The organism is Enterococcus sp. LJL98, assembly GCF_054871745.1.
In genome coordinates, this window is sequence record NZ_JBTXLU010000004.1 from 115,343 (window position 1) to 173,013 (window position 57,671).

At 40.1% G+C, this 57,671-nt stretch carries 47 protein-coding genes and 1 pseudogene (2 of these 48 running past the window's edge); 14 read left to right on the forward strand and 34 right to left on the reverse strand.

Annotated elements, in window-relative coordinates; all coding sequences use genetic code 11:
- Positions 1-76, forward strand: the final stretch of a protein-coding gene (locus ACYSNO_RS05065) for a polyprenyl synthetase family protein (RefSeq protein WP_461729995.1). It extends 905 nt beyond the left edge of the window; 76 of the gene's 981 nt are visible here — the last part of the coding sequence; its start codon lies off the left edge, out of view; its stop codon occupies positions 74-76.
- A gap of 107 nt (positions 77-183) precedes the next feature.
- On the opposite strand, the gene cydC is transcribed toward ACYSNO_RS05065, so the two are convergent.
- From cydC to ACYSNO_RS05090, 5 genes are all read right to left on the reverse strand, one after another.
- The gene (gene cydC, locus ACYSNO_RS05070; protein ID WP_461729996.1) at positions 184-1,926 is read right to left on the reverse strand and encodes a thiol reductant ABC exporter subunit CydC; all 1,743 of its coding nucleotides are present in this window, start codon (positions 1,924-1,926) and stop codon (positions 184-186) included.
- Positions 1,919-3,640 carry a thiol reductant ABC exporter subunit CydD gene (gene cydD / locus ACYSNO_RS05075; RefSeq protein WP_461729997.1) on the reverse strand — a complete coding sequence of 574 codons (1,722 nt, stop codon included), beginning with the start codon at positions 3,638-3,640 and terminating at the stop codon, positions 1,919-1,921. Before cydD ends, cydC begins: the two co-directional genes overlap by 8 nt.
- Positions 3,637-4,656, reverse strand: coding sequence for a cytochrome d ubiquinol oxidase subunit II (gene cydB, locus ACYSNO_RS05080; protein WP_461729998.1), 1,020 nt, complete (start codon positions 4,654-4,656; stop codon positions 3,637-3,639). Before cydB ends, cydD begins: the two co-directional genes overlap by 4 nt.
- Positions 4,653-6,089, reverse strand: a complete 1,437-nt coding sequence (locus ACYSNO_RS05085) for a cytochrome ubiquinol oxidase subunit I (RefSeq protein ID WP_461729999.1) — start codon at positions 6,087-6,089, stop codon at positions 4,653-4,655. Before ACYSNO_RS05085 ends, cydB begins: the two co-directional genes overlap by 4 nt.
- A 240-nt stretch (positions 6,090-6,329) precedes the next feature.
- Complete coding sequence (locus ACYSNO_RS05090; protein WP_461730000.1) at positions 6,330-7,112, reverse strand: sulfite exporter TauE/SafE family protein; 783 nt, start codon at positions 7,110-7,112, stop codon at positions 6,330-6,332.
- 610 nt (positions 7,113-7,722) lie between these two features.
- On the opposite strand from ACYSNO_RS05090, the gene ACYSNO_RS05095 reads away from it, so the two are divergent.
- Positions 7,723-8,562, forward strand: a complete 840-nt coding sequence (locus ACYSNO_RS05095; RefSeq protein ID WP_461730001.1) for a helix-turn-helix domain-containing protein — start codon at positions 7,723-7,725, stop codon at positions 8,560-8,562.
- Positions 8,563-8,591: 29 nt separating this feature from the next.
- Here ACYSNO_RS05095 and ACYSNO_RS05100 read toward each other — a convergent pair whose 3' ends face one another.
- From ACYSNO_RS05100 to ACYSNO_RS05120, 5 genes are all read right to left on the reverse strand, one after another.
- Positions 8,592-9,830 (reverse strand): MFS transporter, encoded by a 1,239-nt coding sequence (locus tag ACYSNO_RS05100; RefSeq protein ID WP_461730045.1) that lies wholly within the window; start codon positions 9,828-9,830, stop codon positions 8,592-8,594.
- A 101-nt stretch (positions 9,831-9,931) separates the two neighbouring features.
- A complete protein-coding gene (allB, locus tag ACYSNO_RS05105) occupies positions 9,932-11,296 on the reverse strand; it encodes an allantoinase AllB (RefSeq protein WP_461730002.1) in 1,365 nt (454 codons plus the stop codon).
- Positions 11,297-11,298: 2 nt separating this feature from the next.
- Complete coding sequence (gene allW, locus ACYSNO_RS05110; protein ID WP_461730003.1) at positions 11,299-12,798, reverse strand: allantoin permease; 1,500 nt, start codon at positions 12,796-12,798, stop codon at positions 11,299-11,301.
- Positions 12,799-13,095: 297 nt separating this feature from the next.
- Entirely contained in the window at positions 13,096-13,440 is a 345-nt protein-coding gene (locus ACYSNO_RS05115) for a cupin domain-containing protein (protein WP_461730004.1), read from the reverse strand.
- Positions 13,441-13,561: 121 nt separating this feature from the next.
- Positions 13,562-14,770 carry a pyridoxal-phosphate-dependent aminotransferase family protein gene (locus ACYSNO_RS05120; RefSeq protein WP_461730005.1) on the reverse strand — a complete coding sequence of 403 codons (1,209 nt, stop codon included), beginning with the start codon at positions 14,768-14,770 and terminating at the stop codon, positions 13,562-13,564.
- A gap of 180 nt (positions 14,771-14,950) precedes the next feature.
- On the opposite strand from ACYSNO_RS05120, the gene ACYSNO_RS05125 reads away from it, so the two are divergent.
- On the forward strand, positions 14,951-16,582 hold the full coding sequence (locus ACYSNO_RS05125; protein WP_461730006.1) for a PucR family transcriptional regulator: 1,632 nt from the start codon (positions 14,951-14,953) through the stop codon (positions 16,580-16,582).
- Between the two features lie 241 nt (positions 16,583-16,823).
- Here the strand turns inward: ACYSNO_RS05125 and allC are convergent, their stop codons facing one another.
- The 7 genes and pseudogenes from allC to allE form a co-directional block, all read right to left on the reverse strand.
- Entirely contained in the window at positions 16,824-18,047 is a 1,224-nt protein-coding gene (gene allC, locus ACYSNO_RS05130) for an allantoate deiminase (RefSeq protein ID WP_461730007.1), read from the reverse strand.
- 129 nt (positions 18,048-18,176) lie between these two features.
- Positions 18,177-19,115 carry a carbamate kinase gene (gene arcC / locus ACYSNO_RS05135; RefSeq protein ID WP_461730046.1) on the reverse strand — a complete coding sequence of 313 codons (939 nt, stop codon included), beginning with the start codon at positions 19,113-19,115 and terminating at the stop codon, positions 18,177-18,179.
- Between the two features lie 39 nt (positions 19,116-19,154).
- Positions 19,155-19,958 (reverse strand): annotated as a pseudogene (locus ACYSNO_RS05140) (oxamate carbamoyltransferase subunit AllH family protein); the annotation flags it as partial.
- 4 nt (positions 19,959-19,962) lie between these two features.
- A complete protein-coding gene (locus ACYSNO_RS05145; protein ID WP_461730008.1) occupies positions 19,963-21,228 on the reverse strand; it encodes a YlbE family protein in 1,266 nt (421 codons plus the stop codon).
- 2 nt (positions 21,229-21,230) lie between these two features.
- Positions 21,231-22,994 carry an acyl-CoA synthetase FdrA gene (fdrA, locus tag ACYSNO_RS05150; protein WP_461730009.1) on the reverse strand — a complete coding sequence of 588 codons (1,764 nt, stop codon included), beginning with the start codon at positions 22,992-22,994 and terminating at the stop codon, positions 21,231-21,233.
- Positions 22,995-23,021: 27 nt separating this feature from the next.
- Positions 23,022-24,089: an ureidoglycolate dehydrogenase gene (gene allD / locus ACYSNO_RS05155; RefSeq protein WP_461730010.1), complete on the reverse strand. Its 1,068-nt coding sequence runs from the start codon at positions 24,087-24,089 to the stop codon at positions 23,022-23,024.
- 13 nt (positions 24,090-24,102) lie between these two features.
- Complete coding sequence (gene allE, locus ACYSNO_RS05160) at positions 24,103-24,888, reverse strand: (S)-ureidoglycine aminohydrolase (protein WP_461730011.1); 786 nt, start codon at positions 24,886-24,888, stop codon at positions 24,103-24,105.
- Between the two features lie 255 nt (positions 24,889-25,143).
- On the opposite strand from allE, the gene ACYSNO_RS05165 reads away from it, so the two are divergent.
- A complete protein-coding gene (locus ACYSNO_RS05165) occupies positions 25,144-25,974 on the forward strand; it encodes an alpha/beta hydrolase (RefSeq protein ID WP_461730012.1) in 831 nt (276 codons plus the stop codon).
- A gap of 71 nt (positions 25,975-26,045) precedes the next feature.
- On the opposite strand, the gene ACYSNO_RS05170 is transcribed toward ACYSNO_RS05165, so the two are convergent.
- From ACYSNO_RS05170 to ACYSNO_RS05190, 5 genes are all read right to left on the reverse strand, one after another.
- Positions 26,046-26,711, reverse strand: coding sequence for an HD domain-containing protein (locus tag ACYSNO_RS05170; protein ID WP_461730013.1), 666 nt, complete (start codon positions 26,709-26,711; stop codon positions 26,046-26,048).
- A gap of 32 nt (positions 26,712-26,743) precedes the next feature.
- Positions 26,744-27,427: an RluA family pseudouridine synthase gene (locus tag ACYSNO_RS05175; RefSeq protein ID WP_461730014.1), complete on the reverse strand. Its 684-nt coding sequence runs from the start codon at positions 27,425-27,427 to the stop codon at positions 26,744-26,746.
- 106 nt (positions 27,428-27,533) lie between these two features.
- Entirely contained in the window at positions 27,534-27,848 is a 315-nt protein-coding gene (locus tag ACYSNO_RS05180) for a DsrE family protein (RefSeq protein ID WP_461730015.1), read from the reverse strand.
- 13 nt (positions 27,849-27,861) lie between these two features.
- Positions 27,862-28,122 carry a metal-sensitive transcriptional regulator gene (locus ACYSNO_RS05185; RefSeq protein ID WP_461730016.1) on the reverse strand — a complete coding sequence of 87 codons (261 nt, stop codon included), beginning with the start codon at positions 28,120-28,122 and terminating at the stop codon, positions 27,862-27,864.
- Between the two features lie 40 nt (positions 28,123-28,162).
- Positions 28,163-30,622: a CoA-disulfide reductase gene (locus ACYSNO_RS05190; RefSeq protein ID WP_461730017.1), complete on the reverse strand. Its 2,460-nt coding sequence runs from the start codon at positions 30,620-30,622 to the stop codon at positions 28,163-28,165.
- A gap of 158 nt (positions 30,623-30,780) precedes the next feature.
- On the opposite strand from ACYSNO_RS05190, the gene ACYSNO_RS05195 reads away from it, so the two are divergent.
- Genes ACYSNO_RS05195 through trxA form a run of 4 tightly spaced genes read left to right on the forward strand, consistent with a single transcriptional unit; the run spans position 30,781 to position 33,374 of the window.
- Positions 30,781-31,095 carry a rhodanese-like domain-containing protein gene (locus ACYSNO_RS05195; protein WP_461730018.1) on the forward strand — a complete coding sequence of 105 codons (315 nt, stop codon included), beginning with the start codon at positions 30,781-30,783 and terminating at the stop codon, positions 31,093-31,095.
- Positions 31,096-32,748: an FAD-dependent oxidoreductase gene (locus tag ACYSNO_RS05200; RefSeq protein ID WP_461730019.1), complete on the forward strand. Its 1,653-nt coding sequence runs from the start codon at positions 31,096-31,098 to the stop codon at positions 32,746-32,748.
- Positions 32,741-33,037, forward strand: coding sequence for a rhodanese-like domain-containing protein (locus tag ACYSNO_RS05205; protein ID WP_461730020.1), 297 nt, complete (start codon positions 32,741-32,743; stop codon positions 33,035-33,037). The genes ACYSNO_RS05200 and ACYSNO_RS05205 overlap by 8 nt, the downstream gene beginning before the upstream one ends.
- Positions 33,021-33,374, forward strand: coding sequence for a thioredoxin (trxA, locus tag ACYSNO_RS05210; protein ID WP_461730047.1), 354 nt, complete (start codon positions 33,021-33,023; stop codon positions 33,372-33,374). The genes ACYSNO_RS05205 and trxA overlap by 17 nt, the downstream gene beginning before the upstream one ends.
- 50 nt (positions 33,375-33,424) lie before the next feature.
- Here trxA and xylB read toward each other — a convergent pair whose 3' ends face one another.
- Both xylB and xylA read right to left on the reverse strand, forming a co-directional pair.
- On the reverse strand, positions 33,425-34,915 hold the full coding sequence (xylB, locus tag ACYSNO_RS05215) for a xylulokinase (protein ID WP_461730021.1): 1,491 nt from the start codon (positions 34,913-34,915) through the stop codon (positions 33,425-33,427).
- A 17-nt stretch (positions 34,916-34,932) separates the two neighbouring features.
- A complete protein-coding gene (gene xylA / locus ACYSNO_RS05220; protein WP_461730022.1) occupies positions 34,933-36,240 on the reverse strand; it encodes a xylose isomerase in 1,308 nt (435 codons plus the stop codon).
- 99 nt (positions 36,241-36,339) lie between these two features.
- Between xylA and ACYSNO_RS05225 the strand changes: the two genes are divergently transcribed.
- From ACYSNO_RS05225 to ACYSNO_RS05235, 3 genes are all read left to right on the forward strand, one after another.
- Complete coding sequence (locus ACYSNO_RS05225; RefSeq protein ID WP_461730023.1) at positions 36,340-37,287, forward strand: AraC family transcriptional regulator; 948 nt, start codon at positions 36,340-36,342, stop codon at positions 37,285-37,287.
- Between the two features lie 220 nt (positions 37,288-37,507).
- On the forward strand, positions 37,508-38,203 hold the full coding sequence (locus tag ACYSNO_RS05230; protein WP_461730024.1) for a response regulator transcription factor: 696 nt from the start codon (positions 37,508-37,510) through the stop codon (positions 38,201-38,203).
- A complete protein-coding gene (locus ACYSNO_RS05235) occupies positions 38,190-39,713 on the forward strand; it encodes a sensor histidine kinase (RefSeq protein WP_461730025.1) in 1,524 nt (507 codons plus the stop codon). The genes ACYSNO_RS05230 and ACYSNO_RS05235 overlap by 14 nt, the downstream gene beginning before the upstream one ends.
- A 67-nt stretch (positions 39,714-39,780) precedes the next feature.
- Here ACYSNO_RS05235 and ACYSNO_RS05240 read toward each other — a convergent pair whose 3' ends face one another.
- Positions 39,781-40,305, reverse strand: a complete 525-nt coding sequence (locus ACYSNO_RS05240) for a GNAT family N-acetyltransferase (protein ID WP_461730026.1) — start codon at positions 40,303-40,305, stop codon at positions 39,781-39,783.
- A gap of 188 nt (positions 40,306-40,493) precedes the next feature.
- Here ACYSNO_RS05240 and ACYSNO_RS05245 point away from each other — a divergent pair, with 188 nt between their 5' ends.
- From ACYSNO_RS05245 to ACYSNO_RS05255, 3 genes are all read left to right on the forward strand, one after another.
- Positions 40,494-40,850, forward strand: coding sequence for a hypothetical protein (locus ACYSNO_RS05245; RefSeq protein ID WP_461730027.1), 357 nt, complete (start codon positions 40,494-40,496; stop codon positions 40,848-40,850).
- A 231-nt stretch (positions 40,851-41,081) separates the two neighbouring features.
- Positions 41,082-42,005, forward strand: coding sequence for an AraC family transcriptional regulator (locus ACYSNO_RS05250; RefSeq protein ID WP_461730028.1), 924 nt, complete (start codon positions 41,082-41,084; stop codon positions 42,003-42,005).
- Positions 41,995-42,753 (forward strand): class I SAM-dependent methyltransferase, encoded by a 759-nt coding sequence (locus ACYSNO_RS05255; protein WP_461730029.1) that lies wholly within the window; start codon positions 41,995-41,997, stop codon positions 42,751-42,753. The genes ACYSNO_RS05250 and ACYSNO_RS05255 overlap by 11 nt, the downstream gene beginning before the upstream one ends.
- A 312-nt stretch (positions 42,754-43,065) precedes the next feature.
- Here the strand turns inward: ACYSNO_RS05255 and ACYSNO_RS05260 are convergent, their stop codons facing one another.
- The 9 genes from ACYSNO_RS05260 to ACYSNO_RS05300 form a co-directional block, all read right to left on the reverse strand.
- Positions 43,066-45,285 (reverse strand): glycoside hydrolase family 2 protein, encoded by a 2,220-nt coding sequence (locus tag ACYSNO_RS05260; RefSeq protein WP_461730030.1) that lies wholly within the window; start codon positions 45,283-45,285, stop codon positions 43,066-43,068.
- Positions 45,286-45,366: 81 nt separating this feature from the next.
- A complete protein-coding gene (locus ACYSNO_RS05265) occupies positions 45,367-47,676 on the reverse strand; it encodes a glycoside hydrolase family 95 protein (protein ID WP_461730031.1) in 2,310 nt (769 codons plus the stop codon).
- A 226-nt stretch (positions 47,677-47,902) separates the two neighbouring features.
- Entirely contained in the window at positions 47,903-50,857 is a 2,955-nt protein-coding gene (locus tag ACYSNO_RS05270; RefSeq protein WP_461730032.1) for a glycoside hydrolase family 2 TIM barrel-domain containing protein, read from the reverse strand.
- A gap of 31 nt (positions 50,858-50,888) precedes the next feature.
- Positions 50,889-52,799, reverse strand: a complete 1,911-nt coding sequence (locus ACYSNO_RS05275; RefSeq protein WP_461730033.1) for a family 20 glycosylhydrolase — start codon at positions 52,797-52,799, stop codon at positions 50,889-50,891.
- Positions 52,780-53,400 carry a DUF624 domain-containing protein gene (locus ACYSNO_RS05280; protein WP_461730034.1) on the reverse strand — a complete coding sequence of 207 codons (621 nt, stop codon included), beginning with the start codon at positions 53,398-53,400 and terminating at the stop codon, positions 52,780-52,782. The genes ACYSNO_RS05275 and ACYSNO_RS05280 overlap by 20 nt, the downstream gene beginning before the upstream one ends.
- A gap of 129 nt (positions 53,401-53,529) precedes the next feature.
- Positions 53,530-54,999: an ABC transporter substrate-binding protein gene (locus ACYSNO_RS05285; protein WP_461730035.1), complete on the reverse strand. Its 1,470-nt coding sequence runs from the start codon at positions 54,997-54,999 to the stop codon at positions 53,530-53,532.
- Between the two features lie 12 nt (positions 55,000-55,011).
- Positions 55,012-55,923 (reverse strand): carbohydrate ABC transporter permease, encoded by a 912-nt coding sequence (locus ACYSNO_RS05290; protein ID WP_461730036.1) that lies wholly within the window; start codon positions 55,921-55,923, stop codon positions 55,012-55,014.
- 17 nt (positions 55,924-55,940) lie between these two features.
- On the reverse strand, positions 55,941-56,822 hold the full coding sequence (locus ACYSNO_RS05295; protein WP_461730048.1) for an ABC transporter permease: 882 nt from the start codon (positions 56,820-56,822) through the stop codon (positions 55,941-55,943).
- A gap of 246 nt (positions 56,823-57,068) precedes the next feature.
- Positions 57,069-57,671, reverse strand: the 3' portion of a protein-coding gene (locus ACYSNO_RS05300) for a response regulator transcription factor (RefSeq protein WP_461730037.1). 126 nt of this gene lie beyond the right edge of the window; 603 of the gene's 729 nt are visible here — the last part of the coding sequence; the start codon falls outside the window, past its right edge; the stop codon is at positions 57,069-57,071.

Genomic DNA, 57,671 nt, shown 5'->3' on the forward strand with positions numbered 1-57,671 from the left:
TGAAACGCTCCCTAAAGGTGAAACCAAAAAAATGTTGAAAAAACTAACCACCCATTTGTTACTGCGGACCTTTTAATAGCGGACGTTGATTCCTCTTAGACAAAAAACTGTGACTTTGATGTCACCTTCAAAAAGTTTGAATGAAACATTGAACTTTTTGAAGGTGCATGGGTCACAGTTTTTTTATCGCCCTTCATCAATTGCTTTTAATTGCTGATAGCGCAAATTTTCACGCGCTAATTGTTGCGGGCTTCCCGAAATTTCTAATTGACCATCTTCAATAAAAATGACTTGATCCATCTTTTCAATGCCTTGCAAATGGTGGGTAATCCAAATCATCGTTTTGTCTTTTAATACCGTCAAAAAGGTATCAATCAAAGCTTGTTCCGTAATTGGATCCAGCCCGACAGTCGGTTCATCAAATAAAACAATCGGCGTCTCTTTTAAAAGTAAACGCGCCAACGCCATTCGGTGGCGCTCCCCACCTGAAAAACGTAATCCGGCTTCATCAACCATTGTTTCGAGCCCTTCTGGTAAACTCTCCACTAATTCTTTCAGACCGACTTGTTCCAAAACTTGCCAGACCCGTTCTTTCGATGCTTGACTGTCCCCTAAACGAAGATTGTTTAAAATCGTTGTATGAAAAAGATAGGGACTTTGTTGAATCACACCAATTGAATCTGCAATTTGATCACCAAAAGTGGCCGTCGCGATTCCGCCGAGTGTCACTTCCCCACTGGTCGGTACCAAATCGCCACGCAAGAGACTTCCTAAAGTACTTTTTCCTGAACCGCTGCGACCTAAAATCGCAATTTTATGCCCTTGCGGAATCGTTAAACTCAAATCTTTCAAGACTTCTTTACTCGTTTGTGGATAGGTAAAGGACACTTTTTTGATTTCAAGTTCAAAAGAATCATTTGCTAGCGTTCGCTGGGGCACTTCTTGTCGTGTTGGTACTTCGTTTAGTCGGACAAGTGAATCTTGGTAACGATTCGTTTCTTCTGCTGCACTTGGCAACCCATCAAATGCTTCAACTAAAGGAAAGACGCTTAAAACAAAAGCCGCAATCCAGTTTGCTGCGCCACCGTGGTTCCCCACAAAGCGTTGACTCGTCCACCAAATGAGCGCTAAAATAATCACACCAAAAACACTTTGCAGCAAAAAGGCACGACGATTATTAAAACGGCGCATCTGCGCTTGTAAATCCAGTAATTCTGCTTGCGTTTGTTCATGCAAGGCAACGTAGGCTGTCCCGCGTTGGCTAAAAATCCAATCGGAAACACCTAGCACATTATCGGTTAACTCCGTATACAATCGATGCTTCATTTGTTTTTCTTTTTCTTGACGTGAGCCGTTCACAAGAATCGACCATAATGGGAAAACCGCCACAAGTATCAAGAATAAGAGTGCCATCACAAGGGCAAACCACAGGGAGAAAAAGCCTAATGCCAAGACGATGAAGACATATAAGCTCCACGCAATGACCGTTGGAAAAATGGTCCGTAAATATAAATCTTGGATATGATTGATATCTTCTGCCAAAAGCCCCAACACATCACCCATACGATAATTCCGTTTAAAGAAAATACCATCTGTTTCTAGTTTTTCATAAAGTTTCAAACGCAATTTCGAAGTCATTTTTAAGACCCAATTGTGACTCACCAAACGTTCAATATAACGAAAAACTGGACGGCTAATCCCAAAACCTCGAGTCAAAACCACAGGAATATAAATCATTAAAATATTTTCTGGTAAGGAGGCGGCACGGCTAATTAAATAACCAGAGTTGAACATCAGCGCTGCGGCACTAAAAAAAGTCAAAAAGCCTAGCAGCAAAGCGAGCACTAAAGTCTTTTTGTATTGTTTCATAAAGGGGCGAACCCAAGTATCTTTGGCAAAAGCGGTCAAGAGTGGTACTTTAAACATCCCTTTCCCTCCTCATTTGTTTCGTTAGTTCATAAAAGTGGCCTTTTTTCGCCGTTAATTCAGCAAAGGTCCCCATTTCAACCAAAGCACCTTCTTTTAGTACGATGATTTGATCCATTTGGTGCATCCAATGCAAACGATGCGTGGCGAAAAAGACCAAACGATTCGCCATCAAAGGCAGCATACGTTCTTTTAACTCCACTTCGGTTTCGATATCTAAATGGGCAGTTGGTTCATCAAACAAGAGCACCTTCCGTGAAGAATCTAAAAAAGCACGGGCCAAAGCAATACGCTGGGCTTGTCCTCCACTCAAAGTACGTGCACCCCCACCCAATTGCGTTTCTAGGCCTTCTGGAAGTTCTGAGACCAATTCACTTAACCCTGCCACTTCGACGGCTTGGCGCACGTCTGAGTCGCTTGCACTCGGTGTGTAAAAGGTTAGGTTCTCGCGTAGGGTCGTTTGAAAAATATAAGGATTTTGTGGAATATAAATCATTTGTTTTTGCCAATCGGTTTGAGAGAAATGATGGAGCTCTTGACCATCAATGCTTCCTGAGCCAGACACCGGCGTTAAAAAACCACTTAAGAGATTAATTAAGGTCGATTTCCCTGAACCACTCATCCCAATAATGCCGATTTTTTGATATCCTTGAACTTGCAAATCGACGCGATCTAAAACGACTTTTTCTTCATATTGCATCGTCATTTGTTGTAAGGCGAGCCTTGAGTTTGCTCCCCATTCCGAAATGGTGAGCGTTTCTTCTGCTACTTCCGGCGTTTCTAAAATTTCACGAATAGCAGCCATCGCATTTTTCCCATCTAAGGTCGCATGATAATCTGCCGAAAAGTCACGAATCGGGACAAAATACTCCGGCGCTAAGATTAAGACCGTTAAGGCAGGAAACAAGAAAATGATGCCGTTTAATAAACGCAAACCAAGCATGACCGCAACAATCGCTACCGATAGTGTCGTAAAAAAATCCAAGGCAAAGCTCGACAATATCGCAATTTTCAAGGTACTCATCGTTGCCTTTCGGAAAGACTCACTCGTCTGGTAAATACTCTTGCCGTAACGCTTACTTAGACCAAACATTTTTAAGGTATCAATCCCACGCAAAGAGTCAATAAAATGATTGGCCAACACTTGAAAAGACGCGTATTGACGGTCCGCTTTCCCTTGTGCTGCATAACCTAAAATAATCATAAATAAAATAATTAGAGGATAAATAAAAATTAAAATCAAACCCGATTGGAAATCTAATAAAAAAATAGCTACTAGAATCAACCAAGGAATCACCATTAAGTTCATCATTTTCACTAAAATTAAGTGAATGTAATTTTCAACTTGGGTTACACCTTCTAAAGCCATCGTTGTCATATTGCCCGTCCCTTGTTTTTGGACAATTTGAGGCCCTACCCGAAAGACTTTTTCTAATAATTGTTTTCGTAAAATTTTCCCTTGCTCTGCAGCATAGACATCTAATAAATGATCACGTAGCCAAGTAATTGCATGACGCGCCAAATAAACAAGAACAAAACCAACCAACCACACGAGCTGTGCTTGCAGCGCTTCTCCTTGCCACAGATGTGTAATCACAGTCGCTAACGTATACGCCTGCCCAATAATAAAGAGGGCTTGCAAAACCGCTAAGCCTGCAAGCATCCCCATTATTTGTTTCATTTTGGATAAGCGCATTAAAGCTTTATCCATCATTCGCCGTACCCTGCCGGATCATCATGTTTAATCCGTCCTCTGAAAATGTAATAAGACCATGCCGTATACCCCAAAACAAAAGGTAGGATGGTTAAAGAAATCATGCTCATGATTTTTAACGTATACGGAGTGGAAGTCGCATTTTGAATTAACAAATCAAACTCAGATGAAATCGAGCTAATCATCACACGAGGGAACAAACCATTAAACAGCAACCCAACTAAGGTGACGATTGTTAAACCACTTGCTAGAAAAGCCGTGCGTTCTTTTTCTTTATTTAATGCAACGTTGGCCACGACAGTTAAAGCAATGATTAGAACCAGTAGCACACTCGTTGAAACAAAGCGTAATTCAAAGAAATCCGTGTTTAAATACAGTAAAACCGCAAAGGCTGCTAAACCTGCATATAAGACCCAATATAAGGCTTGGGCGTGATTACGAGCTTTCACATGAACAGGCCCTGTTGTTTTCATTCCAATGTAATTCATTCCGTGTAAATAAGACAATAAAGTTAAGGCCACCCCACCGACAAGTGAAAACAAATTAATATAATCGGTAAACGTTGCGGTCATATTGCCGTCAGCGTCCAAGGGCATTCCTTGAATCAAACTGACAAATAAGACACCAAAGAAAAAGGGAACCATAAAACTACCAATCGCCAACGTCCACGTCCAGATATTTTTAAGTTGAGGTTGACTCTTTTCACGGAATTCAAATGAAACACCGCGAATAATTAAACCAACTAAAATCAGTAACAAAATCAAGTAATAACCACTAAATAAAGACGCATACCAATAAGGAAAAGAAGCAAACATTGCGCCACCTGCTGTGACTAACCACACTTCATTACCATCCCACACCGGTCCAATCGTACCGATTAATTGGTCTTCTTCTTTTTTATCAAAGGCGAGGGTTTTAAGAGACATCCCCACACCAAAGTCAAAACCTTCAAGGAAAAAGAAGCCTCCAAAGAAAACGCCGATTACGACAAACCAAAAAAATTGTAACCCACTCATTCGTACGCACCTCCATCAAATGGATCTTTTGCTGAAGCAGCTTCTAACTGCTCTTGTTCTTCTTGATACTCTGGTCCTTTATGCAGTTGACGGTTCACTAGATAAACCATCACGCCACCCAAACCTAAGAATAAAGTAAAGTAAGTGATATTTGAGATTAAAAGCGACGTTGCTGAAACGTTTGGTGATACACTGTCCTCAATCTTGAATAAGCCGTAAACCGTCCATGGGTAACGACCAAGTTCCGTTACTAACCAACCCGAAGTATTTGCTAAGAAAGGCGTAACGGTCATTAAAGACACCACCCACAACATCCAGCGCGATTCATATAGTGTTGGATTTTTCTTACGAGTTAAGAATAGGCCCAGACTAGAAACCAAGAGTGTCAACATCGCAATCCCCGCCATAATTCGAAACGTCCAAAACAAGGTATTGACTGGTGGGAAGTAATCGCCCTCGCCATGTTCTTCCACTAGTTCAGCATGAATCGTATTCATTCCCTTCACGTAGCCCGAAGGTTTGTTATAAGATAAAATACTTAACATATAAGGAATTTCAATACCGAAAACACGTTTTTGTTCATGGGTATTCATCCAAGCGATCACTGTCCATGCTGCTGGATCGCCAGAATCTTCATATAGTCCCTCAGTCGCAGCAAATTTCATCGGTTGGTCTTCTACTAAAGCCTTCATTTGTAAATCGCCCGTTCCAAGAGCTGATAATGAACCAACGAGTGCCACGATGAAACCAATTCGCAATGATTTTTGATAGATTTCACGACTGACTTCGCTCAATTGTTTCTTTTGACCTCGTAACAATTGAATGGCAGCCATTCCTGCAATCACCGTACCACCCATGATAATCGCTCCTGAGATCACGTGTGTAAATTCATAAAATACTTGATGACTAGAAATTAATGCTCCAAAATCTGTCATTTCTGCCCGTCCATTGTTTAACGTATAACCTACTGGATGTTGCATAAAGCTGTTTGCCACTAAAATCCAAAAGGCCGACATGAGTGTCCCGAAACAAACTAACCAGATAAAGGTCACGTGCAACTTCGGACTCACTTTGTTCCAAGTGAATAACCATAGACCGATAAAGGTCGACTCCAAGAAGAAAGCAAGCAAGGCTTCCACTGCTAATGGTGCACCAAAAATATCCCCGACAAAACGAGAATAATCCGACCAGTTCATCCCAAATTGAAATTCTTGAATTAAACCAGTCACGACACCGACCGCAAAACTCAGTAAGAAAATATTCCCCCAAAATTTTGCCATTTTTAAATACACGTCATTTTTCTTAACGACATACATCGTTTCCATAATCGCTACAATAAAACCTGTACCAATCGAAAAAGGTACAAAAAAGTAGTGAAAAATGGTTGTCATCGCAAACTGAATTCGCGCTAACGTTAAAATATCTAACTCCATGATTTTTCCTCCATTTCTCCTATGTGCTTGTTCGAAAAAAAAGCAAAGCAACTGTCTAAAAAAGTAACGATGGATTTGGCTCAAATGAATGATAACAAAGAACGATTTCACAAATATCCTGGTTACAAACTTTATTCACGTATTCTTTACAACTTTTCTTCCTATATAAGCATAATTTTTTTTAAATAAAATGCAATTAATCTGCTTGTCCCCATCCTAGGTGTTCCTCTTTTTTTCCTTTTAAATAAAGAGCATCACACCGTTATAGATATTGACGAGTAAGACAAGTAAAATAACAGCTTGGAAAACCAACGTCACCTTTTTGGGAGATAAAATCCCGCTAAAGCGTGCGCCTAAAAACCCACCTAGCATGGCTGCCACAATAATATACGGCAAGACGCTTCGATCGTAGACCGAATACCCTGTTGTTAGGAAAATGGTGACGAGTTTGGCTAATTGTGAAAAGAAAATCGTACAGATCGAATAAACGGTCGCTTCTTTGATCGGCATCGAAAACAATAAAACCAACAAGGACACATTAATCGGTCCACCGCCAATTCCTAATAAACTAGCTAGAAAGCCTAATGTCAACCCGCAAAACAGGTACCACCAGACACGATTTAGGCGAAAACTTCTCCAATCAAAATAAGAATAGAAAAAAGCAAACAAAAGTGTTAACACTGTAAGGACAATTTGAATCATTGTCACCCAATCTTCATTTGAAAAGAGGGTTAACAATTGGTTTAAAGCTTGACTGCCTAAAACACCTCCTACCACCGCACCAAATGAAATCCAACCAGCCACCTTCCATTGTATCTGAATGCCATTTTGAATTTGTCGATACGTCGAAACGAACGCCATCACAAAAACTGCTACCGCCGCATAAAAAGAGATCGCCGCGACACTATGGATGCCAATTAAATCAAAAATGGGCTTAATAATGACTCCCCCACCCATTCCTGAGATGGCACCAATTGTATTGGCTAAGACAATCACTAAAAAATAGAGTAGTCCAATCCACATTTTTCTTTCCCCCTTTTTTTGTTCTCCTTTTCTTTATCCTACTCTTTTCCCATCAGATAAACAATCATCAAACTTGTGCGAATATGCCATTTCCGTTATTTTTCTCCCTTAAAAGTAAGATAAAAAAACAAAACTCTTTATTTTATCACTTCTCATTTTTTTTCGCAAACGAGCTTTTGGTAAAAAGCTACAATTTAAAGGATAAAAAAGCTGTTTTTCCTCATCTTCGTGAATAGAAATTTGAAGAAAGATTTATTTAACAACCTTACCAAAAATCAATTTCACAAACTTTGGCCAATACTGCCTCCTTTTGACCAAAACCTTTTCGAAGCATCAAAAACTACCGAAAGTTCAACGAGGACCACTCAGAGGAAAGCCGATAGCACCAAGGTTTTAAGAAAGAAAAAGAGGCTTCCCTCCCTCTTTTCATTGCTAGATGACAAGTATGGTTTTCTTAAGCTTTTCTTAACTTATGTCGCGAAGGAAAACCCTCGTTTTTCGAACAATTGTCAACAAAACCCCTTCATTCAAACCAAAAATCAACTACAAAGCCCTTTGTTTTTCAGCAACAAAAAAGCAAATCCGTTATTTTACTTTTGAGGTGAAAACAATGGTCTATCAACTTTTTAATCTACAAGAAAAAATCATCCATCTTCTTTTACAACAAGGAAACGAAACGTCTTCTCTTTTTCTTTCCGTCGTCAGCGAGGGGTTGCAACGTTCGCCTCGTATGATCGAACACCAGCTCTCTCACTGGCGCAAAAAGACGGGGTGGCCTTTTTTTCAGCTGAATGATCAACAAATTTTCTTAGTCACGAGTCCAGTAACCAAACGCGAGCTCTACTTACAACTCCTTCAAGAAAATACTACCTTACAGCTATTATGGTATCTTTTTGAATCCCCCTTCGCTCGTTGCCGCGACTTGGAAAAAGTATTTTATTGTAGCCCATCAACCATCAGAAGATACTTAAAAAAATTGCAACTGTTTTTAAAACCGTATCAAATAAAGCTTTCCTTCGAGTCCCATCCGACGCTACAAGGCTGTGAGTATCAAATTCGTTGGCTAGGTTGGTTTCTCTCATTAATATTTGACCCTCCTTTTGACTGGCGTTCGCCTAGTGAACTGTTCGAACGCTTCGAAGAAACCCAAAATTTACGAATTCAAACAGGACAATCTTTGAATGACGTAGCCTGTACACCAACGCTCGACTTGCCTTTTTTATTGACGGAAAGAGCATGGACCTATTTAGGGCGTGAATGGCTCGTTTCCTCTGCTTTTTTTGATCACCTAAATAAGACCGATTTTTCTTTACTTTTCCAACCAGAAAATAGCCGGTTCGTTGACTCCAACGAAATAACGGTTCCATCACTGGGTGAAAGTTTTTTTGTCGCGGAACAAAAAGAGGTTGCGACAACTGTCACACCCCCTTTGTCTTTTATAAACATTTGATTGACCCGTGGAAAACAATTGAACGACTGCTAAAACACTTCTTTTGGTTGCTTCGCCAATTGATTCACTAAGAAGAAAATCGTCGTTCCAATTAAAATAATGCCAATCGCTAGATAGAAGGCATAAATTTTCGAACCTGTTGCATCAGATATTTTCCCAGTCAGCGAAGGAACAATCACCGAGGCAGTCATTCCAAAAAAATTAAAGACGCCATAAGTGGTAGCGATACTTTTTCGCGGCGCAAACTGGCTTAACCATGAAATAATTATTGGTTCGACTGCTAGCTTACCAAAAAAACCGTATGCGACAATCCCAATAATGACCAAAGTTTGATTGGGAGCACTAATCATGAAAAATAGCATCCCAGCAGCCATGATTTCTAAGCCAATAATAATCGCTACTTTTTTTTCAGGTAAGACATCCGCCATTCGGCTAAAAATCAGCGCGCCTGGGATGGCCGAAAAGAAAACCAAGGAAGAAACAAAGCCAATCGCTGTTCCTTCAAAACCGCGTTCGGTCTCTAAAAAATTCGGTAACCAAGTATCAATTAAGTAATACGTGTATAAGGTTGAAAAATATAAGACATACGCCGCAATCATATGTGGTCGAAACAGTTGCGTGAAGGAGGAGCTTCGTTTGACACCTGTCGCTTGGGATTCTCCCTTCACTGGAACCACTTTTCCTTTTTTGATGACTTTTAAAAAAATTACCGTCATCACAAGAATGAGTCCGACCGTTACCCAAATCAAAGTTTGCCATGGCAGTATCCCGTTTCCAACAAAATAGCTAGACGACACGAGGCCCAAGCCACTTCCCACCGCCGTCCCACTATTCACAATCGCAGTCGCTAGGCTTCGTTTATTACTTGGAACATATTCTGCTGTCAGTGAATAAGCGACTCCATAAAAAGTTCCACAACCTAACCCTGCCAAAATACTGCCCGCAAACAAGATGGGTAACGTAGAAGAAAGCGCCACGATGCTTGTCCCTAAGCCAAATAGCAGAAAACCCGGAATTAAAACTGTCTTTTTCCCTAATTTGTCCACCAATAAACCGGATGGAATTTGCATCATGACATACCCTAAAAAGTAAAAACTAGAAATATTACCGAGTTGTGCGTCGGTTGCGCCACCAAAATAAGCACTCACAATTGGATAGATCGGGGTTAAAACTGTCCGATAAATCCAGATAACAATCCATCCCGCAGTTAAAACGGCGACGATTTTTTGCCAGTAAGGAAAGCCCGTTTGTTTTTCATTCATATTCATCATCCTAACTCTCATTTGATTAATTCACACTTGATTTGATTGATTTTTGGCACAAAAAAGATTGTTGGCGAGTCACCGATTTGCCAACAATCTTTTAATGGTTATTTTTTGATAAATACGCCTGGGAACGCGGCTGTCACTCCCTCATTTTGACTATAGATCGTTTGACCACGTAAAATTGTATGGGCAACTTGCGCACCGATTTCACGTCCGATATACGGACTTATTTTATTACGATATTCTAAATCTTCTGCTTGTAGCGTATAAGGTGCATTGGGTTTAATTAACACAAAGTCGGCATCCTTCCCAATACTAATCCGGCCTTTTTGTTCTAAGCCAAAACGATCGGCTGGATTCGTTGCAATCAATTCTGCAAACTTTTTAAGGGATAGCCCACGCTTTTGAACGCCTTCATCAAACAAGATATCCACGTTGTTTTGAATACCTGAGATGCCTCCCCATGCTTCAAATGCATTGGTCTTGTCCTTTAAATCAGGTGTACATGGCGAGTGATCGGAAGTAATAAAATCTAAGCCCCCATTTTCGACATGTTTCCAAAGTCCTGCTTGTTGTTTTTCATCACGAATGGGCGGAGAACACTTCACGACTGGGCCAATTGCATCCAACTCATCCGTCGTGAAATACAGGTAGTGCGTACAAGTTTCGCACGTCACATCGACCCCTTCTTGTTGTGCTTTAATGACTTCGTCGACGCCTTCTTGACAAGCAATATGACAAATATGCACACGACAGCCTGTTACTTTGGCTAAGTAAATCACCCGTCGAATGGATTCCACTTCGGTAAAGACTGGACGGGTTGCAACATAGGCAGCTAACGTTGTCTCGCCGTTTTTATAAGCAATTTCACCTAAACGGTCAGTAATATCAGGATTTTCTGCATGCACAGCTAACACTTTACCTGTCTTGGCAATTTGTTTCATCCCCTCATATAAGGAATAGTCATCAACATTCTCAAAATCACCGTCAATGGTCCGGTCGCCACAAGTTCCTAAGAAACATTTGTAGGCCGCTGCTCCATGAGCATCTAATTCTTGAATGCCACCTTCTAAATTAAAGGGCACGAGTCCACCATAAGAAGCCACATCCACTTTTAATTTGTCTTTTCCTGCATGGTATTTAATCTCAATGCTTTTCCCATCGACCGTTGCCGGAATTTGATTTAAAGGCATCTCCATAATTGAAGTCACGCCACCTTTGGCACAAGCCGCCGTCCCTGTCACGTAGCCTTCCCACTCATCGCGATAGTTTCCACCTGGATCCGTGATATGAACATGAGCATCCACCATCCCAGGACTTACGATTAACCCGCTTGCATCAAGAACCTCCTTGCCTTCAAGGTTCTCTCCAATGGCGACAATCACACCGTCTTTGACAGCAACATCGGTCTTCACCTCTCCGTTTTCTAAAATAACTAATCCATTTTTGATGACTAAATCATGACTCATTTTTATACTTCCTCTCTTTGTTGGGATTTTTCATAGATGGTGATTGTTTCTTTGACTGTTGTCGTTTTTTTTAATACTAGGTAAAGAATGAAGGCTGAAATAAAGCCCATAAACCATGAGATATCAGAAATAAATTTCAGACTTGGGATAAACTGCCCACTTAAAGACAAAATTAAAGCAAGAATCGTTGCAATATAGGCTGGACGATTTAAGCCGTAATATTGATTTTGTTCCTCACTGGCTTCAACATCCATATACAAATCATCTAAATCAATTTGTTCCTTTTGCACAAAGAAATAATTCGCAATCATCACACCAGCAACTGGACCTAAAACCGCACCGATGGCATTTAAAAAGATAAAGATACTATCGGCATTTTCCATTAATTTCCAAGGCATAATGAGGAAACTAATCACACTGGCAATAATCACACCTGATTTGTAGTTTAATTTCTTTGGAAAAAGTGCCGTCAACTGATAACCTGCTGGAATGATATTCCCAGTAGCGTTGGTCGAAATGGTCGTTAATAAAAAGACAGCCATTGCTAAAATAATTGCAGGAAAATTATCCCAACGTTCGATTAAATTCAAAATATTCCATTCTTGAATCCCATAATGAATCGAACCGCCAATTAAAATCACCACACTAGAAATGGCAAACATCAGATAGGCTACCATCAGACTCAAGGTTTGGCCAAGCATTTGAGCTTTCGTTGATTTGGCATTTTGAGTAAAGTCCGAAACACTCGCTCCTGGTGCGGCCCAAACAGCTAAGACAGAATTAAAAATAATCAAGTAGGCCCAAATAGGGTTGATTTTACTCGTTGCATCCGAAAGATTATACGCTAAGATCGGACCAAGTCCGCCTGCTGCTCGCAAGGCCCAAATCGCCATACCACCAACAACAACGTAGATTAGTGGACTTAAGATTGCCGTGAACTTATTTAAAATGCCACCCCCACCTAGTCCGATTAACACGTTGACAAACCAAAAGAGCGTAAAGGCAATCAGGCCTGGAATCCCAATTCCTAAAATCTTTGTACTACCGCCAATTTCTAAAAATCCTGGCCAGATTTTCCCTAGCATAATTAACAAGGCCAAGGATCCGGTATAATTTTGGAGTCCGAACCAAGCAATCGCTGCAACGCCCCCACGTAAGAAACCAGGTAGTTTCGCACCTAAGTTTCCATAGGTTGCCCGTAGATGCATGGCAAAAGGAATCCCATATTTTGATCCCGCTTTCCCATTAAAAGCCATAAAGGCGGAGACAAAGAGTGCACTAATTGCTAATGCCAACATGACGTTAATTGGCGAGAGGCCTAAAAAGATGAACCCTCCAACTGCTGTATAATTAGGAATATTGTGCACAGAACCCATCCACAAGGTAAAGAAATTCTTTACCCCCATATTCCGCTTATCGGCAGTCTTGGGTAACAGGTCCTCATTGTAGTGTCGCTTACTGAAGCGAGCAATTTCTTCCTTCGTTACTTGATAGTCTTTCATTTTCGATTAAACTCCTTTTCTTCACGAATAAAAGCCCTTACATTTATTGTATTTGATAAAAGCTCTTGATTTGCTGCGCGCGCTTTTTTTTTATCCTCTTTCGAAATGTGACTCTAAAGCCCTTCAACCTTTTATCACCCTCATTGTAAGCATTTTCACCGCTGCATGCATTGTCCGCAAACCACAAATCACTTTTTTCGTTTGTTCAAAATAACTAAAGCAGAATGCATAAAAAGGAACGTTCAAAAAAAGGAAGTCTGCTCCAGCTATTGGCAAACTTCCTTTTTTTTTGTGAAATTATTTGGGAATAAAATCTAAGGGCATCGGCCCAGCAACTCCGACACAGATAAAACGTTCCGAGCCAGTGTTTTTCATCCCATGTTGCTCACCGGGTCGAGAAACAATTAAGTCTCCGGCGGTAATTGGTACTTCTTGCCCCTCACCAGGATAAAAAGTGCCTTCCCCTTGCAAACAAATCCATAAATCATCTGCTGCTGCATGGGTATGCGTTGGCAAGACTTGACCAGGTTCCAAGCACCAAACAGCCCCAGCAGTTCGCTCCGTTTCATAAAAAATGTTTTTTTTCCCTTGCACGGGATCAAATTGGGCAAGGTCCTTGAGTTTAAAGAGACGATTCAACATCCGAACTTCACTCCTTCCTTCTTTTTCGAAAAAGAAACCGCTCTCAACGATTCCTTTAAAAAAATACCTGACGACTCGAAAGACTGTTGGCTTCCCTCGTCAGATATTTTTCTTTCTTTACTTATTTAAGATATTCTTCTAAGGCGTAAGTACTCCCTGCACCGTACTCAAATTCATAACCAACTTTTTTTAGTACCGTTTCAAAAGCACTCAAAAAGTGTAACACGTTTGTTTGACGACTGCTATATCCCATATTTCCCACACGCCAAATCTTTCCTTTAAGCGAGCCAAAAGAAGAGGCGATTTCAATCTTAAACTGTTCCAGTAACAAGGAGCGAACTTCTTCCCCATCGATCCCCTCTGGAATAAAGACTGGAATCACGGTTCCCATTTTCGTTGCACGGTTTCCAAAGATTTTCAGCCCCATTTTCTCCATGCTTTCCGTTAGAATACGATCGTTTTTCGCGTGACGTGCATAGACATTGTCCATTCCTTCCAATAAAAGCAAACGGAGTCCCTCATGCAAGGCATAAATCATTGAAGTCGCTTCGGTATGATGATTAATCCGTTCTGGCCCCCAGTAACGTTGTAACTGCGTTAAATCAAGATAGTTACTTCTAACATATCGATCGCTTTGTTGATCGTTGCCTAAGCCTAATTCTTTTTGATAACGTGGATTGATATAGTTTTCGACTCTTTCATTATAAGTAATTAAGGACATGCCTGACGGGACACTGACACATTTTTGCGTGCCGGCAATCGCGATATCGACTTGCCACTCGTCGACTTTCAATTCAATGCCACCATAAGTCGCAACCATATCAACAACAAAGAAAATATCCTTTTGACGACAATAGGCACCGATCTCCCCGAGTGGTTGCATTTGGGCGTTGGCTGTTTCCCCATGCACCATCGCCACAATTTTCGGTTGGTGTTCGTCAATGGCTGCGATAACGTCACTTTCCGCAAACGGTGCTTCCCAATCCTTTTCTAACCACACGATTTCCGCTTGCGCTCGTTGGCAGATTTCACCTAATAAATAGGCAAAGCGGCCATAAGCTGGAATCAATACCTTATCACCAGGCTCAATTAAAGCAAATAAGGCAGCTTCTAACCCCGAACGTGACGTTCCATCAATTGCAAATGCTTGCTTATTTTTCGTGCCAAAGGGAACTTTGATCATCTCTTTAATTTCATCCATTATTTTTAAAAACTCAGGATCAAATTGGCCTAAAATGGGTTGCACCATTTGACGTAACACAGCAGGGTGTGCCTCGACTGGACCAGGAGTCATAATTGTTCTTCCTTCAAAAATTGGTTGTTGATACATGCCTATCCCTCATCTCTTTCTATTTGTTCTTACTGCTAGTCTAACGGAAAAGCGCTTTCGTTACATTATGCACAATAGACTAATTTTTCGGATTATTTGTGCGAAAGTAATAAAACAACTAGGTTTTCTAACTGTTTTTTAGTACAATGAAGTGAATAGAGTGAATTTGAGGTGAAGCAATTGAAAACACTACAAGATCTTTTGAACACACCACGCTTTTCAGATTTAATGGTTTTGTCCGCCCATAAATCACTGGACCATCCGGTAGAAAGTGCTGAAATTACCGAAACGCCAGACGTGGCCAACTATATTCCTAAAAACACGATTATTTTAACGACTGCGATGAGCTATAAAGAGAATCAATCAGGATTAAAGAAAATGATTCTCGAGTTAAAAGAACATGAAGTTGCCGCTTTAGGGATTAAAGTCGGACGTTTTTTAAAAAAATTAGATCCAGAGATTCTCGCCTATGCTGAAGAAGTGGACTTGCCAATTATCAAAGTACCTGATACGCAACCCCTCGGCGCCTTGTTGCATGAAATGCTAAGTTATCTATGGAATGATAAAACCCAACAAATGTCTTACGCCTTTGATATCCAAAATCGGTTTTCAGATTTACTGATGCACGATGTGAGCAACGCCCGCTTCATTGCTGAATTTGGAAAGATTATTAATGTACCAATAATTTTATTAAGCCCTTGGCATAAAATCATGGCACATTCCCGTCATTTTTCTGATGAAGGAAAACCCGCGTCACACTATATCCACCAGCTCTCAGCCGAAGACTTCCAAAGAATTGATCGCGAACAAGCTTCTTTCATTTTGCAAGAACCTGATGGAAAATCCATTCAAATGACGAGTTATCCGATTAAGGTGAATCACTATTTTCCCTTTTACTTAATGATCTTAACGCCAGAAAAAATTCCTTATCCAATTTCTGAATTTGCCATTGACCAAGCGATTTTGGTTTTAACTTTAATGCTATACAAAAACCAAGAAGTCCAAAAGTCATTAGCACATTTAAAAACCGATTTTTACGCGCAACTGATTGATGCGAAAATGAATCACCAACCAAGAAACTGGCTTGACTTAGGGAAGAGTTACGGCTTAGTTAAAAGTAAATCCTACCAAATGGCCATCGGTTATTGCTTAGCCAATGAAGAGACAGAAAATCATTTACGTTATAAAAAAGAAGAAGGACAGCTGGTAGCCAACTGGTTAAATGAGTATTTACCACTAAGATTGAAAGACGTCGCCGTTTTCAAATTAAGAAATACCAACAACGTGTTTCTCCTCTTCCAATCGACACAAGAAAATACCGAACAATTACTCACCCATCTCATTGAAGAATTAGGTCGTATTTTGCCGATTACTTTGCGATTTGCTTTTGGCAATACCCATGAACGGGTAGAGGAAATTGGCGACTCCTATATTGAGGCCTTGGCCGCGTTAGAAACGACCAAGCAACTACTACACCCGCCAATGATTCAATATTATCAACCAAAAGGATTGGACGGTTTATTTGAAAAATTAAATTTAAAAGATATTCATTATTTTTGCGAACATACCTTACAAGTCCTGGCTTATCCCACCGACCCTGCCTTGATTGAATTGCGCAAAACGCTCAAAAGTTTTTTAGGTTTTAATTGTGAAATCACCAAGACTGCCAATGCCTTATATTTACACCGCAACACCATTAAATATCGTATCAAACAATGCGAAGAGCTTTTAGGTTTATCCGTCCAAAACCCAGAAAATAGTCTCGCCTTAAGAATCGCTCTCGAATTATCCGAAAACCAAGCCACAACCTAAAAAGGAGAGGTAACACAAGTCGCTTTGCTCTGAGAATCTAGAGGAAAATTCGAACAATTGACTTTTTCAATTGCTCGGATTTCGTGAAGTTTTCGAAAGAGCAGCCTTTTGTTGCCCGCTTATTCGCCAAACGTTCGTAAAATACCAAGAGGGGCTGTGACAGATGTCACAGCCCCTTTTCGCACACTTTTTCACTGATTGGCCTTTTCAGCCCAACCAGTCATTTCATAAGGAGGTCATATTATTTGTATGCTAATTCATAGAAGGTATCTGCTAACATCTTGATTCCTTCAATTAAATCTTCCATTTTTGTTGCTTCGGCAGGGTTGTGACTAATCCCTCCGATACTTGGAACAAAAATCATCGCACTTGGATAATGCGGCGCTATAATCTGGGAATCATGGCCTGCGCCACTATGCATTACTTTGTATTTATAATTGCCTTCTTTCGCTTTCTTTTCGATAACTTCCACAATCTCTGTCGCCATAGGTACGGGTGCTTCATCCATCCAACGATCAATCTCAATTGTTAAGCCATGTGCTTTGGCAATTGCTTCCATCCGGGCTTCCAGATCCTTTGTAAAGTCCGCTAAAATTTCTGCATCTGTGTGCCGACAATCAATTGAAAATTCGACTTCACCCGGAACCACGTTCACTGTATTTGGCTTTGGAATGACTTGACCAAATGTTAGCACGAGTGGGTCGCCAAAAGCTACTGCTCGATCAATCGCTTCACTACAAATCTTAGCAAAACCATACACGGCATCATGACGATAACCCATCGGTGTCGTACCTGCATGGTTGGCTTGGCCTTTTAAAGTCACTGCGTAACGACGTTGTCCAACAATGTTGTTGACAATCCCAATTTGAAGCGCCTCGTTTTCTAAAACATTTCCTTGTTCAATGTGAATTTCAACAAAGGCCTTGATGTCTTCACGACGTGTTTGTTCTGCTTTAAAATCAAACCCTTGTCGGCGCATTTCATCGACAAATTTCAACCCTTTAGCATCTGTAATCTCGGCAACTTCTTCGTTTTGCGCTTCCCCCATAAAATTTTTACTGCCCCAAAAAACCGTTGGGAAACGACTGCCTTCTTCCTCTGCCATTGAGATCACTTCCATTGAACGTTTCGGCTGTCCGTGCGTTGCCACTAAGTATTCCATGGCCGTCATCGCAGCTAAAATGCCGTATTGCCCATCTAGGTGTCCCCCATTCACAACCGTATCAATGTGTGAACCCGATAGAATGGTTTCTTCTGGTTTTTCCGTGCCCGCCAAGCGACCATATAAGTTGCCAATCTCGTCGTAGCACGTGACCATTCCAAAACTTTCCATTTCCGCCTTCACGTATTCTTGTCCTGCTTTCCAAACATCGGTATACAAAAGACGTGTGAGTCCACCCGTTGGATCACTTCCAATCGCTGATAATTCTGTGTCTCTACGTTCAAATGTTTTTGCAATTTCCATCAATAATCCTCCTCATTTCCCAAACCCTCAGCCGTTCGGGCAATTTTCTCTCACATGTTGCCGTAGCCTTCTTTAAAAAAGCAACCAATCACTCATGAGAAAAGATTGGTCGCGCGGTCGTTGGTTGGATTAACCAACGATACGTGTCCCAGCCTTGCCTTGTAAAGCCAAGTCTGCTTCATCTAACGCACAAATAATCGCTGTCCGTCCGCTGCGGGCAAAATCAATCGCTGCGCCCATTTTCGGACCCATACTCCCATCTGCAAAGTGGCCTTCATCCATGTAGCCTTGTGCCTCTTCAATTGAAAGTTCTTCTAATTTTTGTTGGTTTGGTTTGCCCCAATGAATATACACATTCGGCACGTCCGTTAACATCATAAAGACGTCTGCATCCACCTGCTCTGCTAACTTTTTCCCTGTTCGGTCTTTGTCAATGACTGCTTCTAGACCAACCAATTGTCCATCGGCATCGCGATAGACAGGAATGCCGCCACCGCCACCTGCAATCACAACCATATTTCTTGCAGCTAAATGCGTGATTGCATCAACGCCATGAATTCGTTGCGGTAAAGGAGAAGCCACCGCTCGACGATACCCTCGTCCAGCATCTTCCATCATGACCCAACCCTTTTCATCCGTTAAGTTTTTTGCCTCTTCTTCAGTGTAAAAAACACCAATCGGTTTTGTTGGATGTTCAAATGCTGGATCTTCTTTGCTGACTTCAATTTGAGTCAGTAAGGTCACAACATCTGCCGTTGATTTCGTTTCATGCAGTCGATTCTTGATGCTTTGTTCAAGCATATAGCCGATAAATCCTTGCGATTCTGCATTACAAACATCTAATGGAAAAGGGGGGACAACATCTTTTGCTAACTCGTTTTGTTGCAGGATATTTCCAACTTGGGGACCATTTCCATGCGTTAAAACAACCTCGTAATTTAATGCCTCAATTTTCGCAATTTGCTCTGCGCTTGTTTGAATGTTTTGCCTTTGTACCTCAACTGTTGCTTCTTGTCCTGGGCGCAAAATCGCATTCCCACCAAGAGCAATTACTACACGTTGTGCCATGTATTTCTTCCTCCTCAATTCAATTAACGTTGCCGCAATTCCTGCAAGCGTATCCGCACCTGAAGTTTGACCGTGCGCCAAAACCTCTGCAATCCCTTGGGCCATCGTTTGTTCATTTGTTGTTGTAAGTAAATAGCTACCTAACTGCAAAAGGGCCGCACTGTAACGATGATGAGCTGCCTGCCTTAAATAATGACGGCTCACATCCGTAGTATAGTAACGGCTCTCCGCTTTTGATTCAATGAGTTGATCATTTTGAGCCGAAATTCCCCTTAGTTGTTGGACCAAAAGCCAGCCTAAAAGAAAATCATCTCCTGAAGGGGTTAAGCCCCGACCACGTCCGATAAAATAATGAACGCTTTGTTCTCTTACTTGAAAATCTGACGAAAACAATCCGCGAATCTCTGTTTGAAAAGGTAGCGTATCCGCTTTCGAAAAAGACGTTAAAGGTTGATCAAAGCCCGTCATTTCCGGACGTTCGCTTAATTTTTGTAAAAAAAGACACTCACTTTGTAAAACGGAGGCCTTTTCTTTTAGTTGAGCGTCAAAAGATTCTTGTAACGGAAGGGTCACGGTCTTTTGCTCCCAAAAGAAGACGAGTTGGTCTTTCCTCAGACTTACCTTGACTAACTGTTTAATCTCTGCAAACACCTTTTCGAATACCGACGTGGGCAAATAAATCCCCCCCGGTAAAAGGGGGTAATCCATTGGCGCCACAAGAATTAGAGTCGTTTGATTCTCATTGGTTAAATTAAAGGTTCGTTGGTAGGTACTATGTAAAAACCAAGTCGTCGGCTGCAATTTCAGCAAAGAGCCATCTGCTTTTCCTTGTAAGTGTCTCATTTTTTTATTCCTTAAATCCTAATTTTTTTGCGTAAGCCAAGACTGCTTTTTCAAAACAATCGATTGGTGGTGTGACTGTCCCCGCACCGATTTGCCCTTTACCTGCTTCTTTATTCGCAATTCCAGTATTGATAACTGGTAAAATTCCAGTCTCTACGACCTTACGTGCATCAATTCCAATTGGAATTCCTTGGAAATCCCACGTTGGAACTGGGAAATTCGGGTTATGATCAATCGTAATTTCCGTCATTTCATCACTTGTTTTCAATGCATCGTAGAAACCGCCCGTTCCGACAAAACGTGTCACTGCAGGTGCTGCAATCATTGACATACCGCCAACACCATAGGTTTCCGTAATCGCACTGTCTCCCATATCTGGCGCAGCATCTGCTTCAGAGAACCCTGAGAAATAGAGACCTTTTGGTGTATTTACCGGTCCTGTGAACCACTCGTCACCCATGCCAGCAATCCGGATACCAAACTCGTAGCCGTTACGACACATTGCCGTTACAATTGTTCCTTCTTCAATCAAACGCGCACCATCCATGACCGCTTTTGAAGCAGCCATCATAATGTTTAGGAAGAATTGATCCGTATCTGCTAAAAATTGCATGACTTCTTCTTTTTCTGTTTGGTCGACATCGGTTAACTTGACAATACTTGGTGCGACTTCTTTTAAGAATGCTAACGAGCCTGCAATGTTCCGTTGATGGAACTCATCTCCCATCGCAATACATTTTGCTACAAGGACGTTAATATTCATCTCGCCACGAACTTTCATCGCTTTACTTAATACGGGACCTAACACATCACGCATCCAACGCAAACGATTAATCACATCTTCTCCATTGGCACCAAAACGTAAAACTGCCCCGATCCCTTCGTTCATTTGACAATAGGCACGGTTGCCGTCGGTTTTATTTTCAACCACTAAAACCGGCATGTTCGCAGATGTAATGCCACCCATTGGTCCGACTGCGTCCACATGGTGACAAGGGATTAAGGTGACTTCTCCTGCTTCTAGAATTTTGCGGGCTTCTTCCGCTGTTTCTGCCCAGCCTTCAAATAAGACCGCTCCGACACAAGCGCCTTGAATGGGGTCAACCATTTGTTCATATTTAATTGGAGGTCCCGCATGTAGCAAGACTTTTCCTTTTGTTAATTCGTCAATCACTGTATGCGCAGGAACCACATCTAATAAATACGGTGCGCCTGCGATAATTTTAGCAACCACTGCTTGGTTTGCTTCATCAATTGTTTGATAGACCATTCTTATTTCCCCTCGCCTTTCAATGATACTTTATTCAAGAAGTTCAACGCTTTTTGCAATTGGACATTGCCGCCTGCTACCGGTTGCCAATCAAATTGAATGACTTTGCCTCCATGATTGGTAATCGCACTGGCAAAGCTACTTAGTCCGATGTTTAAAAATTTGTCGGTCATTAATAATGCGGCTAATGTATTGGCTACTTTTGGAATAGTTACCGTTGTTGCCTCTTTTGCAATGACCGGTTTTTCTTCTTCGGTTAAAGGCTTGCCAATGATTCCTAAAGCCATTTTCACAGCTTGCGCATTACTTTGACAAACAATCACGCCTGCTTCTTCTAAAATTTGACGTTGCGCATTCATGTCTTGTGGGTCTTCATCTGTTCCAACAATCGTTGCAAGAATCGCTAGCTCACGTCCATCTGCTTGCGCGTCTGCTTTAACTTGTTTAATCGTTGGGGCCAAAGCACTTGCCATGTCATCGTGGGAACCATAACCTAAGACGATATCTAACAACACCACGGCTGTCTCTGCGTCTTGTCCAGCAACTTCTAACATTTCTTTACGTTTTGATGGGTCAATCATTGGGTGAGGTTTTCCTTGGGTATACATGTCGTCTCCTAAGTCCATCACTTCATGACCTGCTTCGTTTAGAATATAGCCTTCAACTGCATCTAATGCGCCTGTTCCGATCGCTTCTTGAATCAACATCCCCGCTTCATAAGCTAAAGTTCCACCTGAGTAGTAGCCTTTAATATGTGTTTGGCTTGGTTTTAAGGTTACTTCTGGAATCACTAACGTGTCTGTGACACCCGTTGGCTCTTCCCCTTTGGCTAATTGAACTGCAATTTGTGCGGTTTCTTCTAAGGTATGTGCATGGTACAAGCCCTTTTCATGATTTTCTGGTTTTTCACCTAAGAAAATCGTTACTACGGGTTTACTTGACGCACGTAATAAATCTAAAATCTCCCCGCGCACACGAGCCGCTGGTGGTTTTGATAAAGCAACAATGACAGCCACATCTGGATCTTGCTCTAACAAGGCGATACTATCTTTAAAGGTAATCCCGTCAACTGCTTCTTTCAAGTCACGGCCACCCGTACCAATGGCATGCGTCACGCCACCACCTAATTTGTGAATAATCGTCGTTACTTCTTGGATTCCTGTTCCAGAAGCACCAATCACACCAATTTTCCCTTTACGTACGGCATTGGTAAAGGCAATTGGCACACCGTTAATAATACCTGTTCCACAGTCAGGACCCATTAATAATAAACCTTTTTCATGTGCCAGTTGTTTTAAACGCACTTCATCTTCTAAAGCAACGTTATCACTGAAACAAAAAACATGTTTGCCAGCATCAATGGCTTTTTCAATTTCAAGAGCCGCATGCGTTCCAGGAATTGAAAAAATCGCAACAGAGGCGTCTTCCCCTAATTCTAAGGCTTTATCCCAGGTTTTTACGTGCTCTTCTGTCGTGCCACCTTTATTTTTCTTCCCTTGTTCCTCTAAATAGGCTTTGGCTGACTCGACAATTCCATCAATCAAATCGGCACTCTCTAAATCGGCAACAATCACCATATCATTTGGTGTTGCAGTTTCCAGTTCGTCTGTATATAACCCACCTGTTTTAAAGATGTCTTTATTGGCAGGTGTGCCCATCATCACGGAAATACTATTGACACCAGCCATTTCTTCTAAATGATTCGTTAATAACATTAAAACGATGGAATCTTGATAACTATTTTTCTCGATAATTGTGTGTAACATCCCGTTCGTCACTCTCTTTCTGATTTGTTATTTTGCGAAGGCACCTTTACCACCATATTGGTCAAAGTGAACCGTGTCACTTTCCAAATAGTCAAAAATTGGGGTGGCAATTGGAATACCTTCTGCCATATACGTCTCGTAAGTTTTCTGACCTAACTCACCTGGATAATAAACTTGTGAAAATCCTTGTGCTGGTTTGATTGCGTGCAACTCTTCCACCATTTGCAAGATACGCTGTTGGAAAGCGACCGGATCCGTAAATTTCGCGGGATCAATCAGTAAATACATTTGTCCTAAATTCCGTTTTGCCGTTAAATCATCATACATGGATGACACGTGTTTGCCAAAGGGTAAACCAAGCAAAGAACCGGCTAAAATATCTACCATCATCATCAACCCATAACCTTTGGGTCCTGCGATTGGTAATAAACCGTTTACAGAATTGGGGTCCGTTGTTGGATTCCCCTCTTTATCGACCGCCCACGTATTTGGAATCTCTCTTTGCTTCGAACGCGCATCTAAAATTTTCCCCCAAGCTTGAACCGTCGTTGCCATGTCAAACACAACGGGGGGTTGCCCTTCACATGGGACTGCAAAGGCAATCGGATTGGTGCCAAAGTAATTTTCACTACCGCCAAAAGGGACAACCATCGGATCGGATTGACACATCGATAAAGCAACGTAACCTTTTTCTGCCGCTTGTTTCACGTAGTAAGACAAGGCGCCACTATGACCTGTTTGAGAAACACCAACAAAAGCCAAGCCGGATTCTTCGACCATTTCTAATGCATACTTCAACGCTTCATTACAAACATACTGCCCCATCCCATTATCACAATGAACGATTCCTGTCGAAGGTCCCGTTTTTTCAAAAGTAATTTCTGGCGCTAGGGTTGTCCCACCTTTTGAAATTCTTTCCGCATAATAATCCACACGAACGGCCCCATGGGAATGAATCCCTGAGGCGTCCGCAAAGACAAGATGCTTGGCTGTTTCTTCTGCATGATCTTCTTGCAGACCCGCTTGCATCAATTTATTTTTAATTAATTCGTGTAGTTTGCCTGGTGCAACTACCGTAATTTCTGTCTCTGACATCACATTCGACTCCTTAAATTTCTGGATCTCGGTTACAATCTTTTGAATACACATAAGAAAGTGGCTCTTCACGACCAACTGCATAAGCTGCTTGTTGAACATAGGAACTCATAAAGATGTAATCTCCTTTTTCCACCGGGTACCATTCGTTATCCAGGTTGTACATGCCTTGACCGCTTAATAAGTAAGCCCCATGTTCTTGAAAATGAGTTTCAATGTAAGCGTGACTTGCTCCTGGTTGGAAGGTTAAGATATGCAAGTTCATATCGAAAGCTAAGTCTGTTGGTAAGAACTCATAGTATAAAACATCTGACATGCCTTCGTATTCAATTGGCGTTAAGTCTTTGACATTGCCAATCACTTTGTAGGCTTCATGCCCTTCTAAAACTTCATAACGCTTCTTATATAGGAAGACTTCTGTATTTTCTGTCTGCGCATTCTTCATAAACATCTTAACACCTGCTGGGAAATAAGCATAACCACCTGTTTCTAGCGTATGTTCTTCTGTGCCATCTGAAACCGTTAATTTTCCTTCAATTACGTAAACCATGGTTTGGACGCCTTCACCACCAAAACCTGTTTCTTGCGCACCCCCTTCTAAGAATGTGGCAATGTAATCAACAAAGTTTGCACCTAAACGTGGAGAACCTAAAATGGAAATATCAACATTCACGAATCCTGGAATGGAATTTTTAACTAAGCCATCATGAGGAAGTAACGCGTAATTGTTTTTACGAACAATTCCTCTTGATGTTAAAATTTCTTTTTGATAGCCTACTCGATTATTTTTGTAACCCATAATGCACTCTCTCCTCTTTCTTTTGTTCATCTTTTGAGGGACATTCGATTGTTTGTGAAAAAACTAGACCTTGAATGCTGTGACAATCTTCCTGCCTTCAATCAATCTCTAAACCTATTGTAAGCGCTTCTTGACTGTCCGTCATTGTGCATGTCCTACAAATAATCCTTTCATTTTGTATCTTTGTGACATAAAATAATTGATAGGATGTTTTAAACTAAGAAGAAACATCAGACTTATCTAGGAGGATGACGCATGTTCACTAAAGAAATTTCACAGATTTTAACGAAAGAAAACTTGACCATCGAAGCGACTCTGTATCGACCAAGCGCGGCAACCCAAGCACCTATCATTTACTTACATGGCGGAGGACTGGTCTTTGGTCAAAGAGACGATTTACCTCTTCCTTACATCGAAGCGTTTACTACCGCCGGGCATCCTTTGATTACTCTGGATTATCTTCTCGCTCCTGAAGCCAAATTACCATTTATTTTAGAAACCTTAAAAGAAACCCTCACCACCGTTATTCAACAGCTGCCCGAATGGGGTTTCTCTCAAGAGTACCTTTTAATGGGACGCTCTGCTGGCAGTTATTTAGCTGACCTCTTAATTAAAGGCGGTTTCCAACCGACCCGTTTGATTCATTTCTATGGATACTATACGTTAGACGTTCCTGCCTTTCGTCAACCAAACCCAAGTTATCTGGTCTTTCCCAGAGTCGCTCCCATGGATGTGGATACGCTACTTGAACCGCAACCAATCGTCGCTGGCGAGATGGGCAAACGCTATCCGATTTATTTATCTGGGCGACAATTCGGCAACTGGTTGCCACGAATTTTACCTTCCTTGCGGGACATTCCAACTTTTTCCGTAACGGAAGAAGAACTAGCCACTTTTCCACCAACCATTTTTATTCACTGTAGGAAAGATGCTGATGTGCCGTATGACTTATCGGAAAAAGCCCAAAAAATCGTCCCTCATAGTGTCTTATTAACCATCCCTGGGGAAGAACATGATTTTGATCGTCAAGTTTCTGCTGAAAATTTAGCTATTTATCAACAAGTAATTGATTTTGTTAAACGCTAGGTTTTTGCTGATTCTCGAGAATAAAAAAGAATCAAATCCTTTCAAAAAGAGAATTTGATTCTTTTTTTGTTTTACTTATCAAAAACAACCACCCAAGGACGGTGATTCAGTAAAATCACAGGTCTTCGAGCAATTTTGCATGCAAAGGCAGCGATCGCACGAAAGACTTTCTGAATAAAATAAAAATTTTCGAACTCTTGAAGATCGATTTCCTGCTTGGCCACAAAATCCACACAAAAAACCTCCGCTGAAATTTCAATTTGAATCGCCGTTATAAACTGTAATTGTCGCATACCGGGAGTCTCGTAACCAGCTTTTGCTACTCGTGATTTTGTAATATCTAACTTATCACTAAGGATCAAAGCTAGCGTCAGTAACTCATCTGATTCAAAGCCATTACTGTGATCTGCAATGGCTGATAGTATTTCTTGTTCATAGGGTAAATGTAGGTCATGCTTTTTAAAGTATGCTGCAGAAAAAATTCTTCCACGAAATGCATGGTTTTCCTTTCCTTCCAAAGCACCGACGTCATGCAAAAGAGCAGCGATTTTTGCCGCTTCTAAGTAATCATCTGAAACACCCAATTGTTTTAATATACTTGCAGTCATTGCCGTCACATTCTCGACATGTTGCCAATTATGATATGCCCAACCACCCGTTTCATCTTCATAGCGCTCAATTTTTCGATAAATCTCTTTTATTTCTTCATCACTTGCGATCATTTCAAACACAGACAAGCGCTTCTCTCCTTTAACAAAACGGTTGTTTCTTATTTTTTTGTTTGTTTCCACAAATCCCATGGATACTCTCGCGGTGGATACGAGTAGCCGCCAACAGGTTCTTTTTTAGTTGGATGTTCCAGTTCCAAAGAATGCGCCCAAAGAGCAATCTGTTGCCCTACTCGGCTAAATTCTCGACCATACCGTTGATCGCCATAAATCGGATGCCCCATCCCAGCCAGTTGGACGCGAATTTGATGTGGACGCCCCGTTTCTAATTGAACTTCGACGAGACTGAGCCCTTTTTGACTGGCTAGCACTTGGTAATTTAAAATGGCTTTCTTTCCTTGAGCATGATTTTTATCGACAATCGAAACTTGATTCTTTTTGGTGTTTTTAAATAAATAGTCGATGAGTTGGCCTGATTTTTTCTTTGGCACGCCTTGAATGACTGCCCAATATTTTCGTGCAATCACTTGCCGACGCATCATGTCAGATAACCGTGAAGCAGCTTTTGAAGTTTTCGCAAACACAATCGCCCCCCCAACTGGACGATCCAAGCGATGGACGAGTCCTAAGTACACATTTCCAGGTTTATTGTCTCTTTTTTTGATGCCGTCTTTTAATAGATTGAGTAAATCTAAGTCACGACTACTGTCTTCTTGTACCGGTAAATTCACCGGTTTTTCGACCAATAAAAGATGATTATCCTCATATAATATTGGCACTTTCATGCAATCCTTCTCCCTTAATTTATGCTATTCCCAACATCATAGCATATCCCACCAAAAAAAGGATGCTCTTTTTAAAAGAGCATCCTTTCCATTGATTCCTTTAAATTTAGACTTTAATATAACTATAGCCTTTCGTTTGCAACTCTACCAATGCATAGACTCCTGCTGGAACAACCGTCACTTTTTCAGGTAAATCTGTTTCTGGCAACTCATTGCCTCTCAATGCATTCCGACAAGCAAAAAGGGTGACTGGCGTGTTGGCAATAAATTCCTGGTGCTCCTCAGAAAAATAACCTTTAATTGCAGGTCCATTGACGACCAGAATGACAGCAATCAACGGATCAACAGCCAATAAATTTTTGATATTTCCTTTGGCCATCTGCCATTTCTCAAGTTCACTTAAATGAAAGACTACTTGCATCGCACTTCACCTCTTATTTTTTAATAATCATATTAATCGCTTGCTCTAATTTCTTCGCTTGCTCTTCGGGATCTTTTTCAGGATCAATAAAACAGTTCTTCAAATTTTCTGCCATTATCATTCCCATCACACGATCGATACCAGAACGAACAGCTGTTAATTGGGTAATCACATCCATGCACTCTTGCTCTTCCTCAATCATTTTTTGGATTCCACGTAGCTGCCCTTCTGTGCGACGCAAACGATTGATAATTTTTTTGTTTTCTTTTTCCATGTCATCACCTAGGCTTTCTTTTATTCTTATTCTACCCTGACTAGATGAACAAGTTCAAGTTCGCCGTTTCGCTATCCCCTAAATAGGTTGCAACACCACCATATTCAACAAAATCATAAAGTTCACTTTGTTCGATTCCCATAATATCCATACTCATCGTACAGGCAACGAATTTTATCCCCAATTGTTGAGCCTGTTCAATCATCACTGGTAAAGAATCCACATTTTTTTGCTTCATAATATGTTTCATCATTTTGCTCCCCATGCCGCCCATATTCATTGAAGATATCGGCATTGAAGCAGCACCTTTTGGTAGCATGAGATCAAACATTTTAGCTAGACCACGCTTTTTAATTTGTTGCTTTTTAAGGGCACTTAATCCCCAGAAAGTAAAGAATAGAGTCACTTCTTTCCCCATGGCAGCCGCTCCAGAAGCAATAATCATCGAAGCTAACACTTTATCCATATCGCCACTAAAAACAACCATAGTTGCGCCATCTTTCGTCTCTCTTAAAACACCCTCAGTCAGTGGTCCGGTTGGGGTTACTTCTGTGCTTCCTTGACCTTTTTCAATCAGAGCAACGACTTGATTATTTTTCAAATCACTGGATATTAAAGTATTGCCTGTATTTTCACACCAAGCTGCAATATCTGCACTGAAACCAAAGTCACTGGCCAATATTTTTAGTTGTTGACCATCTGCCATTTTATCGATTTCTTGTTTTACTTTTAAAATCGGACCCGGACATTGTAAACCACAAGCATCAATTTCAACTACAGGGGCCACAGATTGAACCTTTTCCACAGCTGATTTTAGCGGATGGGCCACTGGATTTGCTAAAGCAATGGTTTTCGGTTGATAAATGGCTTGCTTATAGGTCTTATAGCCTCCATCCAAATTCTTCACTTGAAAACCATGAGCCATTAATACTCTGGCCGCATTATAGCCTCTTTGACCCACTTGGCAATAAACATAGATTATTTCGTCTTTCGGCAGTTCATCTAAGCGTCGGCGTAATTGATTTAAAGGAATCCACTTATGGTTGGGTAGTTTTCCTGTTGATAATTCAAAATCTTCTCGAATATCGAGGAAGAAGGCTTCTTCTTTTAACAAAGAATTTACTTCATGCCACTGAATAGTTGCCACTTTACCTTGCATTAAATTATCTGCTGTATACCCTAGGAGGTTTACTGGGTCCTTGGCACTCGAATACGGGGGCGCATAAGCCAACTCAACACTTGCTAACTCCTCTGCCTTTCCACCAAAACGCATGGCTGTTGCAATCACGTCTATGCGTTTTTCGACCCCTTTCGTACCAATCGCCTGAGCCCCCAAAATTTGACCATCCTGACCATAGAGTAGTTTCAGATGAATTGGGCTTGCGCCTGGATAGTAGCCAGCATGGGAGTTCGGATGTAAATGAATGGCCTGATAATCAATTTCTTTTTGTTGCAACAAACGCTCACTATTCCCTGTTGAAGCAATCGTTAATTCAAAGACTTTCGCCACAGATGTACCCATCGTTCCTGGATAGTCAATGGTGAGTCCGTTCAAGACATCCGCCACTAAACGCCCTTGACGATTCGCTGGCCAAGCTAAGGGAACATGCGTCGCTGATTTTGTCACAAAATCGGTTACTTCAATCATATCCCCAATGGCATAAATCTCTTTTTGACTCGTCTGAAAATGTTCGTCAACTTTGATGCCACCACGAAAGCCTAGGTCCAAGCCAGCCTCTTTTGCAAGGGTATTTTCTGGGGTCACACCAATCGCTAGAATCGTTAAATCTGAATACAGAACCTTTCCGCTAGTCAAAACAAGACGATTGCCAGCTTCTTGAATTTCTTTTAATCCATCATTCAAGATTAAATGAACCCCATGTAAATTCATCTGCTGATGGATTTGTTGTGCCATCTCAAAATCAATGTTGGGCATGACTTGAGGCGCCATCTCAACGAGCTGAACTTGGATGCCTAACTCATGTAGATTCTCCATCATCTCCAAGCCGATGAAGCCACCACCAATGACTGTCGCCGTTTTCACATTCTTTTCTTTTATATATCGTTGAATTTGATCCATATCAGGGATATTTCTTAAAGAGAAAACATTCTGCGCTTCTTTCAAACCAGGAATAGGAGGAACGATCGCTTTGGCTCCCGTAGATAGAATCAGTTTGTCATAGCTTTCTTCATAGCTTTCTTGGGTTCCATGATGATAGACGGTCACTTTCTTAGCCTCAGAATCAATTTTTGTGACTTCTGAATAATTTCGAATATCTAAATGGTATTGCTGCTCCATCCCTTCAACTGTCTGAAGTAACAGACTCTCCCTTTCTTTGATTACCCCACCAACATGATAAGGTAATCCGCAATTCGCAAAGGAAATATATTCCCCTTTTTCAAATAAAATAATCTGATCTTCTTCATTTAAACGACGTAAACGAGTCGCTGCCGTAGCCCCACCTGCAACGCCTCCTACAATTAAAATTTTCTTTGCCATCTTTCTTTAATCCCCTTTCACTAATAGAATATACCCTCCCAAGGTATAAAGGTCAACATTTTTTTATTTATCTCTTTCAATCTTCTACCTTGACATTATTGGGTAAACAATGTTTAATATACCCCATAAGGTATATACAAAGATAAAGGAGTGACACTATGTTTGGTTTATTTCAATCCATCCCTTCAATTACTGTCAAAGAATTAGAGGGGAAATTAACGCAGAACATCACACTTTTAGATGTTCGAAGCCCTTCTGAATACCGGGGAGGGCATATAACAAAAACAATCAACCTACCATTAAATAAAATTACTGGCTATACCGGAGACAAAGATCAAGACGTCTACCTGATTTGCCAGTCGGGCATGCGAAGTAAAAGTGCTGCGAAACAATTAAAGAAAATGGGATATAATGTAATAAACGTCCGTGGTGGTATGAATCAATGGACGGGAAAAATTAGAGGAGGAAAATAAATGAAAGTCATTATTATTGGTGGTGTTGCAGGTGGGATGTCTGCTGCCACACGTCTACGTCGTTTAAATGAAGAGGCAGAAATTATTATTTTTGAGAAAGGACCCTTTGTTTCCTTCGCTAACTGTGGTTTGCCTTATTATGTTTCAGGTGAAATCGCTGAGCGTAGTAGTTTACTCGTGCAAACACCTGAGTCGTTACAAGCGCGCTTTAATCTCGATGTGCGTCCACACCATGAAGTTTTAGCCATTGATCCTGAGAAAAAAACGGTCACTGTGGAACATAATGAAGAAACTTTTACTGAAACTTATGACCATTTAATCTTATCACCTGGCGCCAAACCTTTTGTCCCACCTATCGAAGGTTTAGCTCAAGCCAAAAATGCTTTTAGCTTACGGAATGTGCCTGATTTAGATCAGATCATGCACGTTTTAGACGACGAGCAACCCAAAGAAGCCGTCGTAATTGGGGCAGGTTTCATCGGTTTAGAAATGGCTGAAAACTTACAAATGCGGGGGATTGACGTCACAATTGTTGAAAAGGCACCACACGTATTGCCGCCGCTAGACGAAGAAATGGCTGCTTTCATCAAAAATGAATTAGAAGCCAACAAGGTCAAAGTCATCACTTCTCAATCAGCGATTGCTTTTAAGAACGAGGGGAAAACAATTGTCTTAGAAGACGGAAGTGAATTAACCTCTGGACTAACCATTCTTTCAGTTGGCGTCACACCGGAAAACACTTTAGCCCAAACCGCCAACCTTGCACTTGGTTTACGTGGGGGGATTTTAGTCGATGAAAACTATGAAACCAGTCAAAAAGATATTTATGCAGTCGGCGATGCGATTGTCGTGAAAAATCAAATTACTGGAGAAGACGCACTGATTTCTTTGGCTTCACCAGCCAATCGTCAAGGTCGCCAAGTCGCTGATGTCATTTCTGGGATGAAACGAAAAAATAAAGGTAGTATTGGTACGGCGATTGTCCGCACCTTCAATATGACAGCTGCTTCAACCGGATTAAGTGAACGAGCGGTTCGCTTAGCCGGACTTCCACACCAAGTGGTTCACACTTCTGGAAAAGATCATGCCGGTTATTACCCAGGAGCAACGGATATTACCTTGAAACTTATTTTCAATCCAGAAACAGGTGCCATCTACGGGGCCCAAGGAGTCGGGCAAAAAGGCGTTGATAAACGCATTGATATTTTAGCCACTGCCATAAAAGGCGGGCTTACAATTGAAGACCTACCAGAACTTGAGTTTACCTATGCGCCACCTTTTGGTTCAGCGAAAGATCCAGTCAATATGCTTGGCTATGTCGCACTCAATTTAGTCGAAGGCCTTAGCGACTCGATTCAATGGCACCAAGTAAAAGAAGCCACCGAAAATGGCCAAATCATTTTAGATGTACGTAATCCTGGGGAGCTCGACCAAGGACGCTTAAAAAACAGTGTTCATATCCCCTTAAATGACTTACGTTGTCGTATCCATGAGCTTGATGCGAAACAAGAATATATCGTAAGTTGTCATAGCGGTTTACGTAGCTATGTGGCTGAACGGATTTTAAAACAAGCGGGCTTTAAGGCCACGAATCTAGACGGTGCTTTTTCCCTTTATCGCACAGTACTACCGGAGGAGATTGAACATGTATAAATCAGTTGGGATGCCCGAATTTTACCAAGAGGCAAAACGTCAAAACTTGCCCATTATTGATGTGAGAGAAAGAGATGAATATGCTGCAGGTCATGTACCGAATGCCAAAAACCTTCCTTTAAGTACCTTGGAAGAAAATGTTGACACCTTAGACAAAGAACAGGCTTACTACTTAATTTGTCAAGCTGGCGGTCGCTCTGCTCGTGCTGCTGAATTTTTAAGCGCACAGGGCTTTGACGTCACCAACGTTATGGGTGGCACTTCGGCTTGGCCTGGCGAAATGGTGTAAAAAACTTAGGAGGAAATGGAAGATGAAAGACTTAACAACGAAAGAGTTTGCAGCAACGATTGCAAAAGGCGTTCATTTAGTGGATTTTTGGGCACCTTGGTGTGGTCCTTGTCGCATGCAAACACCGATTTTAGAAGAATTATCCCAAGAATACACGACGAATCAAGTCCAAATTAGCAAAATCAACGTCGACAACGAAGGGGAACTGGCAGCCCAATTTGGGATTCAAAGCATCCCGACGTTACTGGTTTTCAAAGACGGACAATTGGTTGAACGCTTAATGGGCGTACAAATGAAAGCCAAGTTAGAGGAAGTATTGAAGCCATTCGTGGGATAAAAAGCAAATAAACTCAGAAAACCTTTGTCTTCAAAGATTTTCTGAGTTTTTTATTCCCCTAATTCATCGCAAATTTCCTTCGTTGCACCATAGACTTTTCGATACGTCTGATACAGCTGCTGGTATTTCGCGACATTCTCTGGAATCGGCGTCGCTCCTTTTCGATAGGAGACAAAGGTTTCTGAGCATGCTTGCAAGCTGTCAAACCATCCCAGTCCGGTAGCAGCTAACATGGCCGCGCCAAGTCCCGGACCTTCTTCGACTGCTAAACACAAGATTTCCGTGCCAAAAATATCCGCTTGAATTTGTAACCAATCGGGGTTCTTTGCCCCTCCACCAACGGATACAATTTTTTCAATTTTTTTTCCAGCAATGGTTTCCATTAAGTTTTGACTATCTTTTAGCGAGAAAGTAATTCCTTCAAGGACTGCTTTTCCAAAATGTTGCAAGGTATGATTGGTGTCCATACCAATAAAGCTCCCACGAATGCGACTATCCACATGCGGCGTCCGTTCACCAACAATATAAGGCGTAAAAAGTAACCCTTCTGATCCTGGCTCGATTTGATCGATACCAGCCAGTAATTCTTCAAAACTCTTGTCTTTGGCAAACGTATCTTTGAACCAACTTAAGCTATGCCCGGCAGCTAAAGTGACCCCCATTGAATAATGACGATCTCTCAGTCCGTGATTGAACAAATGAAGTTTTCCTTCATAACTTGGTAAGCTCGTACCTTCATAAGATAAGAACACCCCCGAAGTACCGATACTTGCCATCCCTGTCTTCACATCTAAAATCCCCGCACCAATTGCGGCACAAGCATTATCTGCGCCACCAGCAAACACCTGGACTTCTTTTTTAAAGCCAAAACGTTTCGCTAATTCCGGGCGTACCACTCCGGTTTTCCCTTGCGAGTCAATTAGTTTTGGTAAGTAAGCTTTCGGAACGTTAAAATATGTCAATACTTCTGTCGACCATTCTTTCTTTGCCACGTCGAGCATTAATGTCCCTGCAGCATCCGAATAATCCATATGCAGCTTATCCGTTAACCAAAAGCCTAAATAATCTTTTGGTAATAAAATGTGACGAACCTTCTGCCAAACTTCTGGCTCATTTGCTTGCAGCCATAAAATTTTTGGTAAGGTAAAGCCTTCTAAAGCAATATTCTTCGTAATCTCAAGAAGTTCTTCCCCAAATTCAGCCATCATGCTTTCACACTGGGCCGTCGTCCGAACATCATTCCATAAAATGGCTGGGCGTAAGACTTCCTTTTCTGAATTTAAAACGACCAAACTATGCATTTGCCCAGAAAAACTAATTCCTGTCAGTTTTTCGGTAAAATCAGGGACTTCAGCTGCTAACGTTTCAAAAACTTTTTCGCAAGCTTGCAGCCATTCCGCTGGATTTTGCTCACTGTACCCTGTAGCTGGATGGAGTAAGGGGTAGTCAGCTGTTGCACTTCCTTGGGACTTTCCATTTTCATCCATTAATAATCCTTTTAAAGAACTGGTTCCTAAATCAAGTCCTAATACGTAAGCCATGTTGCCACTCCTTTTGTTTAAAACAAGAAATCGTTTAAACGAGATTTCACGAATTCTAAGTGATCGGATGCCATCTTGATTTCTTCATTGGCTAAAGCGTAAGTCGTTAAGCTTTCTAGATCTTCTTCACCAGCCACAATTTTCGCACCAATTCCTGTACGATAACTTGCGTAACGTTTTTCTTTTAATTCATCAAAGAAACGAGCTTCTTTTAGTGCAGCTGCAGCTTTTAATCCACGAGCGTAGGTATCCATGCCTGCAATATGCGCTAGGAATAGATCTTCCATTTCAAAAGAAGAACGACGCACTTTTGAATCGAAGTTAATCCCACCTGGTGCAATGCCGCCATTTTCTAAGATTTCATACATTGCCAAGGTCGTGTCATGAACGTTTGTTGGGAATTCATCCGTATCCCAACCGAGTAGGGGGTGCCCTTGGTTGGCGTCAATCGAGCCTAACGCGTCATAACAGCGAGCCACATTTAATTCGTGTTCGAAAGTATGCCCTGCGAGTGTCGCATGGTTGGCTTCAAGGTTTAATTTGAAGTCTCCTTCTAAATCATATTTTTGAATAAAGGCCATGGCTGTTGCTGCATCATAATCGTATTGGTGGCTTGATGGCTCTTTTGGTTTTGGTTCGATTAGAAATTGCGGCTTGTGCCCAATTTTCTCTCCGTAAGCAATCGCCATCTTGAATAAACGTGCAATATTATCTTGCTCAAAGCCCATATCTGTATTTAACAAGGATTCGTACCCTTCACGACCACCCCAGAAAACATAGTTCTCGCCGCCTAATTTCTTGCTAATGTCTAACCCTTTTTTGACTTGTGCTGCAGCATGGGCAAAGACATCCGCATTATTCGAAGAAGCCGCCCCATTCACAAAGCGTGGATTTGAAAACATATTCGCCGTATTCCATAATAATTTAATGCCCGTTTCATCCATTTTTTCTTTTATTAAATCTGTAATTTCATCAATATTTTGGAAAAATTCTTCTAATGAATCGCCTTCTGGTGCAATATCAATATCATGGAAACAGAAGTATTCAACATCTAGTTTCACTAAAATTTCAAAAAAAGCTGCGACACGATTTTTTGCCGTATCCATTGGTGTTTCCCCCCACCAATTACGAACGTTGACTGGGCTACCAAATGGATCTGAACCGTCTTGTGTCATTGTATGCCAGTAAGCCACGGCAAAGCGTAAATGCTCCTTCATTGTTTTTCCTAAAACGATTTCTTCAGGGTTATAGTGACGAAAGGCGAAAGGATTTTCCGTTTTTACTCCTTCGTACTGAATTTTTGCAATATTTTCAAAATATACCATTGTTGTTTCCTCCTAATTTTTATTTGATAACTCCTGAAACTTCCTTTAAGATAATAGCTAAGATTATCGCTAAGAAAGAAGTGAAAGGAGTGAAAATTGATGTCAAACGAATTTGAGCTAATTGAACACCATCAATCAAAAGGTGTTCACGCCTTCTTAATTGAGATGAAGTACCGGCGCCCCCATTTACATACAGACCTTGAACTGATCTATGTTGTCGAAGGACAACTGATTGTTCAAACGGAAGGCCAACAATATCTCGTCAAGCAAAAGGAATTCCTCACGATTAACTCTTGCCAGTTACATGAACTCATTTCAAAGGAACGGGCAAAACTACTCATTTTGCAACTAGGGACGAAAGAATTTGAAGCTTTTTTCCCACAAATCAATGAACTTGCTTTTAATAATCATGCTTTTTCTAAGGTTCAGACGGAACTTTTTTCAGACTTGCTCCAACACTTTTTAAAAACTTGTCTCGCTTTTTTTCAAGAAAAAGACTACTTTGCTTTAGAATGCCACGGACAGGCGTCATTGACGTTATTTTATTTGCTTCAATGCGCACCTTATGAAGTCATCCCCGAAGCAAAACAGAGTGCCCATCTCATCCGCCAAGAACGAATTCGACGGATCAGCCAATACATTGACCAGCATTTTCATGAAAAAATCTTACTAGCAGAGATTGCGGAGCAGGAAGATTTATCGATTAATTACTTATCCCATTTTTTTCATAAAAACTTCGGCTTGTCCTTCCAAAGCTATTTGAACTTGATTCGTTGTGAAAAGGCCTATTTTTTATTAACCAATACGGATCATGGCTTGCTTCATATCAGCGAAGCATGTGGTTTTTCTGATTTGCGTTACTTCAACCGGGCCTTCAAAGAACTCTATCGCTGCACCCCAAAAGCATTCCGTCAGCAGATGACGACGCCCCTAGAAACGACGACAAGCGTTCTGGGGAAAGAACAATTAGATCAGCAAAATATTTATTCGAAAGCCGAAAGTACCAAGTTCCTAGAAACTTTTTCTATTCTTGAGCGCCGTTCATAAAGCGTTTCCAACTTTACGACCTTATCTTAACAAGTTTTCTAGATGATTTCTCGAACTTTCTTATGGTAACAGATAGACTATCTTGATATCTGATAGAAAAAAAGAAGCTTTTTATTTTTATAAAAACGGCAAGATTTGCGAGTTTCATTCATATTTCAAACCCTTTTGACACAAAAATGCCACACAAATCTTGTATAGTAGCGAATAGGAGGTTTTTACGATGCAAAAATTATTAATTGTCGATGATAACCAACAAATCACATCGATTTTAACAGAATATGCAAAAAAAGAAGATTATCAAGTCGTGACTGCCTATGACGGAGAGGAAGCCCTGACACTTTTTCATAGGGAAGAACCTGACGTCATCTTGCTAGATGTCATGATGCCCAAAAAAGATGGCTTCGCCGTTTGTCGGGAAATTCGCGAAACTTCCAACGTCCCGATTTTAATGATTACTGCTCGGGGAGAAGATTTCGAACGAATCATGGGCCTAGAAATTGGAGCAGACGATTATATTGTGAAGCCCTTTTCTCCCGGTGAAGTCATGGCACGAATTAAGGCCATCATGCGACGCATTCAACGAGAGGAAATCTCTCATCAACGATTTGCCTTTGATAATTTGAAAATCAACCTAGACGACTACACCGTTTCCATTGATCATGAAAATATTCTATTAACAAAAAAAGAAGTCGATTTACTTTGGACCTTAGCGACCAACCCTCAAAAAGCCTATTCTCGAGATGAGTTACTCAATTTACTCTGGGGTTTTGATTATTTCGGCGATACACGCACCGTTGATAGTCATATTAAACGTTTACGGGGAAAACTTGGAAAGAGTGCCCACCCAAATTGGGAAATTAAAACGATTTGGGGTGTCGGTTATAAATTCGAGGTTGTCACAAATGAAAAACAATAAGATTGCAGTTAAATTAGGCTTGTATTTTACAGGTACCTTAGTCTTATTTGCTTTAACAATTGGTATGATTTTCTTTTTCTTATTTAAAAACTACATGGTCGATGTTCACCGAGAAGACTTGGTTCATTACGCTCAGTCCATCGCCGGAGAATTAGCCGAGGAGCAAAATGCCAGCAGTCATCAACGCATGATGAGTGATACGAGTGCCTACTTACGTTTTATTCAAGATGTTGTCGGCGACGATGTTTGGCTTGTTGATGAAGAACTCAATCTCTTAGCCACTGGAGGAAATACCCATGGGAGTGGCCGAGAAAACGGGAACGGTCATGGACGGATGAGACAGCAAGAGGAAGAAGTGATTCTCCAGAGCAACCTTTCTGATTTACCTGAAAACGCCCAAGACTTAATTGCCAAAGTTTTTCAAGGAGAAACGACTTTTAGCGAAGGCTTCAGTACGAATTTGAATCAAGCGACTTTGACTGTTGGTGCACCGATTACGAATCTTGAGGGCGAAATCTGGGGGGCCATTTTAATTCACTCAGCCGTCAGCGATACGACAGCAGCGATTAAAAAAGGCTTTAACTTACTGGCGCTCAGTTTAATTTCTGCCTTGATTTTAGCTTTAATTTTGGTGTCATTCTTAGCCTATTCCTTTACAAAACCCCTATCAAAAATGAAAACTGCCGCCTTGCGTCTTGCCCAGGGGGATTATCAAGCGCAAACAAACGTGTCACAAAAAGATGAAATTGGAGAATTGTCCCAAGCGATTGATACTTTAGCCCTACGCTTAGACGAGGCTAGTCGTGAGAGTGAAAAACTCGAACAGATGCGACAAGATTTTGTGGCAAATATTTCCCACGAACTACGAACACCAATCACGGTCATGCGGGGTTCTTTAGAAGCCCTCACAGATAAAATTGTGACAGAGCCGGCAAAGGTCGATGACTACCACCAACAAATGTTGACCGAAGCCAAGTTTCTCGAACGTTTAGTCGGTGACTTGTTAGACTTGTCTCGCTTACAAAATATTGATTTTCAAATTGAAAAAGCCCCTCTCAGCTTACAAGAAGTCTTACAAGATACTTTACGGAGCGCCGGACAACTCGCCCAAGAGAAAGAGATTACCTTCGACTTATCTCTAAGCAAAGCCCCTTTGATTATTCAAGGAGATTATGGTCGTTTACGCCAAATGCTTTTAATCGTCTTGGACAACGGGATTAAATTTTCTCCCCGGAAAAGTCGGATTCGCGTCAGACTCACAGAGGATGTTCTGGAGATTGAAGATCAAGGGCCGGGGATTCCACCCGAGCAATTGCCTTATATTTTTGACCGCTTCCACAAAACTTATGGCGAAACAAATAAAGTAGGTACCGGGCTCGGCTTAGCCATTGCAAAACAAATTGCCGATCGACACAACCTCCCGCTCACAGCAAGAAACAGCAACAACAAAGGAGCGATTTTTGCTTTTAACTTTGCAAAGGTTGAGAAATTCCATCCTGAGACTTTATAAAATCAACATCAAAAAAACTTGTAGCGACACTCGGTCCATAATAACCGAGGGCTACAAGTTTTTTATTTTAAAGGGTAATCCAGTATTTTTCATAGTGTCGTTTTTCTGCTGCTTGATAGACGGTTTCTTGAAAGACGCCTCCACAACTTAAAATCACTTGCCGACTGCCTTGATTTTCTGGGTCACAAGTAATTAAAACTTCGGTTAAACCTTCTTCTCGTGCTTTTTCCAAACAAGCTCGTAGCATCGCCTTGCCATGGCCTTTTCGACGCGCACTAGGGCGAATCGAATAACCAATGTGCCCACCGTAATTCTTCAAATACTCATTTAGCGCACAGCGTAATTGAATCATTCCAATAATTTCCCCTTCAGTCTCATCGACGTAAATATATTGGATGCTGCGAACAAAAGTAACAGGTACAGTCTTCGCATTTGAAAAAAGTTCATTTCGTTTCAGCCATTGACCAACGTCGTCATTTTCTCGCAATGAACCCATTCCAGCTAGCACACTTTTTTCCTCCACCATTTCCCGACGGAAACGGCGGACAGCTGCTTCCCACTCTTGTGTCGGTTCGATTAATTGATTTGCCATACATTCACTTCCTCCTTTTAAATGTGAACTTCGAATTATTAGTAATGGTAAGTGATAGAATGTCAGAATCGTGCCTTGCTGTCAAGTTTTTGTCGGTAAAAAACACCTTTTTCTCTTTCCTTTGACACATCTTTGCCATACTTACTTGTTATGATACAAATATAGAAAAGAAATTGGAGGAATCAACTATGAAAAGAATGAAGAAAGTAGCTATCGCAGCTGGAATTTTTTTCGCTGCAACCATTACCTCAGCATCCGTTTTTGCTGCATCCGACCTTTCAGGACAAACGAATGACTCGAATGAAGAAAGACAAGAAAACACGTGGAAAGAAAATCGACAATCTCATATGCAAGAACAAGTCGAAGCAGGCTATTTGACCCAAGAAGAGGCAGATGAAATGACCGACTGGATGGATCATCGTGAAGGTTCTTGCCATGGCAATCGACAAAACCACTCAATGAACAACCAAAAGAATGAAAACACAGGGACAGGGTCTCATCATCGTGGGATGGGCGGCCAGCATCACCGTATGTGGCGTGAATAATCGCATAAAAAGGGACCGACTGAATGACTCTTACAGAGAGTTTTATCACACGACGCATCAATCCCTGTTCCTATTTCCGAGGAAGACTGCAATTTTTAAGGCAGTCTTTTTTTATTTTTTTGAGGGGAATAAGAAAGCGAAAGAGTCTCGATTTTTAAGCCATTTGGAACAGCCTTTTTTCCCCCTCCTTGCTATAATTAGAAGTGTTCGATTTGAAAAGGAGGAGCAAGATTGTCAGCTTACGAAGATATTCAAAAAAGTTTGAGAACTATCGAGAAAAACTTAAACAAACAATTAACCGTTCAAGAACTCGCACATGACGTTGGCTATTCCGTTTCGCACTTTTGTAAGCTTTTTCGTTTGTATCAAAAATCTTCCCCAATGGACTATCTTCGACAATTACGTTTAATACGAGCTCGAGAAGAATTAACATCGGATAAAAAAATGCTAGAAATCGCACTTGATTATGGATTCGAAACGGCTAGCGGTTTTTCAAAGGCTTTTCGAAAAGAGTTTGGCTACAGTCCTACTTTTTATCGCAGTCAAAATCAATGGCTGCAAATTCCCGCTTACCCAACATCTTTAAAAAAAGAAGCATTGACCATCCAATTTAGAAAAAAAGAGGCTTTTAAAGTAGCTGGCTATGGCATTCAAACGAATTTGCACTATAAAGAAACAAAAGACATCGCTGCCTATTGGGATAAATATGACGGTGAATCGCTAGAATTGAAAATGTACACTCAATTACAGCCACCCCGACATGGTGAAGTTGGCCTTTGTATCACGAATCCAGAAAAAAATACCGTTGAATATTTATTTGGTGTCATTATCGAAAATGAAGAGAAGGTCACAGCTGAGATGCTCGTAGCCGATATCCCTGCTGCAGAATATATCGTTTTTACCACACCACCCATTCATACGGTTGCACAGGTTTCTGAAAATCGAATGGATCCTTTTTCAGAAGTAATACGGGAAACTTGGCGCTTTATTTTCTTTGATTGGTTTCCAAAAAGTGGGTTTTTCTTCGATGATACAAAAACCGCTTTTGAATTTTATGATGAACGTTGTCATGGTTTAGAGGATGTTGTGATGGATATTTTTATCCCGATAAAAAGAAAGAACAAAGAGAAAGAGAGGCAAAGAGATGTTTGCTAATTATGGCCCTTTAAGCACTGCTGTTTACGACTTAAGTAAACCAGTTGGATGCTCGATTCATGGGGATATCGAGTATTATCTCAAACGACTCACAAACGAAAGTGGTATGATTTTAGAAGCTGGCGTGGGTTCGGGACGCTTTTTCATTCCTTTACTTGAGCATGGCTATCAAGTTGAAGGGATTGATCAGTCAAAAGAAATGTTAGCCGTCTGTCAAAAAAATTGTGAAGAAAGACAACTTTCTCCCGTACTCTATGAAGGAAGCTTCAGCGATTATTCTTTTGATAAAAAATACGATGTCATCGTGATTCCAACGGGATCTTTTTGTCTCATTGATTCAATCACACACGCAATTCAGACAATCACTCACTTTTATCAGCATCTAGCTCCTGGTGGGCGTCTAATCCTTGACCTCGTCGTTCCTAGTGATTTTGTAGTCGGTGAACAAGTTTCAACTGCTTTCCACTTAACCTCAGAGGAGGGCATCTTACTCAAAAGTCATTCCATCGCGATTGATTGGATCAATCAAACAACCTTGACTTACCTCACTTATGAAAAGTGGCGAAATGGGCAGTTAATGGCTTCCGAACTACAATCTTTTGGTTTACGATGGTATGGATTAACAGAATTTACTTTGTTACTTGAAAAGATTGGCTTTTCAAAAATTACTTGTTCTGCTGACTACGAATATCTAAAACCGGCTTCCACCACGTCGCAGTTGTTGACTTTTGAGGCTTATCGAATGTAAAGAAGACCGATGTTAGTCAAAGGATGCTCCCTTGACTAACATCGGTCGGATTCTTTTCAATATTTCAGACGCATGTACAAACAAATTTGATTCCTCTTTTACCTCGAACGCTTTTTGTTCGATAACCGAATCATTTGCGTACAGTAACTGCTGATCATGCGCCACCAAACTCCCTAATTGTGGATCAAAGTAGGCCGGACCCGAGAATTACCCAGTTTAACGACGCGAAAGATTCCTGATTCAGTGCTGCAATCACCAGATGATCGATTGGTTTCATTTCACGAATAGGCATATCCAACCTTTTCCTACTGATTACGCTTTTTCCACTTTGATTAATCTTGTTTTTTCGAAGGTGCCGTATTTTGCCGTGAGTTTGATCTCATTTGTGTCTGGTAAAGTCCTTACCCAACAAACAGCCGAACCACCAATTAAGGGAACCTCATTGCCACCAATCACTTCGCCGCCCTCATTTTCAAGACGTACACTGCCCATTAAAAACGGTAAAAGATTGCCTTTTTGATCGACCACGCGCATGGTTATTTTTGTTGCAGCCCAACGATCGGAAGGGACTAGCACCTCATGACTCGCCTCTACAACGAGGTCCGTAAGCACGGGTTCATTGGTGTATTCTTTGACCGCAACGACTTCACCATCTAAGTACCCAATCACATCTAAAGGCCCAAAAGGTTCACCCCAAAGGAAATTAAATTCTTTTAAGACAATTGGTGGATACGGTAAATGATTGAACTGCCCGTCGGCTTCACGCTGATAGAAACCACGAGATTTTCCATTATAACGAACTTCGATTTCATCGCAATTCGTAAAGACGTAGATTGGCACACTTTGCGCCATATTACGATCTCCACGTGTCCAATTCGTTAAAGGAACCATCACAGGATTTTGTTTCGGGTCTTGCTGACTAGCATAGACGCTTGCCGCAAACTTGCTGACACGGAAATTATCCATCACGCCATGGTAACAAAGGCGATCGCCGCTCCCAAAGTTTTCATGCGTATGATAGTCAAAAGCACACCAACCAACAGCCCCACTAATATTCGGGTTCTCATAGGCCGCATTGACGACTACGGCATGACGCATCGCATGTTCAATCAGACGTTCTTCTTGGTCAAAACGTTTTGTCGGATACATATGTCCTGCATATTCGGTGACAAGATAAGGCACCTTTTCTCCAACTACTTGTTCCACCGTGCGTAAACCTTTACGTTCGACTTGGACATTATCATAGGTTGCCACTTCAATTTCGCGTTTTAAACGGATGGTGTCCCCGCCATCATAAGAAAAATCGTTCATGGTATACACATCTTCTAAAAACTCACTCTTTTCTAAGTAACGCACACCACCTGTTTGTCGAGTCGGATCCAATTTACGACATAATTCATTGGTTTGCGTATAGAGTGCATGATGATCATCGGATTCATTGACGCGCACCCCCCACAAGACAATACTCGGATGATTGCGATCGCGTAAAACCATCTCTGCCACGTTTTGTAAGAGTACTTCGTGCCATTCCCCTTCACCAATATGTTGCCAGCCTGGAATTTCTTCAAACACCAGCAACCCTAACTCGTCACAGGCAGCAATGAACGCAGGACTTTGCGGATAATGAGATGTTCGTACCATGTTTAGACCAAGTTCATGTTTTAAAATCCGAACGTCCTCCACTTGCCACTCTTCTGGCATGGCGTAACCAACATAAGGATAATCTTGATGGCGATTTAAACCAATGATCGGATAATTTTCACCATTTAAATAAAATCCTTCAGATGTAAATTCCGCTCGACGAAAACCGACTTTTTCATGGTATAAAAGATCCTCTTCTTCAAGGATGGTTAATTCGTAAAGCGTCGGGTTTTCTGGTGACCATTCTGTCACTGTCATTTCTGGAAATTCAAAAGTATTTTCGCCAGATAGGGCTTGATAAGTCCCTTCAATGGCCAGGTCTTCTCCAGTCAACAGGATTTGAAGATTGCCAGGAACTTCTGTTTGAAAGTGCAATTTTGCTCGATAGGTCGTAGATTCGATATTCTCAATGGCAAAAAAAGGTTCTTCAATGAATGTTCCTCGACGTTCAATTAAAAAGACATCTCGATAGATCCCCCCATACGTCAAATAATCAATTGCTCCACCAAAAGGAGGCACATCTTCTCTTTCAGAACTATCAACAACCACTGCTAACAGACTGTCGGGATGCACATCTGGTAATTCTACCTCAAAAGGCGTATAGCCCCCCTTATGCGTAAGTAAATGCTCACCATTTAAATAAACCTCCGCAACCGCCATTACACCTTCAAAACGGACAAAATTCCGCACACTTGGATTCAAATGGAGTTTTCTAAAATAGCAGGTTTTCTTTTGATAACTCTTTTCATCAAAATATTGATAAGGCAAGGCAACCGTATTATGCGGTAATTGCACCGCCTCAAAATCGGTGAGTGCTGTTTCTTTTTCTAAATTTGGTCGGTAGTTCTCACTAAAAAACCATTGATCATTGATTCGTTGTTTGCGTTCCATTATTCTTCCTGCTTTCATTTTTTATGCGTTTCTCTCACTCAGCGGATTGCTGACTTTCGATCCACCTTCGAGAAACGTTTTTTATTTTTTTCGTTCGAGTTTCATTTCTGCTTTTTCAAATCGTACCAAACAAGTGTCTCCTCGCTCTTCAATCAGTGTCACACCAAGAAGTTGGTAATCTGTTGCGAGATTCGCATAAGTGACCTGGAGCATTTGTCCACTTTTTCCATAAACAATGGCTTCTTGGAGCTGGTTTTGTTGCCAAGAAAAATCAACAACCAATCCACCACGTGCACGAAAACCGGTGACCTTACCTTCTGACCATGTTTTTGGCAGTGCCGGTAAAAAGATCAGCGATTCGACGTGACTTTGGAGCAATATTTCTTGAACAAGTGCAAGGTAGCCTAAGTTCGCATCAATTTGAAAAGGCGGATGCGTCGCCAAAAGATTTTCATGTAAACATTGCTCAAAAAAACCTTGCAAAATGGCTGCAACCTGTTCACCATTTCCTATTCTAGCCCAGAGCAATCCCCGGTGGATCATGCTCCACCCCGTCGTCCCTAATCCCCGTTCCACAAGAGAAATCTTAGCAGCCGTCGCAAGTGGCGTGTCTTTTTTAATCCGATGTAAAGGATAAAGTCCTAACAAATGGGATACATGGCGATGGCTCGCTTGAAATTTGTCGACACTGCCGAAATCGGTCTCTTCAAACCACTCTTTCAACTGACCGGCTTCTCCGATTTCCTCTGTTCGAATCTGCTCAGACAAGGCCTGCCAACGAGCCACTTGCGGCTCATCTAATTCTAGTTGCCGCGCACTGGCAATCGTATTTAATAGGAGCTGTTGAATTAAGACATGCTCATAAACATTGCCTAAAGTAATTGGCCCGTGTTCAGGCGAATAGGCCGGTGCAGAATAATAACGTTCGTCTTTTGGGTTAAAAACCAAGGCTTGTTCAAAAAAACAAGTCGCTTCTTTTAAAATCGGATAAATCCGAGCAAGATAGGTTTGATCCAAGGTAAATAAATACACATCGTATAGATTTTCCAAAATCCAAGGAACGACTGCAGGTGACCATCCCCACTCAAAATCCCATCCCGGGCCGGTAAAACCAAACGGAGTTGTTTGAGTATGCGCGGTAAAACCATTCATAGGTTTTTCTTCATCACTGATAATTTGATGATAAGCTGCTGCTGTTAAACGTCCTGGTGCACGTAAATGTTCGACGTAGGCGACGAGCGGCTCGATGGTCTCAAGTAAATTCCCACCTGCTGCCCCCCAATAATTCATTTGTAAATTCACGTTCAAATGATAATCTGACCCCCAAGGTGGCGTATTCGTTTCATTCCAAACCCCTTGCAAATTACTCGGTAAGCCTCCTGGACGCGAAGAAGAAATCAACAGATACCGTCCAAAATGATATAACAATTCGACCAGTGGCAACCCACCTGCTGCCATGATTTGATTGACTGGACCTTCACTCTTTCCGCCTAAATCAAGAGTTACTCGGTTAAACAACTCCTGATAATCTTTTAGGTGGCGTTCTTTTAAATGAAGAAACCCTCGTTCTAAGCCGTTGGTGATTCGCTCTTCCAACAGTCCTTGCGGAAAGCTTTGGCGATAGGTTGGAAAAATTGGTGCGTAATCGGTCACAGCACTAATGATCATCGTTGCCTCCGAACAATTTGAAAGTCGGATTCCTCCATCTTCAAAAAGCAAGGTTCCCTCCGAATACTCGAAAGCGAGCATTAGACCAAATTGTAAGTGATTATCACTTAAATACCCTTTTACACAAAAACCATGGGGGGTTTCTTTTATCTGGTGTGGATGCTCTGTTTGAAAACAAAGAAATAAATCAAGTGCCTCTTGGCTTTGAAAATGATGCACAAATAATTGATCTGGAAAGCTCATAAAACTCGTACGTTTCACCTGGTTATTGCCAATCTGAAATTGTACTTGATGCACACCTGTTTCTAAATCTAAAGCTCGTTGATAATGACTCACATCCGTTTCACCAAATTGGTAACCGATGACTAATTCACCTAAATTTTGATAGGAGCCATACCCTTCTTTTAAACCAACCAACGCTTCTTGACAGCGCGAGGTCGCCTGTGCATTCTCACCAGCTAAAAGTAAGGCTTGAATTTCTTTCAATGCTTCATGTCCAGAGGATTGATTGCCGTGATGATAGACTTGATTGGGTAACGGACCGCCATTAATCAAACTTTCTTCGTTTAGTTGGATGACTTCTTGAAAGACTTCGCCTCCAAGCATCGCACCTAGGCTGCCATTTCCAATGGGTAACCCAAAACGCGACCAAGTACCGTCGTCTCCTTCATGTCGACGTTTCGTTAAACGACAAGGTCTGTCAAAATACAGTTTCTTACGCACCTAGCCTCAACTCTCTTTCCATTTTGACTTTTCTACCAAACTTATTATGTCAAAAAATGAATTCGTTTCCAATGTGTTAAATTATTTTCTTACCTGATTATTCTATTCTAGTAAGTCACTTCTGTACGAAAAAACAGACTCCTAATCGTTTAATAGACAAGGGTCTGTTTTGGCAAGTTGAAATAACCACCTATTCCATACATCATAAAAGCATAAAGCGTTTATTTTATTTAAATGATAGTTTAAAATTCCAATCAAAAATTTGATCACTAAAACGATATTTTTCGAGTAAATAAGGGCCGCAACTATTCGAACCAATCCCATTTTGCTTGTAATCAATTGTCAAATAATGTCCTATCACTTCCGGCAAATCATAAGAATGTCTAGCTATGCTTAATTCTTCCGATGAATAAGGAATAAAGCTAAAGTTAAACGTTTCTTGACTTGTAATTTCACATGTTTGATTCCCCTTCACTTTTACCTCGATTGTCTTCCAATGATTCCCATTTTCCTGTGGTTTTAGATAATTTTCAAATAATTCGCTGATTTCTTGATTATGCTTGCCAAAATAGCTTGCATGATGTTTATCAACGTAACTATCATACGGTCCATATCCTAGATAATCGACTTGATTAAACTGCTTATTGAGTGGAAAAACTATCCCAAAACGTGGAAAATCGGGCAAATTCATTCCTTTTATGACTTTAAATTCGTACACGATTTCTCCAGCATTATGGACTGAAACCGTCAAATCTAAAGTCAAGATGTTTTGAGTTTTGGGTTGCCCTAAATGATAATGCCCATGAAATGTAACGCCATTTTCATTTTGTTCAAAAGAAAATTCAAGCAGGTTCCAGACTGCCGATTCATATCCTGCTTCACGCCATTCATTAGCAATATTACGATCATTATCTGTTGGTGCACGCCAAATAGATAATTTACTAGGTTCAACGAGTAATACTTCACCTTCAACAATCATTTGCTCGAATGTCCCTGTTCGAGAGTCAAAAAAATAGGTGAAATGAGGATTTGATAGGACATATAGATCTTTTTTTTGTTCTAAGAGAATGGGCATTCCTATTGATGGCGAATATAGCTGACCACTCACTTTTTTTCCTTCTTGAATCATTTTTTGCTGATGTGCAATTTCGTCTCCAGATTGATTCAATAATACAAAATCAACCGTCACATAGTCCATTTCTGTCGTTTGTGGGAGTACACAAGGAACGATCATTTTTGATAACGGTCCTAGCTCGCTCAAATCTAAGAATAGCTCTTGACTTTTTTCACCATTTATTGACACACTCAAAGTTGCATTAAACTCACTTCCCGTCAAAAAGGATTGAATATTACGGAGAACTATTCGATTTTCTTCATCTATTTTTAATTGAATCGGCGAATGAATGTTTCGATACTCGATGGCACTACTCGTCAGTCGTCGATCAGGAAACAGCAAGCCATCTACACAAAAGTTTGAATCATGTAAACTTTCACCAAAGTCTCCACCATAACCCAAAACACGTTCTCCTTTATCGTTATCATAATACATAGCGTGATCTGCCCATTCCCAAACAAACCCACCAATAAAACTTGGATATTTTTCCATCAAATCAAAGTAGTCTGCTAAGTCTCCTGGTCCATTTCCCATAGCATGGGCATATTCACATTGCAAAAATGGTTTATTTATCGTATTTCCTTCACAATAACGGATAATGTCTCTTAGCGGGGAATACATTCGACTAACCACATCTAAACAAGAAAAATCATTTTTTCTAGATATATCTGGTTCAGCTGCACGTTCATTGTGAATAAGACGAGTATCATCTAGTTCTCTTACTCTCGCTTGTGCTTTTTCATAATTAATTCCGTACCCAGACTCATTTTGCATAGACCACATAAAAATTGATGGCCGATTTTGGAAAGGGATTATAGAGCGAAGCACACGATCTTCGATAATTTTTCCGAACATTTCATCTCGCGCCATTAAATTATAATCTGCACTCTCACCGAATAAATTTACCACTCCGTGTGATTCGATATCTGCTTCACTCAATACATAAAAACCCATCTCATCAGCTAGTTCGTAAAATTCCGGTGACTTCGGATAGTGAGCTGTTCGAATAGCATTCATATTTAATGCTTTCATCTTATCCATTTCCACACGATAATCTTCTTTTAACATTGATGGGCCGACATCAGGATGAGAGTCATGATGATTCACTCCATAAATTTTAATAGGTTGACCATTTAAGTACAGTACTCGATTGGCGATTGTAAACGCTCGAAAACCAACTTTCTCACGAATAAATTCACCTTTCGCTTCAATAATAAGAGAATACAACGAGGGCGTTTCTGCTGTCCAATAATGACAATTCCTTATCTCCAGTTCAAATGATCCGACAGTAGCACCTTCTTTTAACACCTCACCATTTGGAGAGAGTAAAGTATAACTCATCTCCCCTTGATAATCCGTTTTAAACTTCAACACACCACTTTTTTTAGAAATATCAATTGGAGTCTCAATTTTATAATCCCATAGCCCTTCAATTTCTCTTTGAATTATATAAACCGAACGTATAATTCCTGTTGTTCGAAACTTATCTTGATCTTCAAAATATGTTCCGACGCACCATTTCATCACGAGAACTGTGATTTGATTTTCTCCATCTCTAAGATAGGATGAAATATCAAACTCCGAATTAGAGTGAGTGACTTGATCATAACCTACGAAATGTTCATTCACCCAAACATACATATTTGAGTCTACTCCCTCAAAATTTAAATAATAAGCTTGGTCTTCGAGCAAAGAGGGTTCAAACGTTCGACGATAAATTCCACATGGATTATTAAAAGGTGTATAGGGTGGGTCATAAGGAATTGGAAAACTCACATTTACATATTGATGAGCATCATACCCTTGATTTTGAATACAGCTTGGTACAGATATTTTTTTATGCAAATCTAATAGTGGGATTTGCATAAAATCAACTGGAATCTCATGAATTGAAGAATAAAAATCAAAATCCCACTGACCGTCTAAAAGCATAAAACGATCTGATTCTTGCCGGTTTTCGGATAGAATTGCTGCTTTTTTTGTTGAAAAAGGAACATAATAATTTCTTAATGGTGCAGTATTCACTTCTATAACAGACAAATCTTGATAATATTTATTTTGGAACATTTTTTCACCTCGCTAGTATACTTAATGAGTTCTAATGATACCCGCTACTAGCTGTATCGTCATAATTGAAACCTGAAAAATCAACAGGATGGGAAACTTGACAAAACAGCTGCTTCTTTTCTTGTAATTCCTCAAGCCCTACTCCGAAGTCTAAATATCGTTGAATTTTTCTGCTTGTTGTTTTTAGACGCGAAATGCTTGCTGCATACCTTCTTTCTAGTACTTCCCAACCATTCGCTTTGTAATAGTAATCCCAAATCTCTTCATGAAGTGTTTGTAATTGCGTGTACTTTTCAATTAATTTTTCGATTCTGATTGTTTGAATTTTCTTTAGCTCGAACACATCTTTCGTTAAGTATGCTTGTTGTAAATCTACCCCTAGCGTCGCCTTTAATGCCAATACTTGTGCAAGACAAAGGTAACGTTCTTGAACCCTGTTTATAATTCCAATGTTTTCCAATGGCATCGCTTCAATTTTTTTTGCTAATTTTTCGTAATAGTTTCCGAGAGTGTGATGAAATTTTTCTTCATACAAGTAAATATGGGCATCATAAATTCCTAACAACGGATCTTGCCATAAAATAGATTTGCTAATATTTCCCATCATAGGATTATTTTTTAACATGCCAAAAACTTCATCAAAATAAGTCAATTCGTATAAAAAAGTATATGTTCCTTCTCCAATCAAGAAGTCGAGTGAACGGCGAATTTGTGAGGACGTAATTGTGGAACCATATATAGCTTCACAGTAATAATACATGCTAATTAGAGCATGTAAATGTTCCGTCTCCTGTCCATCGTCTCCCCAAGTAGTTAACATCGTGCGTCCTAGCCCCAAATCTCGACAAGCCTTAATCCCTGCAATCATCGTATTAATTGATTTTCCATGATTAGGTGCAATCTTTCCAAAAATATGCGCTCCAGTTGCTAACATATAATTCTCTTTGTTACAAAAACTTAAATGGTTACGCATCACTCTTTTGTATTGTTCAATATCTTCACAACCGTAATCCCAATGAACATAAGTTAAATGCTTTGGATACTCTTGAATATAACTCGGATCCATCTGAGCATCCGGATTATAGAGACGGCCTGTTTTCGTTTGATCTAACACTTTATAAACAAAATCACTCCAAATCATTGGTTTTAGGCCTACGTCTTCCGTTAACTGTATTACTCGTTTCAAATGTTTTAATATCAGCTCTACTCGAGGGGTGTAGCCATGGATATCAAGATATCTTACCAACCCAGCTTGATAAGCTTCATCCATTCCTAAATGAATACGATTCGACTGATACATTTCTTTACAAGAGTCAATCATTCTTTTTATTGTTTGGTAACTACGTTCTTCATCAATCAATAACGTGTGGGCATCTTCTTTCATTTCAAAAGTAGATGGCCACTTTAAAAACTGAGTTAAATGAGCCAGTGTCTGAATTGCCGGAACAACTTCAATTCCCATATGAGTCGCATACTCTACAATTTTTCTAATCTCATCTGCAGAGTAACCGCCACGTAAATAGCCAAAATAGCTTTCCTCTTTCACTTCATAAGTATCTTCTGTATAAAGATACAAAGTGTTAACCCCTACTGCTGCAAGATACATCAAAAACTCTTCTATTTTTTCTGTCTTCATCACTGCGTTACGAGAGAAATCAAGTGAGACAGCCACTTCTTGAATCGTTGTCTCTTCCTTGATTTGCTCTTGTCCACTCTCGAGTAATCTCGGATATAAAGTAAATAGTCCTCGATAGAATAAAACATCTGCTGTGTATTGAATCGTTACTGTCCCATTTTCTATTCGAACCGAAACAATTTGATTTTCTGAAGTAATCTTTTCAGAGACCAGATTGATCTTGTCGTCAAAGATACATGTACCCAGCTTTTTCTTTTTGAAAAGATTTAATACCTCTTGTTGCTCCTTACTTATTTGAAATTTCATGTGCAATCTCCTCTGATTGTAAACGTAGTAAACCCCTATTCATTAGATATAAACATCCTCTATTTATAAGAACAACGCCTCCAAATAAGATGATTGCTGGAAATAAAGGACACAGGACAATGAATAGGCTAACCAGCAACATCTGCAATAAATTTGTTGGAAAGGAATAAATTGTATATTGTAGCAAGTGTTTAAGTGAAGATGAATTTTCCCATTCTTCAATTAACAATAAATAATTGAACATTAAAGCGATACAAAATAGAAAGGACAAAAAGGAAAATATGCCAAATACTGTAAAAATTAATGGTGTTAGTTGAAAACATATCTTTGTATTTAATAATAAGTAAAAACCGACTCCACTCAACAATCCACCTTTAGCATTCGCTTTCAAGAAATATTTTTTATATGTTTTCCAAAATAAAACCATCAATTCTTTCCAATGACTTTCCTTACTTTTTTTTAGAGTGACTGACAAGGCTGCTATGGATGGGAAAAAACCGAACACAAGCACACCCAACAAGCTACATAGAAACGTTAAAAAATTTAAAATTAATATTTTAAATACCGTATCAAAGAACCGACTCCACTTGTTATCTTTCATTTACATTCCCCTTTCGATTCATGACAAAAAACAATCGCTAAGTAGCTCCCCCAGATTACAAGTCGAAAGAATCAATCCTTCTATACTTCTCTAGGAAAATCATACACTTAGCGACTGCAATATTTTTTCTTATTTATTTTTTAGCCACTCTTCATATTGGCGTTGTGCTTCTTCTTGCATACGAGGATTTCCTGCTTTGTCAATTTTATCTAACATTTCAGGTAAAACTTTTTCCGGATCCATCGTTCCTGTTTTAAGTGATGGCAAATATTGATCTAAAATACTACTAATACTCGCCATCTCTGTCCGGAAATTGGAAGAGTCAAAAGAAAAACCTAAGATTGGAGATTCTGGAGCATCTGATTGGAAATCTTGCGCAATTTTTGCATTTTTCTCACTTTCATCCGTCACCGGTGTCGTACTTGAGATTAAGTAACAATCTAATAACGCCCAAGCACCTTGATAATAATCTTTTGTGTTTGTCATTGTAATCGAACCATCTTCATTTCGATCATAATGTTGCCCTTCAATTCCATAAACAAGTAAATCAGCAACTTCTTTATCCGTATTAACATAATTCATTAATTTCATTGCCTCTTCTTGCTTCTTGCTCGATGCAGAAATCGCATGCATCCCAACACGAGCAAAGCCTGTTGTTTTATATGCATTATTAAGTGGCTTCAAAATTAAATCTTGTTTAGCTAAATTTACAAGCGCATTCTTAATTGACGTCTCATCACCACCAGATTCACGTTTGACTAACCAATTCCCACCATCAAGTGGAAAAGGATTCGAAGTAATAGTTGCTGCATCTTTCAAAATGTAGCCTTTTTGGTAGTATTCATGCATCGTTTTCATATTATTTTTCATCTCTTCAGATTCATAGACATTCATAATTTCATTTGAATTTCCTTCAAAAGGAACGCCTAATGTTTGACCATTAATAAAATCATATGGTGCATAAATACTTGTTTGAGTCATTCCGATTGGCGTAATCGACGGATCATCATTTTTTTCAGCAAATTTTTCTAAAACTGGTGCAAGATCTTGCAAGGTTTGAACGTTCTCAACATCTAAGTCATATTTATCAACTAATTCTTTATTAAAAACCCAGTATTCTGTTGTTGCAAGAGCATTGTTCACTGGAAAGGCATATAACTTATCTCCCATGGAAGCACCTTTAATAAATCCATCATTCAAGCGGTCCGTTGCTTCTTTTAACTCCTTATCTAAGTATGGCATCAAATCTAAGAAAGCTTCCTTATTTCCGTAATTTACATAGTCACTTCCGTTAATAAAAGCAATATCATATTCCTCACCTGAATTAATCATAACCCCAATTTTTTGTTGATAATCACCATCAGGGATTAATCGCATATCAAGTTCTAATCCAATGTCTTCTTTCATCTTCTCATTAACTTTTTCCATCACTTGATCAAAATCTTTTGGCTCTTCTCCTACCTGATACCAAATAACTTTTTCAACAGCTTCTTCTCCTATTACTTTCCCCTCATTTTTCTGACTTGATCCACATGCTGCCAATAACGTTGTTGATAATAAAACCATTCCTGCTAAAATTGTTTTCTTCCATTTATTCATTAATAATTCCTCCTATTCTTTTACGCCACCTATGGTCAAACCTTGAACAAAATATTTTTGGAAAAATGGATAAACAATAGCAATTGGTACTGTTGCAACAACAACCATTGCCATCCGAATTGATTCTTGAGGCAAACTATTTTGAATCGATTGTTGTTGTGCTAATGTCATGTCCGTATTTCTCGCCATGAAATCGATTGTATTTTGAATTTTCATCAATAAATACTGCAGGGGTAATAATTTATTGTTATCAATGTAAAGTAACGCATTAAACCAGTCATTCCAATACCCCAAAGATGCAAACAAACCGATTGTCGCTACACCAGGTAATGCTAGTGGTAAAACGATTTGAAAAAACACCCTCATTTCACTTGCACCATCCATTTTTGCAGATTCAATAATTGATTCGGGAATCGATTTTTTAAAGAACGTCCGTAAGACAATAACGTTGTACGGGCTAAAGGCTAACGGTAAAATTAATGCCCAGATTGTATTTTTTAACCCTAGCATTTTTGTCATAACTAAGTATGAAGGGACCATTCCTCCTGCAAAAAGCATAGTAAAAAACAAATAAAAAGTGAAAAACTTTCTGAATGGAAAGCTATTTCTCGACAAAACATAAGAATAAGTACCTGTCATCAATACTGCGATTACTGTACCGATAACGGTAATCATTAATGTGACACCTAAAGAAGTCACTAACTGACTCCCTTCACTAAAAATAAATCGATAGGCTTCGGTGCTCCACTCTTTAGGCAATAGCTGATAGCCATTTAAGGCGAGCGATTTTTCATCTGTTAAAGAGATAATAACTACAAAGACGAAAGGGAAAATACAACTAATAGCAAATACAATAAGCAAAATCTTAAATAGCCACTCAATTTTTTTTGGAAAATACATTTGTTGTTTTAAATCTGAAATCATTGATGAACCTCCCTTCTTTAAAATAATGCTGAACTAGGATCAATTTTATCTACTACTTTGTTTGTTACTAGGATTAAAATAAAACCTACAAACGACTGATAGAGTCCTGCCGCTGTCGACATGCCAATATCTCCATTGTTCATCATGCTACGATATACATAAGTATCTAAGACATTTGTTACGTTGGTCAGTGCACCAGAATTTCTCGGTAATTGATAAAATAAACCGAAGTCTGCCCGAAAAATACTACCAACTGATAGAATTAACATAATCACAATAATTGACCGTAAATGGGGCAAGGTCACGTGGCGGATTTGTTGCCATTTCGTTGCCCCATCAACCAAAGCAGCTTCATAATAGGTCGTATCTATCCCCATAATGGATGCGTAATAAATAATTGAACCATAGCCTACACCTTTCCAAAGGCTAGTAAAAACAAGAATAAAAGGCCAGTACTTTGGTTCGCTATACCAATTAATGGCTTCTAAATTAAAGAATTGCAAAATACTATTGAAAACACCTTTATCTGTACTTAAAAAAGCATACGCAAAATAACTAATAACGACCCATGATAAAAAATTAGGAAAAATAACAACTGTTTGCAGACGCTTAATAAATTTTTTACTTGAAATCTGGCTTAAGATAATAGCAAAAGTTACCGTAAGTAATGTACTGAGTATAATACCTGCTACATTATACAAAACAGTATTTCTAGTAATAACCCATGCATCTTGTGAAGCAAATAAAAACTTAAAATTCTCAAACCCCACCCAGGGACTATTGATTAGACTACTAAAGAAACCATCTGGTGAAATTCGATAATCTTTAAAGGCAATCACAATCCCAAACATTGGGACATAACAAAAAATCAGTAGCCATAGCGCCCCCGGCAACAACATCAATAATAGCGCACGATTTTCCTTCACTTTCTTAAAAAAACTTTTCTTTTTGCTCGATAGTGCTTTTTTATCTTTTGTAGCAACGTTTATTGTACTTTCCATTAAAACAACTCCTCTCTTTATTGTTCGCGCTTACAATAATTACTATACAAGGAACTCTCTCAAAAAAAAACTTACATAATATAGAAGAAATAAAACAAATTATAGTTGTCTGTCAAAAATAAAAAAGCTATCAAAAATAGCTTTTCATTTTAACCATAATTTTCGATATTGTAAGGGAGTTGTTCCAAAATTTCTCTTGAACATTTGGATAAAGTAAGCTGGATTTTTGAATCCTACCTCATTACTAATTTCATCAATACTCAGTGACGTACGAGTCAACAGTAACTTTGATTCTTTCAACCTTCGTTGAATAACATATGTATTAAAATTTTTTTTCACTTCTTTATGAAACAATTGACCTAAATATGCTGGATTGTAATGTAGTTCCTCTGCGAGTGTGCTTAATTGTAAATCTTGATGGTAATTTTCTTTTATTCTCTGTAACAGCTGATTAATAACCGGAGAATAAGTTTCATTTAGGTGTTCTGGTAAGTTATTTTTCTTTTTCTCCAGTAGAATTTTAGAGAGGACCTCAGACAATTTTTCAAAATCAATTGGTTTAGTTAAATAAGTTCGAACACCAAGATCAATACTTTTTTGAGCATAATCAAAATTATGATAGGCACTGATGATAATCGACTCAAAATCCTTGTTTTGTTTCAAAGATTTAATCAATTCCAATCCTGTCATATCTAACATACAAATATCCGTAATCAAAACATCAAATGTTAGATTTTCCAAATCAAC

What these genes read in the sequence shown, in the direction of transcription:
- cydC (WP_461729996.1), bottom strand. Translation starts at nt 1,926, where the DNA reads ATGTTTAAAGTACCACTCTTGACCGCTTTTGCCAAAGATACTTGGGTT.
- cydD (WP_461729997.1), bottom strand. Translation starts at nt 3,640, where the DNA reads ATGATGGATAAAGCTTTAATGCGCTTATCCAAAATGAAACAAATAATG.
- cydB (WP_461729998.1), bottom strand. Translation starts at nt 4,656, where the DNA reads ATGAGTGGGTTACAATTTTTTTGGTTTGTCGTAATCGGCGTTTTCTTT.
- ACYSNO_RS05085 (WP_461729999.1), bottom strand. Translation starts at nt 6,089, where the DNA reads ATGGAGTTAGATATTTTAACGTTAGCGCGAATTCAGTTTGCGATGACA.
- ACYSNO_RS05090 (WP_461730000.1), bottom strand. Translation starts at nt 7,112, where the DNA reads ATGTGGATTGGACTACTCTATTTTTTAGTGATTGTCTTAGCCAATACA.
- ACYSNO_RS05095 (WP_461730001.1), top strand. Translation starts at nt 7,723, where the DNA reads ATGGTCTATCAACTTTTTAATCTACAAGAAAAAATCATCCATCTTCTT.
- ACYSNO_RS05100 (WP_461730045.1), bottom strand. Translation starts at nt 9,830, where the DNA reads ATGAATATGAATGAAAAACAAACGGGCTTTCCTTACTGGCAAAAAATC.
- allB (WP_461730002.1), bottom strand. Translation starts at nt 11,296, where the DNA reads ATGAGTCATGATTTAGTCATCAAAAATGGATTAGTTATTTTAGAAAAC.
- allW (WP_461730003.1), bottom strand. Translation starts at nt 12,798, where the DNA reads ATGAAAGACTATCAAGTAACGAAGGAAGAAATTGCTCGCTTCAGTAAG.
- ACYSNO_RS05115 (WP_461730004.1), bottom strand. Translation starts at nt 13,440, where the DNA reads ATGTTGAATCGTCTCTTTAAACTCAAGGACCTTGCCCAATTTGATCCC.
- ACYSNO_RS05120 (WP_461730005.1), bottom strand. Translation starts at nt 14,770, where the DNA reads ATGTATCAACAACCAATTTTTGAAGGAAGAACAATTATGACTCCTGGT.
- allC (WP_461730007.1), bottom strand. Translation starts at nt 18,047, where the DNA reads ATGGAAATTGCAAAAACATTTGAACGTAGAGACACAGAATTATCAGCG.
- arcC (WP_461730046.1), bottom strand. Translation starts at nt 19,115, where the DNA reads ATGGCACAACGTGTAGTAATTGCTCTTGGTGGGAATGCGATTTTGCGC.
- ACYSNO_RS05145 (WP_461730008.1), bottom strand. Translation starts at nt 21,228, where the DNA reads ATGGTCTATCAAACAATTGATGAAGCAAACCAAGCAGTGGTTGCTAAA.
- fdrA (WP_461730009.1), bottom strand. Translation starts at nt 22,994, where the DNA reads ATGTTACACACAATTATCGAGAAAAATAGTTATCAAGATTCCATCGTT.
- allD (WP_461730010.1), bottom strand. Translation starts at nt 24,089, where the DNA reads ATGTCAGAGACAGAAATTACGGTAGTTGCACCAGGCAAACTACACGAA.
- allE (WP_461730011.1), bottom strand. Translation starts at nt 24,888, where the DNA reads ATGGGTTACAAAAATAATCGAGTAGGCTATCAAAAAGAAATTTTAACA.
- ACYSNO_RS05165 (WP_461730012.1), top strand. Translation starts at nt 25,144, where the DNA reads ATGTTCACTAAAGAAATTTCACAGATTTTAACGAAAGAAAACTTGACC.
- ACYSNO_RS05175 (WP_461730014.1), bottom strand. Translation starts at nt 27,427, where the DNA reads ATGAAAGTGCCAATATTATATGAGGATAATCATCTTTTATTGGTCGAA.
- ACYSNO_RS05180 (WP_461730015.1), bottom strand. Translation starts at nt 27,848, where the DNA reads ATGCAAGTAGTCTTTCATTTAAGTGAACTTGAGAAATGGCAGATGGCC.
- ACYSNO_RS05185 (WP_461730016.1), bottom strand. Translation starts at nt 28,122, where the DNA reads ATGGAAAAAGAAAACAAAAAAATTATCAATCGTTTGCGTCGCACAGAA.
- ACYSNO_RS05190 (WP_461730017.1), bottom strand. Translation starts at nt 30,622, where the DNA reads ATGGCAAAGAAAATTTTAATTGTAGGAGGCGTTGCAGGTGGGGCTACG.
- ACYSNO_RS05195 (WP_461730018.1), top strand. Translation starts at nt 30,781, where the DNA reads ATGTTTGGTTTATTTCAATCCATCCCTTCAATTACTGTCAAAGAATTA.
- ACYSNO_RS05200 (WP_461730019.1), top strand. Translation starts at nt 31,096, where the DNA reads ATGAAAGTCATTATTATTGGTGGTGTTGCAGGTGGGATGTCTGCTGCC.
- ACYSNO_RS05205 (WP_461730020.1), top strand. Translation starts at nt 32,741, where the DNA reads ATGTATAAATCAGTTGGGATGCCCGAATTTTACCAAGAGGCAAAACGT.
- xylB (WP_461730021.1), bottom strand. Translation starts at nt 34,915, where the DNA reads ATGGCTTACGTATTAGGACTTGATTTAGGAACCAGTTCTTTAAAAGGA.
- xylA (WP_461730022.1), bottom strand. Translation starts at nt 36,240, where the DNA reads ATGGTATATTTTGAAAATATTGCAAAAATTCAGTACGAAGGAGTAAAA.
- ACYSNO_RS05225 (WP_461730023.1), top strand. Translation starts at nt 36,340, where the DNA reads ATGTCAAACGAATTTGAGCTAATTGAACACCATCAATCAAAAGGTGTT.
- ACYSNO_RS05230 (WP_461730024.1), top strand. Translation starts at nt 37,508, where the DNA reads ATGCAAAAATTATTAATTGTCGATGATAACCAACAAATCACATCGATT.
- ACYSNO_RS05235 (WP_461730025.1), top strand. Translation starts at nt 38,190, where the DNA reads ATGAAAAACAATAAGATTGCAGTTAAATTAGGCTTGTATTTTACAGGT.
- ACYSNO_RS05240 (WP_461730026.1), bottom strand. Translation starts at nt 40,305, where the DNA reads ATGGCAAATCAATTAATCGAACCGACACAAGAGTGGGAAGCAGCTGTC.
- ACYSNO_RS05245 (WP_461730027.1), top strand. Translation starts at nt 40,494, where the DNA reads ATGAAAAGAATGAAGAAAGTAGCTATCGCAGCTGGAATTTTTTTCGCT.
- ACYSNO_RS05255 (WP_461730029.1), top strand. Translation starts at nt 41,995, where the DNA reads ATGTTTGCTAATTATGGCCCTTTAAGCACTGCTGTTTACGACTTAAGT.
- ACYSNO_RS05260 (WP_461730030.1), bottom strand. Translation starts at nt 45,285, where the DNA reads ATGGAACGCAAACAACGAATCAATGATCAATGGTTTTTTAGTGAGAAC.
- ACYSNO_RS05270 (WP_461730032.1), bottom strand. Translation starts at nt 50,857, where the DNA reads ATGTTCCAAAATAAATATTATCAAGATTTGTCTGTTATAGAAGTGAAT.
- ACYSNO_RS05275 (WP_461730033.1), bottom strand. Translation starts at nt 52,799, where the DNA reads ATGAAATTTCAAATAAGTAAGGAGCAACAAGAGGTATTAAATCTTTTC.
- ACYSNO_RS05280 (WP_461730034.1), bottom strand. Translation starts at nt 53,400, where the DNA reads ATGAAAGATAACAAGTGGAGTCGGTTCTTTGATACGGTATTTAAAATA.
- ACYSNO_RS05285 (WP_461730035.1), bottom strand. Translation starts at nt 54,999, where the DNA reads ATGAATAAATGGAAGAAAACAATTTTAGCAGGAATGGTTTTATTATCA.
- ACYSNO_RS05290 (WP_461730036.1), bottom strand. Translation starts at nt 55,923, where the DNA reads ATGATTTCAGATTTAAAACAACAAATGTATTTTCCAAAAAAAATTGAG.
- ACYSNO_RS05295 (WP_461730048.1), bottom strand. Translation starts at nt 56,822, where the DNA reads ATGTTGTTGCCGGGGGCGCTATGGCTACTGATTTTTTGTTATGTCCCA.